61 protein-coding genes and 2 pseudogenes (1 of these 63 cut by a window edge) are annotated in these 57,496 nt (G+C 65.6%); 46 read left to right on the top strand and 17 right to left on the bottom strand.

Features of this window, described 5'->3' with window-relative positions; translation table 11 throughout:
* From AC1DWT_RS02030 to AC1DWT_RS01945, 18 genes and pseudogenes are all read left to right on the top strand, one after another.
* Positions 1–340, top strand: the final stretch of a protein-coding gene (locus AC1DWT_RS02030; protein WP_179377489.1) for a thiamine pyrophosphate-binding protein. Its footprint begins 1,262 nt before the window's first position; only the last 340 of its 1,602 coding nucleotides appear in the window; its start codon lies beyond the left edge, outside the window; it ends in the stop codon at positions 338–340.
* A gap of 78 nt (positions 341–418) precedes the next feature.
* Positions 419–1,117, top strand: coding sequence for an HpcH/HpaI aldolase family protein (locus AC1DWT_RS02025; protein WP_477919479.1), 699 nt, complete (start codon positions 419–421; stop codon positions 1,115–1,117).
* A 50-nt stretch (positions 1,118–1,167) separates the two neighbouring features.
* Positions 1,168–1,998 carry a cupin domain-containing protein gene (locus AC1DWT_RS02020; protein ID WP_477919478.1) on the top strand — a complete coding sequence of 277 codons (831 nt, stop codon included), beginning with the start codon at positions 1,168–1,170 and terminating at the stop codon, positions 1,996–1,998.
* Entirely contained in the window at positions 1,995–2,483 is a 489-nt protein-coding gene (locus AC1DWT_RS02015; protein ID WP_477919477.1) for a 2Fe-2S iron-sulfur cluster-binding protein, read from the top strand. The genes AC1DWT_RS02020 and AC1DWT_RS02015 overlap by 4 nt, the downstream gene beginning before the upstream one ends.
* The gene (locus AC1DWT_RS02010; RefSeq protein WP_477919476.1) at positions 2,477–3,679 is read left to right on the top strand and encodes an NAD(P)/FAD-dependent oxidoreductase; all 1,203 of its coding nucleotides are present in this window, start codon (positions 2,477–2,479) and stop codon (positions 3,677–3,679) included. The genes AC1DWT_RS02015 and AC1DWT_RS02010 overlap by 7 nt, the downstream gene beginning before the upstream one ends.
* A 66-nt stretch (positions 3,680–3,745) precedes the next feature.
* Positions 3,746–4,780 (top strand): LLM class flavin-dependent oxidoreductase, encoded by a 1,035-nt coding sequence (locus AC1DWT_RS02005; RefSeq protein WP_477919474.1) that lies wholly within the window; start codon positions 3,746–3,748, stop codon positions 4,778–4,780.
* Between the two features lie 150 nt (positions 4,781–4,930).
* Positions 4,931–5,221 (top strand): Dabb family protein, encoded by a 291-nt coding sequence (locus tag AC1DWT_RS02000; protein WP_179377487.1) that lies wholly within the window; start codon positions 4,931–4,933, stop codon positions 5,219–5,221.
* A gap of 71 nt (positions 5,222–5,292) precedes the next feature.
* On the top strand, positions 5,293–5,847 hold the full coding sequence (locus AC1DWT_RS01995) for an isochorismatase family protein (RefSeq protein ID WP_095860478.1): 555 nt from the start codon (positions 5,293–5,295) through the stop codon (positions 5,845–5,847).
* Positions 5,848–6,012: 165 nt separating this feature from the next.
* A complete protein-coding gene (locus tag AC1DWT_RS01990; RefSeq protein WP_477919471.1) occupies positions 6,013–6,696 on the top strand; it encodes a GntR family transcriptional regulator in 684 nt (227 codons plus the stop codon).
* Between the two features lie 160 nt (positions 6,697–6,856).
* Positions 6,857–8,029, top strand: a complete 1,173-nt coding sequence (locus AC1DWT_RS01985; protein ID WP_477919469.1) for a thiolase family protein — start codon at positions 6,857–6,859, stop codon at positions 8,027–8,029.
* Between the two features lie 175 nt (positions 8,030–8,204).
* A complete protein-coding gene (locus AC1DWT_RS01980) occupies positions 8,205–8,450 on the top strand; it encodes a PhlB family protein (RefSeq protein ID WP_477919467.1) in 246 nt (81 codons plus the stop codon).
* The gene (locus AC1DWT_RS01975; RefSeq protein ID WP_477919465.1) at positions 8,437–9,600 is read left to right on the top strand and encodes an acyl-CoA dehydrogenase family protein; all 1,164 of its coding nucleotides are present in this window, start codon (positions 8,437–8,439) and stop codon (positions 9,598–9,600) included. Before AC1DWT_RS01980 ends, AC1DWT_RS01975 begins: the two co-directional genes overlap by 14 nt.
* A gap of 74 nt (positions 9,601–9,674) precedes the next feature.
* Positions 9,675–10,454, top strand: coding sequence for an enoyl-CoA hydratase/isomerase family protein (locus tag AC1DWT_RS01970; protein WP_477919463.1), 780 nt, complete (start codon positions 9,675–9,677; stop codon positions 10,452–10,454).
* 89 nt (positions 10,455–10,543) lie between these two features.
* Positions 10,544–12,328 carry a CoA-transferase gene (locus tag AC1DWT_RS01965; RefSeq protein WP_477919461.1) on the top strand — a complete coding sequence of 595 codons (1,785 nt, stop codon included), beginning with the start codon at positions 10,544–10,546 and terminating at the stop codon, positions 12,326–12,328.
* A gap of 700 nt (positions 12,329–13,028) precedes the next feature.
* Positions 13,029–13,152, top strand: a pseudogene (locus tag AC1DWT_RS01960) (IS6 family transposase); the annotation flags it as partial.
* 196 nt (positions 13,153–13,348) lie between these two features.
* A complete protein-coding gene (locus AC1DWT_RS01955) occupies positions 13,349–14,227 on the top strand; it encodes a DODA-type extradiol aromatic ring-opening family dioxygenase (protein ID WP_477919460.1) in 879 nt (292 codons plus the stop codon).
* Between the two features lie 514 nt (positions 14,228–14,741).
* Positions 14,742–15,212 (top strand): helix-turn-helix domain-containing protein, encoded by a 471-nt coding sequence (locus AC1DWT_RS01950; protein ID WP_477919458.1) that lies wholly within the window; start codon positions 14,742–14,744, stop codon positions 15,210–15,212.
* Positions 15,213–15,215: 3 nt separating this feature from the next.
* On the top strand, positions 15,216–16,337 hold the full coding sequence (locus AC1DWT_RS01945; RefSeq protein WP_477919457.1) for a zeta toxin family protein: 1,122 nt from the start codon (positions 15,216–15,218) through the stop codon (positions 16,335–16,337).
* 90 nt (positions 16,338–16,427) lie between these two features.
* On the opposite strand, the gene AC1DWT_RS01940 is transcribed toward AC1DWT_RS01945, so the two are convergent.
* The gene (locus AC1DWT_RS01940) at positions 16,428–16,577 is read right to left on the bottom strand and encodes a hypothetical protein (protein ID WP_477919455.1); all 150 of its coding nucleotides are present in this window, start codon (positions 16,575–16,577) and stop codon (positions 16,428–16,430) included.
* A 543-nt stretch (positions 16,578–17,120) separates the two neighbouring features.
* A complete protein-coding gene (locus tag AC1DWT_RS01935; protein WP_477919453.1) occupies positions 17,121–17,369 on the bottom strand; it encodes an IS110 family transposase in 249 nt (82 codons plus the stop codon).
* Positions 17,370–17,430: 61 nt separating this feature from the next.
* On the opposite strand from AC1DWT_RS01935, the gene AC1DWT_RS01930 reads away from it, so the two are divergent.
* The 9 genes from AC1DWT_RS01930 to AC1DWT_RS01890 all read left to right on the top strand — a co-directional run bounded on the left by AC1DWT_RS01930 (position 17,431) and on the right by AC1DWT_RS01890 (position 24,315).
* Positions 17,431–17,691, top strand: a complete 261-nt coding sequence (locus tag AC1DWT_RS01930) for a hypothetical protein (protein ID WP_477919451.1) — start codon at positions 17,431–17,433, stop codon at positions 17,689–17,691.
* Positions 17,692–17,833: 142 nt separating this feature from the next.
* Positions 17,834–18,832, top strand: a complete 999-nt coding sequence (locus AC1DWT_RS01925) for an AraC family transcriptional regulator (protein WP_477919449.1) — start codon at positions 17,834–17,836, stop codon at positions 18,830–18,832.
* Positions 18,833–19,277: 445 nt separating this feature from the next.
* Positions 19,278–19,511 (top strand): hypothetical protein, encoded by a 234-nt coding sequence (locus AC1DWT_RS01920; RefSeq protein ID WP_477919448.1) that lies wholly within the window; start codon positions 19,278–19,280, stop codon positions 19,509–19,511.
* A gap of 410 nt (positions 19,512–19,921) precedes the next feature.
* Entirely contained in the window at positions 19,922–20,893 is a 972-nt protein-coding gene (locus AC1DWT_RS01915; RefSeq protein WP_477919447.1) for a PDR/VanB family oxidoreductase, read from the top strand.
* Positions 20,894–20,976: 83 nt separating this feature from the next.
* The gene (locus AC1DWT_RS01910; RefSeq protein ID WP_477919446.1) at positions 20,977–22,299 is read left to right on the top strand and encodes a cytochrome P450; all 1,323 of its coding nucleotides are present in this window, start codon (positions 20,977–20,979) and stop codon (positions 22,297–22,299) included.
* 9 nt (positions 22,300–22,308) lie between these two features.
* The gene (locus AC1DWT_RS01905) at positions 22,309–22,620 is read left to right on the top strand and encodes a dioxygenase family protein (protein WP_477919570.1); all 312 of its coding nucleotides are present in this window, start codon (positions 22,309–22,311) and stop codon (positions 22,618–22,620) included.
* Positions 22,621–22,648: 28 nt separating this feature from the next.
* A complete protein-coding gene (locus AC1DWT_RS01900; protein ID WP_477919445.1) occupies positions 22,649–22,924 on the top strand; it encodes a dioxygenase family protein in 276 nt (91 codons plus the stop codon).
* Positions 22,925–22,950: 26 nt separating this feature from the next.
* Entirely contained in the window at positions 22,951–23,256 is a 306-nt protein-coding gene (locus AC1DWT_RS01895) for an EthD family reductase (RefSeq protein WP_477919444.1), read from the top strand.
* 345 nt (positions 23,257–23,601) lie between these two features.
* On the top strand, positions 23,602–24,315 hold the full coding sequence (locus AC1DWT_RS01890; protein WP_095860353.1) for a pyridoxamine 5'-phosphate oxidase family protein: 714 nt from the start codon (positions 23,602–23,604) through the stop codon (positions 24,313–24,315).
* A gap of 383 nt (positions 24,316–24,698) precedes the next feature.
* Here AC1DWT_RS01890 and AC1DWT_RS01885 read toward each other — a convergent pair whose 3' ends face one another.
* A complete protein-coding gene (locus AC1DWT_RS01885) occupies positions 24,699–25,862 on the bottom strand; it encodes a globin domain-containing protein (protein WP_095860352.1) in 1,164 nt (387 codons plus the stop codon).
* Between the two features lie 920 nt (positions 25,863–26,782).
* Here AC1DWT_RS01885 and AC1DWT_RS01880 point away from each other — a divergent pair.
* The 7 genes from AC1DWT_RS01880 (at position 26,783) to AC1DWT_RS01850 (ending at position 30,929) form a co-directional block, all read left to right on the top strand.
* The gene (locus AC1DWT_RS01880) at positions 26,783–27,196 is read left to right on the top strand and encodes a hypothetical protein (protein WP_095860351.1); all 414 of its coding nucleotides are present in this window, start codon (positions 26,783–26,785) and stop codon (positions 27,194–27,196) included.
* Positions 27,197–27,301: 105 nt separating this feature from the next.
* Positions 27,302–27,757, top strand: a complete 456-nt coding sequence (locus tag AC1DWT_RS01875; protein ID WP_477919443.1) for a hypothetical protein — start codon at positions 27,302–27,304, stop codon at positions 27,755–27,757.
* Positions 27,754–28,401 (top strand): hypothetical protein, encoded by a 648-nt coding sequence (locus AC1DWT_RS01870; protein WP_095860349.1) that lies wholly within the window; start codon positions 27,754–27,756, stop codon positions 28,399–28,401. Before AC1DWT_RS01875 ends, AC1DWT_RS01870 begins: the two co-directional genes overlap by 4 nt.
* A gap of 10 nt (positions 28,402–28,411) precedes the next feature.
* On the top strand, positions 28,412–28,945 hold the full coding sequence (locus tag AC1DWT_RS01865) for a hypothetical protein (RefSeq protein ID WP_095860348.1): 534 nt from the start codon (positions 28,412–28,414) through the stop codon (positions 28,943–28,945).
* 53 nt (positions 28,946–28,998) lie between these two features.
* A complete protein-coding gene (locus AC1DWT_RS01860) occupies positions 28,999–29,703 on the top strand; it encodes a hypothetical protein (protein WP_477919442.1) in 705 nt (234 codons plus the stop codon).
* On the top strand, positions 29,703–30,350 hold the full coding sequence (locus tag AC1DWT_RS01855) for a hypothetical protein (protein WP_095860346.1): 648 nt from the start codon (positions 29,703–29,705) through the stop codon (positions 30,348–30,350). Before AC1DWT_RS01860 ends, AC1DWT_RS01855 begins: the two co-directional genes overlap by 1 nt.
* A gap of 54 nt (positions 30,351–30,404) precedes the next feature.
* Positions 30,405–30,929: a hypothetical protein gene (locus AC1DWT_RS01850; protein WP_477919441.1), complete on the top strand. Its 525-nt coding sequence runs from the start codon at positions 30,405–30,407 to the stop codon at positions 30,927–30,929.
* Positions 30,930–31,127: 198 nt separating this feature from the next.
* Here AC1DWT_RS01850 and AC1DWT_RS01845 read toward each other — a convergent pair whose 3' ends face one another.
* A complete protein-coding gene (locus tag AC1DWT_RS01845; protein WP_244163818.1) occupies positions 31,128–32,579 on the bottom strand; it encodes an NF041680 family putative transposase in 1,452 nt (483 codons plus the stop codon).
* A gap of 59 nt (positions 32,580–32,638) precedes the next feature.
* Here AC1DWT_RS01845 and AC1DWT_RS01840 point away from each other — a divergent pair, with 59 nt between their 5' ends.
* Complete coding sequence (locus AC1DWT_RS01840; protein ID WP_477919440.1) at positions 32,639–32,881, top strand: response regulator transcription factor; 243 nt, start codon at positions 32,639–32,641, stop codon at positions 32,879–32,881.
* Between the two features lie 111 nt (positions 32,882–32,992).
* Entirely contained in the window at positions 32,993–33,280 is a 288-nt protein-coding gene (locus tag AC1DWT_RS01835) for a CD225/dispanin family protein (protein WP_072947291.1), read from the top strand.
* Here AC1DWT_RS01835 and AC1DWT_RS01830 read toward each other — a convergent pair.
* The 3 genes from AC1DWT_RS01830 to AC1DWT_RS01820 form a co-directional block, all read right to left on the bottom strand.
* Positions 33,277–34,890 (bottom strand): glycosyltransferase family 87 protein, encoded by a 1,614-nt coding sequence (locus AC1DWT_RS01830; protein WP_072947292.1) that lies wholly within the window; start codon positions 34,888–34,890, stop codon positions 33,277–33,279. The two genes, AC1DWT_RS01835 and AC1DWT_RS01830, sit on opposite strands and share 4 nt — an antisense overlap.
* A 22-nt stretch (positions 34,891–34,912) precedes the next feature.
* Positions 34,913–37,189, bottom strand: coding sequence for a transglycosylase domain-containing protein (locus AC1DWT_RS01825; protein ID WP_241031397.1), 2,277 nt, complete (start codon positions 37,187–37,189; stop codon positions 34,913–34,915).
* 375 nt (positions 37,190–37,564) lie between these two features.
* Positions 37,565–37,996: a DUF5318 domain-containing protein gene (locus tag AC1DWT_RS01820; protein ID WP_072947293.1), complete on the bottom strand. Its 432-nt coding sequence runs from the start codon at positions 37,994–37,996 to the stop codon at positions 37,565–37,567.
* 88 nt (positions 37,997–38,084) lie between these two features.
* Here AC1DWT_RS01820 and AC1DWT_RS01815 point away from each other — a divergent pair, with 88 nt between their 5' ends.
* From AC1DWT_RS01815 to AC1DWT_RS01790, 6 genes are all read left to right on the top strand, one after another.
* Complete coding sequence (locus AC1DWT_RS01815; RefSeq protein WP_206013983.1) at positions 38,085–38,939, top strand: DUF1707 SHOCT-like domain-containing protein; 855 nt, start codon at positions 38,085–38,087, stop codon at positions 38,937–38,939.
* A 24-nt stretch (positions 38,940–38,963) separates the two neighbouring features.
* Positions 38,964–39,788, top strand: coding sequence for a DUF1707 SHOCT-like domain-containing protein (locus AC1DWT_RS01810; protein ID WP_206013984.1), 825 nt, complete (start codon positions 38,964–38,966; stop codon positions 39,786–39,788).
* Between the two features lie 7 nt (positions 39,789–39,795).
* Complete coding sequence (locus AC1DWT_RS01805; RefSeq protein ID WP_206013985.1) at positions 39,796–40,587, top strand: DUF1707 SHOCT-like domain-containing protein; 792 nt, start codon at positions 39,796–39,798, stop codon at positions 40,585–40,587.
* Positions 40,588–40,767: 180 nt separating this feature from the next.
* Positions 40,768–41,325, top strand: a complete 558-nt coding sequence (locus tag AC1DWT_RS01800) for a PadR family transcriptional regulator (RefSeq protein ID WP_005264441.1) — start codon at positions 40,768–40,770, stop codon at positions 41,323–41,325.
* A complete protein-coding gene (locus tag AC1DWT_RS01795) occupies positions 41,318–42,403 on the top strand; it encodes an inositol-3-phosphate synthase (protein WP_072947297.1) in 1,086 nt (361 codons plus the stop codon). Before AC1DWT_RS01800 ends, AC1DWT_RS01795 begins: the two co-directional genes overlap by 8 nt.
* A gap of 132 nt (positions 42,404–42,535) precedes the next feature.
* A complete protein-coding gene (locus AC1DWT_RS01790; RefSeq protein WP_072947298.1) occupies positions 42,536–43,786 on the top strand; it encodes a T3SS (YopN, CesT) and YbjN peptide-binding chaperone 1 in 1,251 nt (416 codons plus the stop codon).
* Here AC1DWT_RS01790 and AC1DWT_RS01785 read toward each other — a convergent pair.
* The 7 genes from AC1DWT_RS01785 to AC1DWT_RS01755 form a co-directional block, all read right to left on the bottom strand.
* Positions 43,783–46,005 (bottom strand): transglycosylase domain-containing protein, encoded by a 2,223-nt coding sequence (locus AC1DWT_RS01785; RefSeq protein ID WP_206013986.1) that lies wholly within the window; start codon positions 46,003–46,005, stop codon positions 43,783–43,785. The genes AC1DWT_RS01790 and AC1DWT_RS01785 overlap by 4 nt on opposite strands.
* A gap of 132 nt (positions 46,006–46,137) precedes the next feature.
* Entirely contained in the window at positions 46,138–46,329 is a 192-nt protein-coding gene (locus AC1DWT_RS01780) for a hypothetical protein (RefSeq protein WP_095861518.1), read from the bottom strand.
* Between the two features lie 12 nt (positions 46,330–46,341).
* Positions 46,342–47,235: a carbohydrate ABC transporter permease gene (locus tag AC1DWT_RS01775; protein WP_012690442.1), complete on the bottom strand. Its 894-nt coding sequence runs from the start codon at positions 47,233–47,235 to the stop codon at positions 46,342–46,344.
* Positions 47,232–48,281 (bottom strand): carbohydrate ABC transporter permease, encoded by a 1,050-nt coding sequence (locus AC1DWT_RS01770; RefSeq protein ID WP_072945195.1) that lies wholly within the window; start codon positions 48,279–48,281, stop codon positions 47,232–47,234. The genes AC1DWT_RS01775 and AC1DWT_RS01770 overlap by 4 nt, the downstream gene beginning before the upstream one ends.
* Positions 48,282–48,296: 15 nt before the next feature.
* On the bottom strand, positions 48,297–49,571 hold the full coding sequence (locus AC1DWT_RS01765) for an ABC transporter substrate-binding protein (RefSeq protein ID WP_206013987.1): 1,275 nt from the start codon (positions 49,569–49,571) through the stop codon (positions 48,297–48,299).
* Positions 49,572–49,719: 148 nt separating this feature from the next.
* Positions 49,720–50,793, bottom strand: coding sequence for an ABC transporter ATP-binding protein (locus tag AC1DWT_RS01760; RefSeq protein WP_206013988.1), 1,074 nt, complete (start codon positions 50,791–50,793; stop codon positions 49,720–49,722).
* A gap of 238 nt (positions 50,794–51,031) precedes the next feature.
* On the bottom strand, positions 51,032–51,964 hold the full coding sequence (locus AC1DWT_RS01755) for a sucrase ferredoxin (RefSeq protein WP_206013989.1): 933 nt from the start codon (positions 51,962–51,964) through the stop codon (positions 51,032–51,034).
* A gap of 61 nt (positions 51,965–52,025) precedes the next feature.
* On the opposite strand from AC1DWT_RS01755, the gene AC1DWT_RS01750 reads away from it, so the two are divergent.
* The 3 genes from AC1DWT_RS01750 to AC1DWT_RS01740 all read left to right on the top strand — a co-directional run bounded on the left by AC1DWT_RS01750 (position 52,026) and on the right by AC1DWT_RS01740 (position 54,406).
* Positions 52,026–52,994 carry an ABC transporter substrate-binding protein gene (locus AC1DWT_RS01750; RefSeq protein WP_477919439.1) on the top strand — a complete coding sequence of 323 codons (969 nt, stop codon included), beginning with the start codon at positions 52,026–52,028 and terminating at the stop codon, positions 52,992–52,994.
* A gap of 72 nt (positions 52,995–53,066) precedes the next feature.
* On the top strand, positions 53,067–53,885 hold the full coding sequence (locus tag AC1DWT_RS01745) for a DUF2786 domain-containing protein (protein WP_072945185.1): 819 nt from the start codon (positions 53,067–53,069) through the stop codon (positions 53,883–53,885).
* The gene (locus AC1DWT_RS01740; RefSeq protein WP_072945182.1) at positions 53,882–54,406 is read left to right on the top strand and encodes a TIGR04338 family metallohydrolase; all 525 of its coding nucleotides are present in this window, start codon (positions 53,882–53,884) and stop codon (positions 54,404–54,406) included. Before AC1DWT_RS01745 ends, AC1DWT_RS01740 begins: the two co-directional genes overlap by 4 nt.
* Before the next feature lie 457 nt (positions 54,407–54,863).
* On the opposite strand, the pseudogene AC1DWT_RS01735 reads toward AC1DWT_RS01740, so the two are convergent.
* Positions 54,864–55,188: pseudogene (locus tag AC1DWT_RS01735) on the bottom strand (MFS transporter); the annotation flags it as partial.
* Positions 55,189–55,194: 6 nt separating this feature from the next.
* Positions 55,195–55,674, bottom strand: coding sequence for a nitroreductase family deazaflavin-dependent oxidoreductase (locus AC1DWT_RS01730; RefSeq protein WP_072945177.1), 480 nt, complete (start codon positions 55,672–55,674; stop codon positions 55,195–55,197).
* Between the two features lie 108 nt (positions 55,675–55,782).
* Here AC1DWT_RS01730 and AC1DWT_RS01725 point away from each other — a divergent pair, with 108 nt between their 5' ends.
* Positions 55,783–56,577: an LLM class F420-dependent oxidoreductase gene (locus tag AC1DWT_RS01725; RefSeq protein ID WP_072945175.1), complete on the top strand. Its 795-nt coding sequence runs from the start codon at positions 55,783–55,785 to the stop codon at positions 56,575–56,577.
* 68 nt (positions 56,578–56,645) lie between these two features.
* Here AC1DWT_RS01725 and AC1DWT_RS01720 read toward each other — a convergent pair.
* Positions 56,646–57,496: acetyl-CoA C-acyltransferase (locus AC1DWT_RS01720; RefSeq protein WP_477919438.1), on the bottom strand; the 851-nt coding region annotated here is incomplete at its 5' end.

Below are 57,496 nucleotides of genomic sequence, written 5' to 3'. Positions count from 1 at the left end.
AGCACCGGACCGCCCCGTCCTCGTTGCGGTCGGAGACGGTGGGTTCGCTCTCGGTGGGTTGTCGGACCTCGTGATGGCAGTTCAGCAGAAGCGGAATCTCGTCGTCCTGCTGTTGAACGACTTCGCGTACGGTGCCGAGTATGTCCAGTTGACGGGTCGGGATATGGAACCGGGATTTACAACGCTCACCTGGCCTGACTTCGGAGAGATCGCAAAATCCATCGGCGCACAGGGATATACGGCTTCGAACTTCGTCGAATTGGACGAGGCTCTGAGCAGTCTCGACTTCGCGAGCGGACCCGCATTGCTCGAAGTTCGAATCGATCCGGCCAAGGCGTAAGGAAGGCTCGCGATGCGTGACAATACTCTGTTGGCTCGACTCCGAAGTGGCGAAGTTTCGGCAGCGAGCTTTGTGACCGTGCCGGATCCGTTCGTCGCGGAACTGATGGCGCGATCGCAGATGGATGCGTTGATCGTCGATACCGAACACTCGGCGATGAGCGCCGAGCAGCTGCAAGGTGTGCTCACCGCACTTCATCCGAGTGATTCCACGGTGATAGTGCGGGTCGCGGACAAGGCCGACGTGTACATCAAGCACGCCCTGGACCTGGGCGCCGAGGGTGTGCTTGTCCCCGGCGTGAGTTCCAAGGCCGATTGTGAGGCTGTCGTCGCATCCTCGTTGTATGCGCCCCGGGGAAACCGCGGGTTCGGTCCGCGCCGTGCGAGCCGCCTGTACGGGACCCGCGCCGACTACTTGGCCAGAGCAAACGACAATATTGCCGTCCTCGCGATGGTCGAGGATGTTGCAGGTGTGGACGTGATCGACGAGATCGCGACGGTCGACGGCCTCTCCGGTCTCTTTGTCGGTGTGGGTGACCTGGCGGTGTCGATGGGCCACATCCTCGATCCGGGTGCACCGGAGGTGGCCGAAGCGGTATCGGTGGTAGCCCGTTCGTGTGCCCGCCACAAGGTTCCATTCGGTGTTTTCACCGGCACGGAAGCTGCTGCGAAACATTGGATTTCGCAGGGAGCAACGTTGGTGACCATGGGCAGCGACGTCGGATACATCGACGCCGGTATCGCCCGGACCCGCGAATCGTGGGCAACCTTTTCCTGACTACATAGCAGTCCGAGATCGAATCGGACCGGATTGGAGAAACAATGTTCGTGCTGGACACTGAGTCGATTCCGTGGGAGCCGGTTACGGCGAATACCCGAACCGGAAAGATCTCACGAAAATTCCTTCGCGAGAACGAGCTCGCCGAAGGCATCGGATACACGACAGACCTGGTCTACTACCACAAGTCCGACGAGGCGTTCACCGCCCCGAGGCATCGGCACGACTTCGCTCAGTTCCGTGTGACGCTGAGTGGGCTGACGGACTACGGGTTCGAGCAGGTTGCGGAGGGAGGCGATGTCACCTACTTCCCCGCCGGCGCGTACTACGGCCCGGAGACCATCGAGGAAGCGGAGATCCTCCTGATCCAGTGGAGTCGCGGCTGGGTCACTCGCGAGAAGTCGAACCGCGCGTTCGAGGAGCTGGCGAAGAAGGGCACGTTCAAGGACGGCTACTACCATACAACGGACACCAAGGGACGCCCCGTGCGTCGTGACGGAAATATGGCCGTGTGGGAAACCGTCACCGGAACGCCGCTGACTATTCCATCGCCGAAGTACGGTCAGCCGATCGTGATGAAAACATCCGGTTACGACTGGAGCGCAACAGAATCCGGCCTTGCGGTGAAGGATCTCGGACACTTCACCGACGAGGACGTGAACGTGCAGGCCGTGAAGTGGAAGCCCGGTCAGGAGATCGAACTGGGTTCGGAACGTACGACCCTGGTGTGGGTGGCGAGCGGAGAGTTGTCCTCCGAAGGCCAGAACCTCACGGCGCGATCCGTCATGTTCTCCGATTTCGGCGACACGCACACGCTCACGGGCGTCGAAGACGGTGAGGCGCTTCTGCTCCGCCTGCCGATAGTCGAACCCGGGGCATGACCCCACCCCGCCCGCGAAGGCGGGTATTGAAATGTGACCACAAAACCGTATACTGTATACAGAAGATTCATCGAGTGGGATCCCCTGCAGGTACGTCGTTCAGTGCGCCGGTGCAATGGTTTTCCGCTCAGGCATCGAATAGGAAGGCGTGTCACGCCATGTCGAAAATTACCTATGTTCAGCCCGATGGCTCCCTCGAGATATGCGATGTACCCGCAGGTAAGTCGCTGATGCTCGCTGCGCAGGCCAAGGGCATCGCCGGCATCCTCGGTGAATGCGGCGGGCAGGCCATGTGCGCGACGTGTCACGTCTACGTCGACGAGGGATACCTGGACAAGCTGCCGGAGCCGTCGGAGGAGGAGGACGTGATGCTCGAAGAGGCGGCCTCCGATCGTCGACCCAACAGTCGGCTCTCGTGCCAGATCGACGCCTGCGACAAGCTGGACGGGCTCGTGGTGCATGTACCGGAAGAGCAGCTGTGGTGACGCCGCGGCGGGTCGTCGTCCTCGGGGCAGGGCACGCCGGCTTCCACATCGCCTTCTTTCTCCGGTCGAAAGGCTGGACCGGCGAGCTGACCCTGATCGACAGTGAGAACCGGGTTCCGTATCAGCGCCCACCGCTGAGCAAAGAGTTCCTCTGGGGTAAGCAAGAACTCGATGACGGAGTGTTCCGACCCGCGACCTACTACGCCGACGAACAGATCGAACTGATCTCGGGCCATCACGTGACGGCAATCGATCGACCCGCGAAGCAGGTCGTGATCGACGGGCACGACCCCCTCTCCTACGATCATCTGGTTATCGCAACAGGGTCCGTTCCCCGTAAACTGCCGGTGCCGGGCGGCGACCTCGAAGGTGTGCTCAACCTTGCAACGGCAAGCGACGCATCGGAGTTGCGAGGCAGGATTGCCGACGCCCGGAACGTGGTCGTGATCGGTGGTGGGTTCATCGGGCTCGAGTCCGCGGCTATGGCCGCATCGGCGGGAAAGCAGGTCGTGGTCTTCGAGGTCGGAAACCGATTGATGGCACGTGCTGTCTCGCAGCCGATGTCGCGGTACTTCGAGAATGTGCATCGGGCCGGCGGCGTGGATCTGCGTCTCGGGACGGGTGTGACAGCCGTCGAAGGTCGCGATGATCGTGTGACGTCGGTCGTGGCATCCGACGGGACCAAGGTGGACGCGGACCTCGTGGTCGTCGGGATCGGCGCAGACGCCAACGATTCGCTGGCCGCGAGGTCCGGTCTGGCGACCGACCGAGGGATCCTGGTCGACGAGTTCCTGAAGACGACGGATCCCGATATCTCGGCCGTCGGTGACTGCGCTCGGTATCCGATTCTCGGGTCGGATGGCACCCCGCCGATCCTTACACGCCTCGAGTCGGTGCAGAACGCCACCGATCAGGCGCGCTATATCGCCCACCAGATCATCGAGGATTACTCCGAACCGTACCGCGCGGTTCCCTGGTTCTGGACGGAACAGTTCGGGCGCAAGCTGCAGATCGCCGGGCTGGTGGAGGGACACACCCGGTCGGTGCAGGAATCCGTCGACCCCGACAAGTTCTCGATTCATTGTTTTGCCGACGAGACCTTGCTCGGAACCGAATCGGTGAATGCACCGCGGGATCACATGGCGGCGCGGAAGAAGCTCACCACCCGACTCAAAGAGGAATCCAAGTCGCGCTGAGCGTGATTCGTCGACGAGTTCCGGGCTCCGTCCCGAAGGGCTGCGAACGCAACGAAAGTGAAGGATATGAATGACTCGGACGAAGTGACGCCCGTCGGTATCGGGATGGTGCTCAATTCACTGAACCTGACGGACGTTGCGCGACAAACGAAGGCTGCGGATGAGGCCGGGTTCTCCTTCGTCACCGTCGGCGACAACCCGGAACACATGTTGGACACGTACGTGTCCCTGACCCATGTCGCGCAGGCTGCAGAGCGTTGCCACGTGGGTACGACGATCACCACCCCGACCCATCGTGATCCGTTGGTGGTCGCCACCGCGTTCTCCTCGGTGGAAACCATCCACCCGGGTCGTGTCTTCATCGGGATCGGGACGGGTCGTGCACGTCAGAAGGTCAGCGTGCGTGACCTGCGTGAGCACATCGAGGCATTACGCGAACTCTGGTCGGTTGGGAAAACGACCTATCGGGGTGTCGAGATGCGACTGAGCTGGGATGCCAAGCCCGTGCCGATCGTGGTGTGTGCCTCCGGACCGCGTGCCCTGCGCGTGGGTGGGGAATTGGCGGACGCCGTCATCATCGAGTCCGGCCTCACCCCGGAGTTGATCGAGAGCGCGAAACAGCACGTGGCCGCCGGAGCGCTGGCGGCCGGGCGGGACCCCTCCGATATCACGCTGTGCTGGTACGCGCGGACGAGCATCGGCGTGACCACGGAGGAGGCCCGCTACGACTGCCTGCCGTCGATGGCGGCGGCGGGAGCATTCCTCACCCGCCGGGACGCGGGTCTCGAAGATGTTCCATCGGTGCATCATTCGAAGATCCATACACTCGCCGAGAACTACGATATGAGCGCGCACCTCCGCACCGATGCCGGCAACCCGAATCGGCGATTGCTCGACGACGAGGCACTGCGGAATTACCTGATCGAGCGTATGGGTGTGGTCGGTTCTCCAGCGCAGTGGGTGGAGAGACTCGAAGGACTCCGTGAGTTGGGCGTCCACAACATCCTTTGTGTCGGTGCGAGCGGAGACAAAGACGAGATGATCGATCTGGTGGGTAGGGACGTGCTCCCGAAGTTGCGTAGCGGTCGGGTCGGCGTGTAGCTCGCCTGGTCACGATAGACGTGCATTATGGATACGGTATACTGTGAGTGTGTACTCTGCTATTACAGAGGGCTCCTGAATGCCGGGTCGAAACGGACTGCGACGGACCACAGCGGTCGTCGGTCGGGTCACTACTACCTGGAGTTTCATATGTTCACACACGTAGTCCTCATCAAGTTCAACACCGATGCCGATGAGTCATACATCGCCGATGTCGGGAGCAAGATCGACACGCTGCCACAGGAAATCGAACAGGTCCGCGGCGTCGCCTATGGGGCCGACATCGGATTGACCAGCGGTAGCTGGGATTACGCAATCATCGTCGAGCTCGGTGCGGCCTCCGACTACGAGGCGTACGCGAAGCACCCGACACACGTCGACCTGGCCGAGCTGATCAAGAAGGGCGTGGCCGATCGCACGGTGGTCGACTTCGACGGCTGAGCGTGGGACACCCTCAGCCGATTCGACCGATAACTCTCTCTATCAGAACATCCAACCGAAGGGATCTCGAAATGTCACTGACCTCGATTGACGACAACGCTGCGCTGGTGGTTCTCGACCTGCAGGTCGGTACCGCGGGTCTTCCGTCCGTGCCGAACGCCATGAGCGAGATCATCGACCGATCGGTCGCTCTCGCAGAGGCATTCCGCAAGAAGGGCCTGCCGGTGATCTGGGTGAACGTGGCCGGCGGCAGTACCGCTCGGAAAGAGGTCACCGATCCGGGCGGCTCGCTGCCGGAGAACTGGACCGAGCTTCTTCCCGAGCTAAAGGTTCAGGATTCGGACAAGACGTTCACCAAGTATGCAATGGGTTCCTTCCACGATGACCGATTCTCGGAGCTGCTGTCGGAGCTGAAGGTCGGCCAGCTGGTTCTCACCGGCGTCACCACGAGCTTCGCGGTCGAGTCGACCGCTCGCGGAGCGTACGACCGGAGCATCAACGTCGTGGTCGTCGGTGATGCGGTGGGTGACCTCGACGCAACGGTCAACAATCACGCTCTCGAATCGGTGCTCCCGCACGTGGCGGAGATTTCGACAACGGACGAGGTGCTCGCGGCGGTCCGCTGAGTGGGCGAGCCACTTCGCGAGTCGGCAACCCAGTCGACCGGAAGTGGCGGCGCCCGCCGGTGGGTCGTGGGCGAGAGTGGCCACAGTGAGCGTGGTGGACCTGGATAGGATACGAGCGTACTCACTAGCGGCGTTCGAAGATGTGGCGATTGGCAGGGACAAAACGTGGCGGCAACCAGCACATACACTTCCGAACTGCAAAGAAGTCCGCTCGGCAATCAGATTGCGGATTCGCTGAGGCACGACATCATACTCGGAGTTCTGCGTCCGGGCACTCGCGTCTCGCAGCAGGAAATGTGCGATCGCTTCGGTACCAGTCGAATGCCAGTTCGCGACGCGTTGCGCATCTTGGTCGAAGAAGGACTGATGACGGTCGACAGCAATCGGCGGATCGTGGTCGCACCGCTGACGCGCGAGGATCTCCTCGATGCCTTCACCATCCAGGGTGTCTTGACCGGCATGGCGACAGAACGTGCTTCCCGGCGTGCCGAGCAGTCGGAACTCGATGAGCTGCAAGTAATGCAGAGTCGGATGGTTCAGGCGGCCCACGCGGACGACTTGGACGCGATGGTCGATCTGAACTGGACTTTTCATCGCAGAATCAATCGGATGGCCGGCTCGCGCAAGCTTCTTGTCGCGATTCGGAAAGTTTCGGTCGATCTGCCGCGAGACTACTTGGCTCAATTGCCGCAGTGGAGCGAGCGGTCGATTACCGAGCATGCCGAGATCATCGAGGCGATGACTCGGCGCAAGCACCGCGCGGCTCGGGATCTCATGGTGGAGCATGTCATCAGCTCCGGGCGTGGACTCATCGAATACCTCGAAAGCCTCGGCATCGACTTGGACTAGGACGAACAGCTTCCCTCGCGCGCCCGTTCTTCGCGGATGTATGTCGTAAGCCGTTCAGCGGGGGTGTTCGATCGATTCACCCTCGCGTACCTGGTCGACCAATGAATCTTTCACGGGTTCCATTTCCCAATAACGGTATACGGTATACAAAGGAGAAGACATGCGCGATACCTTCCTGGTAGGTGTCGGTATGACACCGTTCGGCAAGTTTCCAGAGACGGATCTGGGCTCGTTGGGTCGAGAGGCTGTCCTCGAGGCGCTGGCCGACGCCGGCCTCGGTCCATGCGACATCGAAGTATTGGCCTGCGGTTCCGCGCGGAGCGGCACCCTCCAGTCGAGAGAGAGTGGCGTCGGTCAGCTCATCGGCTGGGAAGCCGGTATCGAAGGTGTGCCCGTCTACAACGAAAAGGCATTCTGTGCATCAGGCGCGATGGCGTTCAACATCGCCACTATGGCTGTCTCGTCCGGTACCCACGATGTCGCGCTCGCGATCGGCGTGGAGAAGATGTCGCAGCGCAATGTAACGGGCAGGCCTCTCACCTCTGACGGTATGGCCTTTCAGAGCGAAGCCGGATACACACCGCCCGCATACTACGCCATGGCCGCCCGCCGTCACATGGAGGTGTACGGAACCACGCGCGAACAGATCGCCGCGGTTGCGGTGAAGAACCGGACGGCTGCAGCCGACAACCCTCGCGCGCAGTATCGAGACCCATACACCTTGGATGACGTCCTGTCGTCGAGGCCGGTCGTGTGGCCGCTGAACCTACTCGATTGCTGCCCGACCGGCGATGGCGCTGCAGCCGCGATCATCGTCAGCGAGGCGGGGGCGGAGCGACTCGGGATCGAGCCGAAGATCAAGATCGAAGTGTCGTCGGCGGGTACCGGTTACTACCGAACCCAAGACCGAGACATGACCTCCTTCGGTCTCGACAGGGTCACCTCGCAGCGAGCCTACGAGAAGGCCGGAATCGGACCCGACGACCTCGATGTCGCCGAAGTCCACGATTCCTTCACCATCGGTGAGATCATCCACTACGAAGATCTCGGCTTCTGCGAACCGGGCTCCGGTGGAAAACTGGTCGAAAGTGGAGAGACCGCGCTCGGTGGCCGACTTCCCGTCAACACCGGTGGTGGGCTCCTGAACCGAGGGCATCCCCTCGGCGCCACGGGAGTCGCCCAGATCGTCGAGCTGGCCGATCAGCTGCTCGGCCGCGCAGGTGCCCGCCAAGTGCTCGGAGCGAAGACTGCTCTCGCACACATCTCGGGTGGCTTCCACGAAGACGACTTCGCTACTTCCTGTATCACCATTCTGACCAAGTACGGACGGTAGAAGCATGAAAGAATTGGGAGAACTGTCGCTGGGGCGGTCATTGCTCCTCCAAGTGGACACGCAGTCACCGCGGCTGGCCGCGAGCCGTTGCCCGAGCTGTGGCGATGTACGCATTCCGCAACGCGAGGTGTGCTGTAACCACCAGGTGACATGCGAACCGATCCAGCTCAGCGGATTGGGCACAATCTACGAGGCCGTTCATATCTCGTTGCCGCCGAGCGGATTCGACGAACCGTTCTGGGCCGGATTCATCGACCTGGAGGAGGGGCCCCGCTTCTTCGCGCAGATCGGGTGTGAGCCCGGCGAAGGCAATCCCGAGCACGGCGAGGTCGTCGAAATGTTCGTCGAACCGATCGGATCGGCCGAATCACAGATTCTGGCACCGGTGTTCAGGAGGGTGGGTAGCCATGCTGCACTCTGACCTTGACGAGCAGCTGAGAGACCTCGTGGATGTCACACACCGTGTGGCAACGGAGAAGATTCGACCCCTCATCGACGAGACAGAGCGTTCCGGCACCTTCTCGCCGGAGATTCGAGCCATCCTCGCTTCAGCGGGATTCTTCGGACTCGTAGTACCGGAGGAATACGGCGGCGGCGACAGCGACGTCCGGCACCAGGCAGTGGTGTTGGAGCAGCTGGCCCGCACCTATCCCAGCGCGTGCACGTACCTGACGGCACACTGGCTCGCCACCAAGGTGATCGCGCTCAATGCGACGGGACCGGACGAACCCGACTGGGTCCGTCCACTGCTGGAGGACGCGGCTTCGGGAACGCGGATGGGCGCCATTGCCGCCACCGAACCCGACCACGGTTCGGACCTCGCGCGAATCACCACGAACGCGCGGCGCGACGGTGACGACTGGATCATCAACGGCACCAAGCGATTCATCACCAACGGTGGATTCGCCGATTTCTACACCGTCCTGGCGCGCACCGGCGGAGAAGGATCACGGGGGCTGTCTCTGATCTTCGTGGAGGCGGACCGCGCCGGCGTGAACGTCGGCCGGTGGGAGCGGAAGATGGGCCTCCACGGCTCGGCGACGGCAGAAATGATCTTCGACGACGTCCGCGTTCCGGCAGACCACGTCATCGRCGAGGTCGACCGAGGATTCACCTACCTGATGCGGGGCTTCGACGAGGGACGCGTCGGTGTTGCGGCCATGTGCCTGGGAATCGCTCAGGGCGCCCTCGACGCAGCGACCGCCTACGCGACGCAGCGCCGACAGTTCGGCAAGGAGATCGCCTCGTACCAGGGCGTGCAGTTCCTCGTCGCCGACATGTCGATCGGTGTGCAAGCGTCACGCTCGGTGGTGTACGACGCGATGCACGCCCTCGTCGCCGGGCATCCGGACGCATCGAGGCTGGCTGCAATCGCGAAGACCCTGGCATCCGACACGGCAATGGAAGCGACGTCCAACGCGGTCCAGGTCCACGGCGGAGCGGGATATGTCAGCGACTTCCCGGTGGAGATGCTGATGCGAGACGCCAAGATCGGCCAGATCTACGAGGGCACCAACCAGATCCTGCGGATGCTGATCGCACGCTCGTACTTTGGGGACGCGGCGCGATGACACCGCCACCGGGAGGCCGGCACACCTCGACCGCTCCGTCAGGCCCGTCTGCGGCTGCCGACACCGTCTCGAATGTGTCGGATGGTCAGGTGCAGGTGGAATTCGACGGTCCGGTCGCCCACGTGATTCTCAACCGTGCCGGAAAGATGAACGCGATCAACCGAGGTGTCCTGCGCGGTGTCCGCACCGCGATCTCGCTCCTCGATCACGAACCCGCGGTCCGCGTGATCGTACTGAGAGGCGCCGGCAAGGCATTCTCGGCGGGCGGAGATCTCGGTGAAGTATCCGAGATTGCCGGCGACACCGCAGCGTTCAGCGAGTTCCTGGACTTCTGGCACGCGTCGCTCGCCGTCGTGGAGAAGTCCGACCGACCGACTATCGCCGCGGTCCACGGATTCGCCCTCGCCGGTGGATTCGAGCTCACCCAAGTCTGCGATTTCGTCGTCGTCGGTGACCGGACGGTGTTGGGCGATCAGCACGCCAACTACGGACTGTTTCCGGCCGGTGGCTCGACGCAGCGGTTGCCGCGCCAGATCGCCGAGCGCCACGCGAAGTGGATGCTGATGTCAGGTGAAGGCATCGAGGCCGACACTGCGGTCTCGTACGGGCTGGCCAATGTGGTCGCGCCGGAAGCCGAGGTGGTCGAACGAGCCCAACAGATGGCGGAGCTCCTTGCGGACAAGAGCATACATGCGAGCGCAGCGATCAAATCGGCGGTCGCGCTCGGGCGTGACCGGCCTCTGTGGGATGCGATTGCACTGGAGCGTGACATAGCGGTTCGGCATATGGCCGGCTCCGATGCACGTACCGGTTTCGAAGCGTTTCGGGCGCGGTCCGTTCCAGTATTCAGATGATCTTTTGCTCAGAGAACAAATAGCGGGAGAGGTGTATTTGTGGTGTTGGATTTGACGGATGTTTTGTATGGCGGATTGACGATGACATCATGACCACTTCCGAGTCCTCGACTCCATCCGTAAACGGCACAACCATCGATTTCGGCCTTCGCAAAGACGAAGGGAAGTCGAAGGTCATGGCGCTCGACGATGCGATCCGTTCGTTTGTCGAGCCGGGCAACACGATCCACGCGGCCTATTCGGATGCTCGCCCCAATGCTGCGCTCATGGCAGTCGCACGCGTGTTCAACGGAACCGATCCACAGTTCACCCTGGTGACTGCGGGAATGGTCAACATTCAACACTCGTTGATCGAACTCGGGTTGGTCCGTAAGGTGATCGCGTCGTTCGCCGGTGAGAACTTTCCGGTGGCACGCCCCAATCCCGCCCTCGTGAGGGCCATTTCCAGCGGTCAGGTACAGATCGAACATTGGTCGCTGTGGTCCTTGCTCGCGCGGTTGACTGCGGGGGCGTTGGGAGTGTCCCACTTCCCCGTCAAATCGATGCGGGGAAGTTCGATGGGGGACGAGGCAGCGGCTCGCGGCGAGTTGATCGACCTGGCCGCACTCGACGGCGGATCGGACACAAGCCTGGTCTCTGCGTTGCGACCGGACATCGTCGTCATGCACGGTGCAGCTGCCGATGCGCACGGAAACGTCATTCTGGCTGCCCCGTACGGTGAAGGGCAGGTGGGAGCGCTGGCCGCCAAACAGGGTGTAATCGTCACGGTGGAACGCATTGTGTCCACCGCCGAAATCCGAAAGATGAATACACGCACGCGAATTCCAGCGCACGTCGTCCGCGCAGTGTGTGAGGTACCTTTCGGTGCACATCCGTTTGGATTCAATAACCCGGGTGTTCCCGAAGTGGAGGGATACGGCGAAGACCTGGATTTCGTTCTGGACACGCTGAAGGCCAGCAAATCGCCGGAGACCTTCCGTCGCCACATCGAGCAATGGGTGACAGGAATCAATGGGGTGGACGAGTACCGCCGACTCCTCGGGGACGATCGACTGAAGTCGCTGATTCGGCGAGATGTCTCCACCAACGAGATTGCAGTTGCAGTTCCCTCGCCCATTGAGCCGGCCACGCCGGTGGAGCACCAGGTGATCGCGACTTCCCGTGCACTCCGTCGGTCCGTCATGCGACGTGGACATCATGCGGTTCTTGCCGGAGTGGGACTGTCCAACCTCGCTGCGTGGGTGGGTGTCAAACAATTACGGAAGGACGAAGTCGATGTCGCGTTGATGGCGGAGATCGGTCTCTTCGACTACTCACCGCTTCCCGGTGAGCCGTTCATCTTTGCCGGTCAGAATGTTCCGACGAACAAGCTGTTGGTGGACGTGATGAGCGTGTTGGGTATGTATGTATCCGGACCAGGGACATCAGCTGTCGGATTGGTCGGTGCCGGACAGATCGACAAAACCGGTGCGATCAACTCCACATACTCCGACGACGGCCGTTTCATTGTCGGATCCGGCGGGGCCAACGACGTCTTGTCGGGTGCGGAGGAGGTGATCGTCACGGTCGGTCACGACCGTACGCGACTTGTCGAGGCGGTACCCTACATCACCTCACCGGGCGCGAAAGTCCAGACGATCGTCACCGAACTGTGCGTGTTCGACCGATCGCCGAGCACCGGAGAGTTCGTTCTCACTTCCTTGTTGCCTGCGGCGGGAGCGACTGTAGCAGAGGGCCTTCGTGAAACCCGCGAACGGACCGGGTTCACATTCGAAGTCAGTGATGGGCTCACCATCGAAGCTCCGCCGTCGGATGAGGAGCTGACGATCCTCCGTGCGTTCGATCCGCAGAAGTTCTATCTCCGCGATCGGTAGTTCGCAGGCGATGTGGCGTACACAGCGTACGACTCGAGTGGTGTGCTGGCGGTGCGACGGGAGGTAGATGGATCCGACGGGACAGACGCGAAGCGAGGCAGCAATGGCACAAGACGAGGGAGTAACAGTGGAAGGTGTATCCGAGGCGGGACTGATCCCACGCTACCGATCTCATCCTCCTGGAATGAGGCAATCCAACGCAATTCACGGCAGCGCGACAGGAACAGATCGTCGGGCACGCGTCGATCGGGCACAGCTTCGGGCGTCACGGTTGTCGCCCGAAGGAGAGGAGATCTTGCGACTCGCAGTGATCTGGGAGCCATACGGTGGCCCCTCGAACGAGGAGATCTTCGTGAGGTTCGGTGTTTCGCGGAGGCGTTTCGGTGAAGTTCTGGCTGATGCCGTGAAGGATGCGGGAATCGAGCAGTCGGTGGCGGATCGGTTGCTCAACGCTTACGTGCGAGATCGGTTCGAGTCGGCAATAGGACGGTGCCGGCCACGAGCAGCGCCTCGAGCTTAGCGCCTGAGTTGCACCAATTTAGACGATATGAGGGCTGGGCTGGGGCCTCACTCAGAGAGTGTTTTGAAAGTGTTCGATTCGGGCGGCCACGGATGGCTGATCACCGACCCGAAGTACTTCGGTAATGCCATGCGGACCGTCCTGAACTGGATCCCCATGAAAGTTGCGGCATGACTGCCAGTATCGCCCACCGCGCACTTCCGGCCGGGCCAGGCACCGGCTCTCGGGGCCCGAATGGCGTACCGAGATGCCCGACCGCTTCGCGGTCTGGCAGGAGGTCACCGCGACCGACGTTGCCGCCTGAAAGGAGCGCAACCCGAGGGTGTTCCATAGCAACAGCTCAAAAACCAACTGTGCTGCTACGCTTATCGGCATCAACGTGATACGGCTCGCCCTGACCGCCTTCGTGGCATGGGGTCGTTTCGGCCCGTACGCCTTCTGACACAGGTCGCATCCGTGCCGATTCGAGCCCTCTTCGACAACGACAGCAAGGCATACCGATGACCGATCAGGCCCACGACCCGTTCAATCCCGAGTTTCCCACCGGAGCCTACGACGACCTGCTCGCGCGAGTGCTGCCGCTGGCCCGTGGCCAGCGGGCTTGGACAGCCGAGGACGGGCCACTGCCGTCGCTGTTCGTCAGCCACGGCGCCCCGCCCACCCTGGACGACCCGCGGTGGCTCGATGACCTGTTCACCTGGGCGCAGTCCATGCCCAAACCCCGGGGAATCGTCGTAGTCTCCGCGCACTGGGAGAACGCCCCGGTCGCCATCACCGGTGCGGCGGCGGGCACACCGCTGTACTACGACTTCGGCGGTTTCCACCCCCGCTACTACACCTTGCAGTACGCCACACCCGACGCCACCCACCTGGCTCGCCGCCTCGCGGGAACGCTCCGCGACACCACCACCGTGCACGAGTTCACCGACCGCGGCCTCGACCACGGCGCCTTCATCCCGCTGATGGCGATGTACCCCGCCGCCGACGTGCCGGTGGTGCAGCTGAGCATGCCCAGTCTCGATCCAGAGGCACTGCTGAACCTCGGCCAACGGATCCGGCATCTGCGTGAGGAGGGTTTCCTCATCATCGGGTCGGGGTTCATGACCCACAGCTTCGCCGTCATGCGCGACCCGGGCCTCCTCGGCCACGGCGCGGCCTTCGACGAGTGGGCCGCCGACGCATTGAGTCGCGGCGACGTCGACGCCCTGATCGACTACCGCACCCAGGGACCCGGTGCGAACGTTGCGCATCCCACTGCCGACCACTTCGTGCCGCTGCTACTCACCATGGGCGCCGCCACCAATGTTGGCACGGCCGCGACCACAGTGATTGAACGAATTGCCTTCGGCAACTCCATCCGATCCATCCAGGTGAACTGAACCAAACGCTTTGTGGTCGCCGAAAGGGAAGGAGCGGTTCATGCGGTTTCTGACATGATCGGCGCGCGTCGGCCGAGTGCAAGGATGTGATATGCGGAAACTCGCCGGGTCCGGGGCGTCTTACCGCCTAATCTAATGCTGGACAATCTTTCCGAGCACTCGACCCCGGAAACCAAAGCGTGGTTGGCGCACAAGAACTGTCGCCGGTGTGGCACTGCACTACACGCCGACGTCGAGTTCCTGGCTGAACCTGATCGAACGGTGGTTCACAGAATTGACAGATAAGCGGCTGTGCCGCGGCGTCGCGGACCTTTCCGACGCGATCACCATGTGGGCGCAGCACTGGAACGCCGAACCCAAAGCCCTTGGGTACGGGAAGGGCCCGCGGAAGACGCCAGCGTCAAAGTCCAAACGCGACCGTCCGCTGTCCGCAAATCAGAATCGCAGACAGACCACCAGGTGGTCTTTACGGGCTCCACCAGCCAGTATAGGATTTCTTATAGGAGGTGGAGCGATGACAGTCACGATGAACGCCGACGAACTGGTTGCTGACCTGGGTCGTGAGAAGGCCCGCGAGGTGGCCGCCCACATCGCCTACCTACGGCGGCTCCGCCAGCTCCATGAGCGCGGCTACACGCAGATGAAGTTGGCGACGCTCGTCGGGGTCAGCCAGCCGACGATCAGCGAGATGCTGCGTCGGGCGCGAGTCAATGCACCAGATGTGCGCCCCGGTACACACGGCGGCACCCCTTATGAGATCGCGGCCCGCTACGCCGCCGGCGAGCTCGACCGGGACATCGCCTTGCGTGAGCTGACCACCTGGCGCTACGAGCGGCCCGCCGATCCCAACCCGATCCCCTGGGCAAACGACGGCGCACCGGTGGTCGAGGGCGGTTTCAACAACCAGGTCGGGCGCGCACTGCGCGACGGTCTGCTGACCGATGAGGACTACGACGCCGTGCTCGACGCCCTGGCGGACGACTGACCTGTGCTGGCACCCGACGAGATCGAGCACCGCCGCGCGTTCCTCGCCTCACTGTCCACCGCGGACGGCCCGCTGCACCCGGACGCTGCGTACGCGTCGGTGAACAACCCGAGGTGGTTCCGCACCGTCGACGGGGTGCTCACCCCGACCGCCCGCCGAACGCAGCTGCACGAGCGGATCCTCGAACAGTGGCGGGCCGCGAACCCACATGTGGTTACCGAGCTGTCCGCGATCCTGCTCGCGGGGCCACCGGGGTCCGGCAAGTCCTCCACCCACGATCGGTTGTTCCACGGCCACGACCAGCGGCAATGGCGCGAACTCGATGCCGACGTGTTCAAGCGCTACCTGCTCGAAGCAGCGATGGAAGACGGCACCCTGCAGGAGCTGTTGCCGCCGGACCTGCGGGTCGCCCCGGGGCAGACGAGCAGGTTCTACCCGTTCGAGTTGTCCGCTCTCGTGCATCACGAGTCCACGGGGTTCTTGTTCACGGCCGCCGAGCGTGAGGCCGTCGACCGGGGAGAGAATGTCATCGTCGACGGCACCCTGGGGTGGAAGCCGCACGCCGAGCGCCTCGTCGCCGGCCTGGCCGAGGCCGGGTATCGAATCCAGGTGGTCGACGTCGAAGCCCCGAAAGACGTGGCGGCGAAGCGGATCGTGGCTCGGTGGCGGCGCGGGTTCCTCCAGGCCCTCGACGCCCCAACGGACCCCGAGCGCTGTCTCGGTGGGCGGTGGGTGCCCGTGACCGCCCTCGACAGCATTTTCACCGAGTTCCGGGCGCCGGACAACACACCGCTGCACGGCAAGTCGGTGACCGAGGTCAACGCACGCGAAGTCAGCGAGGACCACACCGCCGTCACCCGATACGACCTGTATCGCACCACGTCGGCCGATGCCGCCGCCGAACACGTCGAACGCCACGAACGACTCGTCGAGGGCGGCGAACTCACCCCGGTTCCGTTGCCTGAAGCATCGTCTCGGCCAACGAGCGTCAGCGCCGACATACCGGACGCACGCGAAGTACAGGCATACCGCCCACCGGGACGACTCGGCCGGCCACCTACCGAGAACACCGGCTCCGCTACCCTCGATCCTGGCCAGGAAACCTCCCAAGACCTCGACCTGTAGGGACCTATGACCCATATGGGTACTGATGCTTGTAGCGGTGCCGTGACGTGCTGGATAAGGGGTTGCGTCCATGAAGATGGGATGCTCCTGTCAAGCCGTGTCGGCCAGGGATAGGGAGCTGGACTGCTGCTCGCGGTCGGTGAGCCACCGCGAGTAGGTGGCGGCGAGATCGGGGTCGAGGCGTTGCCCGATCTCCAGACGGCGTATGCGCTGGTAGGGAACCGCGAGTGCGGTTGCCACCGTGCTGATCGGGATGGCCAGTGTTCGGCGACGTTGGCCTGTGCCGCTATTTACTGGCAGCGAATTCCGGATGAGATTGAAGACCTCGCGCGACGAAGCGTTTGAGGCAGCGGATGATCTCGCGCTCGGACTTGCCTTCGCTGTGCGTCGCGCAATGTAGTCGACGGTGCGTGTGTCACCGGCGGACATCCGCACGAGCACGATGCGATGGATCGCGGAGTTGGCGGTGCGGTCATCGCCCCGGGAGCCGGTGCCGCTGATGCTTACCCGACGAGACGGGGATGGGTTCAGTTCCAGAGTGCGGCGAACCGCTGCTCGCTGCTCAGTCGTTCGGGTTGTCACCGCAGGCGACCAGAAGCTGGCTGGCGACGAGAGGGCCGACGCCGGGCAGCTGCAATAGGGCCGGGTTGACCTGGGCGGCCAGCTCACCGAGCTGGGTGTCGATGCCATCGATGTCGGACGTGTGCTACTGATGGCGCACGGCCAGTCGATTCAAAGAGCCGCGGAGGGGTGCTCCGGGCCGTGACCGGGAGTCGGCCGTGATCAAGCCAGTGCGGCAACGAGTTTCACGCTGCCGAGATTTCGGTAGGTAGCGCGGATCTGTTCCGGTGCGGTCACCAGCAGAGCATGGATCTGGTTCATCGCCGCGCCTCGGGCCTTGCGAACCGAGGACCGTTCGGTGAGCAGGATCCGCATCGATTCGACCAGCCCGTCGCGGTCTTTCGGGGTCGCCAGCCCGCGCCCGGACAGTGCGGTGACGGCCGCCTGGAACGCGTCGAGCGGGTCGGACATGTGCGGGTGAGAGATCGGTGCGGTCAGACGGGGTCGTCCGCAGAAGGGGTGAGGAGCGGCGGTGCCGACTCAGGAGTGCTCGACCACGGATTGCGGCGGCCAGCGGCCTTCGCCACTCGCAGCAACCCGTCTGGTGCCTCGACTGCTCGACACCATCGTGCGCGCCGGTGGCCTCGAACCGGCGGAGCCGTTCACCAAGGTCCGGGAGGTCCGGGAGATCGGGGTGGCGTACAACGTGAGCCCAGACGCGCCCCCGTCGAGTCTGGATCCCGACGGCGGGAAGCCGTACGCGCCCGCGAACAGGGAAACAAGGAATCGTTGACATAAAATAGTGATGCAGACCATGCTCTCACGGGCGCTATTCGGTCAGATGCTCGTATATCGCACGTCGGAGTGGGAGGGGAGCTGTTGGCTCGTGTGATCGTAGGGAGCCCCTTGCCGACCATGGAAAGGCGATCAAAGGAATGACTGCGTCGTATATCTCTCGGGGCAGTGATCCGTCGTCCGCGCCGATCCTCTTGCATAGCGGAGACGTCGAGGAGGCGACCGCAGGTGTGGGGCAGGTGTTTCATCCTCACGAGCTCACACGGGTTGCGGCGGTGTCCCGGTTCGAAGCAGATCTGAAAGCGGTGGTGACCGGTCCGATGGTGGCGGGCCAGCTCCGGTACAACAGCAACAGCGACCTCTTGTGTCCCGCCATCGAGGGCTACCACGTGAACATCCCGTTGTCGGGTCGGCTGCTGTCGGAGTCGAACGGTGAACAGACCATTGTCGAAGAGAACAGTGCGGTGGTCTATCAGACCGGTACTGATGCCCGGATCCTGACGCCGCCGAACAGTCGGCTGAACATGTTCGCGATGAAGCTCGACCGTGCGGCCGTGCACGCCGCGCTGCAGGATCTGCTGGGTCGGCCGGTCACCGAGCCGGTCCGGATCCATGGCGGTCTCGACCTGGCCGGCATTGATGGAAATGCCTGGCGCACACTTGTTCTGAACACATATCAGAGCCAGATCGCCGGGTCGATGATGGCGAACCCGATGATGGCCCAGCCGTTGACGTACTCGATCGTCGTAGGCCTGCTGTCTTTGACCGACCATCAGTATTCGGTCGATCTGGCGTCCCCTGCGGCGTTGACCGCGCCGGCCACCATTCGTCACGCCGTCGAGTACATCAACGCCCATGCCGCCCTGCCGCTGACACCGGCCGACATCGCCCGCGAGGTGGGATTGAGCGTGCGTGCTCTCCATCGCGGATTCCGCGAGTTCATGGATGCGAGTCCGATGGAGTATCTCCGCGGCGTTCGAATGAAACGGGCGCACGAGGACCTGGCCGGTGCGCAGCACGACACCGAGACGGTCGCCGGCATCGCGGCACGGTGGGGGTTCTTTCACTACGGCCGGTTCTCGCGCGAGTACCGGCAGATGTACGGCGTCAGCCCTTCCCAGACCTTGCGGTACGGCTGAACAGCGGGTGCCCGGCAGCCCATCGCAACGGGGATCGGGGCGGCATCGAGATGTGGCGCTCAGTGGATAGTGGCGTGCGCTCTGGGGATAGAGCCGCCCGAGTGGGGTGCCTAGATTCGTTGGTAAGGGCAGCGGGAGACCGGCCCGACCAGCACCCCGAACGGCGCTGACCGACCGATCACCTCACACCTCACCGAACCAACGTGGCAAGAGATGATCGACATGTACAGCACAACGACCCCGTCTACCAGCTCCCGGACTCGCGTGGTCTTCGGCGAACGCGAGGCACGCACCCCCTTCCGGAGTAACCCCCTTCTGACACTCGATACTCGAGTGGCCCTCGGGTCGTGCAGCGGCAGGCTCGTTGCCTCTCATGACCCGGCGACGGGTACGGAGCAGGTGATATTGATGATCGGAGAGACCGTGCGGCGCGCACGACGTTCCGGTGCACATCGTTAACGAGGAAGCGCTGCTCATCGAGGGCATCCGTAGCGCCAGCGCCCACACCCCTCAGCTGTTGATCGGCGACTCCACACTCGGGATATCCGGCGACCCTGCGCCGCGGCAAGGGGAGGTCAGCCGCCAGCTCTGTGAAGGCGGACCCATCCGCACCTTGCTCGCGCTGTCCGGTGCTCAATCAGTTGAAGTCGACTGGTCCCCGGCGCCAGTCGCCGCGTGAGCTGGCCGACACGAAAGCGAGCACGGTCGGCTACCGCCGGGCGGGCTTGCATGCGTGACAACCCAAGCGGGGTGTCCTGCGGGGCACCTCCGCTGACGAAAATCGAACGCACTTGACCCCGCCCCGACGGTCCGCTGTCCACCAGGCAGCGCAACGGCGGGGCGCTGGCCTGCGTTGATGTGCGCGACTTCAACGGGTGAGCATGCCACCGGGACCCCATTGGCTCGTGCGTAGGTCGCTGTCGCTACGTGGATAGTCCGCGGCACTGTGTGGATAGATATGACGTAGGCAACTTCGTAACTTCGTAAGTGAGGCCGAACACAGCTGATATCGGCAGGGTCGGCCTCGACCCTGAACTGAAAGTCGCTCTCTTAGACGATTTTCCCGCTTCCCAAGCCATGGAGGCTGTTATGTCCACCGTCGCATCCGATTCGACGCCAGTTCTGCACCTGATCGTGGATGAGGTCCGCCGCGAATGTGACGACGTGCTCACGCTGAGTTTGATCGATAGCGCCGGAGAGGACCTTCCCGTCTGGGAAGCAGGCGCGCACATAGACATTCACCTACCCGGCGACATGATCAGGCAGTATTCGCTGCACAGCGACCCCGGCGACCGATCTCGATACGAGGTCGCGGTTCTGCGCGATCCGAACAGCCGGGGTGGATCGCAATACATTCACAACGAGGTCAAGAAGGGCGAAACACTCACCACGTCGCACCCGCGGAACAATTTTCCGCTCAAGCCTGCCGACGAGTATCTGTTCATCGCCGGTGGTATCGGGATCACGCCGATGCTTCCGATGATCCGCACCGCCGAGTCCCAACAGCGCCCGCATCGGCTGATCTACGCCGGCCGTTCCCGCACGAAGATGGCATTCGTCGAGCAACTGGGTGACCAGGACAATGTTCAGTTCTGCGTGTCCGACGAAGGCACCCGGATGAACGTCGACGACCTCCTCGACTCGCACCTCGGTCCTGGGGTGCACATCTACAGTTGCGGACCGCAGCGCCTCCTCGAGGCACTCACGTCCCGCACCGGCGAGCTCCGCCTGTCGAAACAGTTGCATGTCGAACACTTCTCCGGCACCGCCGTCGAGCTCGACCCCAATGCCGAGGTGGCCTTCGAAGTCGAACTGTCGAGGTCGGGCAAGACGCTGACCGTCGCACCCGACCAGACCATCCTCGACGCCGTCCTCGCCTGCGGCATCAAGGCGTCGAACAGTTGCGCCGAAGGCGTCTGCGGTTCCTGCGAGACCACGGTCCTCGAGGGTGAAGTCGACCATCGCGATCAGATCCTCGACGAGGACGAGCAGGCCGAAAACGACGTGATGATGATCTGCTGCTCACGCGCCCGCTCCGCACGGCTCGTTCTCGATCTCTGACGAGGCACGACCGATTCCTCACATTCGCTGGCTCGTCTCAGCCCGGCGTATCACCGCACCCGTCCATTCATAGGAGAATCGACATGACTGAAACCACCTCCGCGCCGCACGGTTCGGCAACCTCGCCCGGCAAGTGCCCGGTGAGCCAGTTCGCGGCGGAGTTCAATCCGTTCGACGAGCAGTACCTGCAGGACCCGTACGCCGTCTTCACTCAGGCGCGCAACGAGGAGCCGGTCTTCTACAGTCCCGAGATCGGGTACTGGGTGGTGAGCAAATACGAGGATGTGGTCGCCATCTTCAAGGACACCGAGTCCTACAGTGCCACCGCCGCCGGTGAGCTGATCAAACCGCCCTGCCCGGCCGCGATGGAGAAACTCGCCGCCGTCGACTTCGTGCCCTCGACGATGCTCGTCGACGAGGACGCACCGCTGCACACCAAGCGGCGCCGTGTGCTGCGCAAGGGTGTCACCGACGACAGGGTCGCCGAAATCGAACCGACCACCCGCCGTTTCGTCAAGGACTGCCTCGACGCGATCGTCAAGACCGGCAACGCCGACATCGTCGCCAACATGACATTCCAGGTGCCCGCTCTGACTGCCTTCGTGCTGATGGGTGTTCCCGAGGCCGAGGTCGAACGTGCCCGCGGCTACGCGTCCCGCTTCGCGCTGTGGATCTGGGGCCGCCCGACCGACGAGCAGCAGGTGGAGTTGGCGGGCGAGTTCGCCGCCTACCTCGAGTACGCCCGTGAACACGTCGAGCGGCTGATCGAGAATCCCGGCGACGACTACATGAGCAACGCGATCAAGGCGTGGCAGAAGGCCGGCAACGACGACGTGTGGGACAAGACCTACCTCGCCTCGATCATGCAGAGCCACCTCTACGCCTCCCACGAGACCACCACGAACGCAACGGCGAACGGTTTCAAGGTGTTGCTCGAGAACCGTGATCAGTGGGAACTGCTCTGCAACGACCCCTCCCTCATCCCGAACGCGGTCGAGGAGATCCTGCGCTACGCGTCCTCGGTGCCGGCCTGGCGGCGAGTGACCACCCGCCCGGTGACGATCGGCGGCTTCGACATCGCCGCCGGTGAACGCATCCTCGTGCTCACCGGATCGGCCAACCACGACGACGCCATGTTCGACGACGGCGACCGCTTCGACGTCACCCGCGAGAACGCCGACGAGCACCTCGCGTTCGGATGGGGTATCCACCACTGCCTGGGGCAGGCCCTGGCCCGGATGGAGATGCGCGTGATGCTCGAGGAGACCACCAAGCGGCTCCCGCACCTGAACCTGGTGGAAGGGCAGGAGTGGACGTACTCGCCGAACACCTCCTTCCGAGGACCCGAGCACGTGCTGGTCCAGTGGGACCCCGCCCAGAACCCGGTGCCCGGGGATCGACCGTGACCGAACAGGATCTGTCCCCCGCACCTCCGGCCGTGCGGAAGTTCAGCGACCGCGAATTGCGCAGCGCGTTCGGCAGGTTCGTCAGCGGCCCCCTACTACCTCCCCGGACAGAAGACACTGCCCTCGCACACTGCGCTTCCCATGCGTGAGGACGAGCGAGGTGCGACACTTGTCTTCACCGGACAGGCGCTCGGGCTCGAGGGTGAACCGGTTCCGTTCGCGCGACTTGACCTGTGGCACGCCGACACCGACGGCTACTACTCGGGATTCGCACCCGGCATCCCCGACGGCAAACCTCCGGGGCGTCGCCGTCACAGATGAGCACGGCAAATTCGAGATCACCACAATCTTGCCCGCTCCCTATCAGATCCCCACCGATGGTGTTGTCGGCGCCTTGATCAGATCTGCCGAGTGGAGCCCCTGGAGGCCGGCTCGCCTACACCTGATTGTCAGCAAACTCGGATATTTCCCGCTGACCACCCAGTTGTACTTCCGCGACGGGCAGTGGCTCGACAACGACATCGCGCAGGCAACCAAACCCGAGCTGATCCTCGACGTTCAACCCAACCAGGATGGGGTGCTAAAGACGCACTACGACGTCACCCTCGACCCCGTCCAACCCTGACCAATGTTCTCCAGAAAGGGAACACCATGCACACACTCATGGTCCTCTATGGCCCACCCACCGACCCCGAGGCCTTCCGCACGTACTACCGGGACACCCACCTGCCGATCGCACGCAAGCTCCCGGGCGTCCGCGCGATCCGCCACACGGTAGACGTCGCGGCAGCCGAAGGTGACTCACCGTTCGCGGCGATCTTCGAGGCGGACTTCGATTCAGCAGAGGACATGGGCGCGGCTCTCGCGTCCCCCGACGGTGCAGCCGCTCAGGCCGATGTACCCAACTTCGCTACCGGGGGAGTGCAGATCCTGCACTTCGCACAGAACGTCACGTAACCGGTCGGCCACAGTCACCAGACGGGGGTTCTCCGCCATCTATTGTTGGCGGAGGACCCCCTTCCGCTTATCTTCGCGTTTCGAACGTGCCGTCGGGGAACCGCAGAGGCAGGTTCGGTGCGCCGCTCGACCGGCAGCAATCACCACTGGCGAACCGAGCGACATACCACTGGCCATTCACCTGATGGTCTCGCCAGGTGACTGAGTAGCCCACCTTCGCCTGGTTGCCGTGGGCGTCCAGCGACACTGCACAATCGGGTGAACCCGTCACGCGGAACATGTAGCTGAAGGTCAGCGCGGGGGAGCGGGCGGACGAGATTACCGGCGTGAGAGAGCGGGGTCCGAATGAGCGAGATCGGCAGTGTGGGTGAGCGACAACTCCAACAACGGCATGGCACGGCGGAATGCGCCGCGAAATTCTACGTGGATCAGGTTCTCGACCATCTCAATCCGGCCATGATCGAGTTCGTCGGTCGTCAGGAGATGACTTTCGTTGCCACCGCTGACGCGTCCGGCGAATGCGACAACAGCCGGAGTTCCGGAGTTCCGGGGTTCATTCACGTAATCGACTCGACGACGCTCGCCTACCCCGAGTACCGGGGCAACGGGGTGATGGCCAGCCTCGGTAACATCCTCGAGAACCCGCATGTCGGAATCTTTCTCGTGGACTTCGTACGTGTCCTGATCGGCCTGCACGTCAACGGCTCAGCGCGGATCGTGGAGGACACGGACCTGCGTTCCGAGATCGTCGGACTCCCCGTCGGCGGGTCGAACGGGCGCACACCGGAGCGCTGGGTGGTCGTCGATGTCGAGGAAGCTTACATCCACTGCCGCAGGCATATTCCGCGAATGGCGCGCGTTCCGCGTCAGCGGGATTGGGGAACGGACGACGTGAAACGCAAGGGCGGCGACTACTTCGATGCGAAAGGCACGATGCCGCTCGACGCTCAGCCTGTCGGCGACGAACTCATGCAGCCGATCAGGCCGGACCTCTCGTCGGCGCCCGGTCCGCGCGCCGACACGGGCCGGACGATGTACCGGACACACCGGCCGAGTTGACATAGAGAGCCAGCACAGCCGCCGACCGGCGGTCTGGGCGGGGTGTCAGAGTCGACTGCACCACGACGCCGTGGCTGGCGTGCATCTCTGTCCGGGTGAAATGACACTGTGCGACCACGCTTGCGCGCTGGTGCGGGATGTGGTTCGACGGGGGTATGTACGTCGTGCTCGTAGTGATTCCTCGGTACGGTGCAGCAGGATCTTCCGCACTCAAACCGGGCGAGGGTGCTGCGCGACCCCGCGGGTACGGGAGCAGGGGTGTCGGGGGTGAGAAGGCGACGGCGAGCGTGAGGGCAGAACAGCTCCACCCGCGCACGAGCGCGCGGTCTCAGCGGTGAGATCCGCGCCCGTGGGGACCTCAAAAGGTTGTGGCGCCATCGGCCTCAGTACAGCGGGTCATGGCGGATGTTGCCGGCATCGACCCCGGCGGCCATCAATCGATACTTGGTTGTGCGGACCATCGATGGTGATCCCACAACTTCGATGTCGTGATCGGTCCAGTCCGCGTATTCGGCGACTACACGGCTGATCTGGCCGGTGAGTGGATCCTGCACCCTGCCCGAGGTGTGCGACGTTCTGGGGACCCACCACGGATCGTCGCTGTGCTCGGTTACCGGGATGACGGTCAGCCGCGGATGCGTCTGCGTCAATGCCCACAGCATGTCGAGGTCGTAGAGGTCACAGGGGTAGGTGCCGCTGACAAACAGATGCGTCCGAGGGGTGGTGCCGCCGCGCTGCGTGGTATCCATCAACTGCGCTCGCAGAGGAGCGATTCCGGTTCCTTCGCCGATCATCAGCCGGCTTCGGCGAGGATCTCGCCACATGCCGAGAGAACCGAGTGGTGATCCGATCAGCCAGGTGTCGCCGATCTGTGACTCTCCTACGATCGCGGGACTCACCCAGCCACCGGAGACTCGTCGGACATGGAACTCGACGATCCGGTCCGGTGTGGGTGGCGTTGCCAACGACAGGTAGCGCCACATCCTGGGTCGGCAGGGTACCTGCACGCTGACATACTGTCCCGGTTCATACGTCATCGTGTGGTCGAGTTCCAGGCGCACGATCGCGAGGTCGTCGAGTACTCGGCGGTGCTCGATCACCGTGCCCACACGTGTCGGGGGTCCCTCGTCGGAGTTGGCGGCCTCGGTCATGATCGAGGCGATCAGTGCGATCGTCAGACGCCACGCGTGATCGGTCTCGTCGGTCCAGAGTTCAGGTCCGGCGAGGTTGGCCAGCGCGGCGAGGAGTGCGTCGCCGACGGCGGTGTAGTGATCCTCTGTGACTCCGTATTTGCGGTGATCTCGTCCGAGTTGGGCTAGCAGTGGGAGTACGGATTCCGGTGTCTCGAGTTGGTCGATGACGTAGCTGATCGCCCGCATCAGCCGATCGCGTTGGATGTCCATGGCTGCCGGGAAGTGCTGGCGGGTATCGGGATGGGTGGCAAACAGAATGGCGTAGAAGAAACGTGCGAACGTGTCCTCGCCCTCAGGGATCGCTCCGATAGATTTGAAGCTTGATCGGACCAGTGAAATCGTCAGAGGATCCACGACAATCGGTGCCCTTTGTCTTCGTTGAGAATGTGCGTGATGTCGATCCCACTTCTCCCGGATGAAGCCGCGCCGATCGTGGTGACGGGAGCGGTGTGCCGGGGTTGAGCGAGGCCGATGATGCGCAAGCGCTGAAACAGCGTTACGCCGATCGGGCCGAGGGAACCACGGCGGCGGAAACTAGTGCACCGGGCCTTGCGGCCGAGATGTTGAGTCCGTGGTAGCTGACGGCACGATGCGGGGGCGCGAGGTACTCAGCCCTGGAGCCGCGGCGCTGTCTGGTCCTGTCTGCCGGCAGACGGCGCCGGTGACGGCGATCGGCACTGAGGGCATCGTCAATCTCATCTCATCGATAGGGCCAGATGGATCCTGTCGGGTTCAGTTTCGCGGACCTAGCCGACCTCCAACCGAGTGCTGCTCTCGGATTACACACCTGGTGAGGCATTCGTGAGCCCGCGGTGGTGTTTTACGCTCGAATGCGAAACAAATAAGCAGGATTCCACTACCAAATGACGGTGATCGGCTGCTCGGGTATGCGGCAGGCCGCGGCCCGCCGCACGTGTCACGGCGCTGCATGAGGGCGAATCAGGCACCTGACACAAACTCCAATTTGCAGGGAAGCACGGCATTCTTCGGTGGCTAATGACGGATGGGCAAGCGCGAATGTGCTCCCCACCTGCGGATAAGGTGGTTTCGGCGCCGAGTGAGGCGCGCGCCAAAGATCTTTCATGTCGCAAAAGCCGACAGAAATCAGTAATTGACGAGTGAACAATCAATGCCTACGGTAATTCCGGATGTGAGCGGTATCACTCGGCAATGTCGTGGCGTGTTGTACGCCAGCGCCGAAGCTCCTCCAATTGAGTGAAATATGCATCTGCACAGTCCCTTTGAGGCAGATTGACCGAACAGGAGTCGAACCGATGACCGACAAGCTGAAGTTTTTCTCGCAGGAGTGGTGCGAACTGGCGCTCGAGGCTGTCAATGCGAACGCCGAGGTGTACAAGGGATTCAAGGACCCCGATTCGTTCACCAACCGCATGGAGTTCGGCACCATCGGTAAGGACGATGTGGCCTGTCATATCGAGTGGGAGAAGGCCAAGATCATCTCCTGGACGATCCGCAAGTTCGACGAGAGCGACCTGTGGTTGAAGATCAACGGGACCCTCGAGACGTGGCAGCGCGCGGCCGAGGGTGACGCCGAGGGCGGGAAACTGCTGCTGGCCGGAAAGGTCAAATTCGCCAAGGGCCCGATGTCGGCAGCCATCGAGAACGCCGGAGCCTTCAACAATTTCCTGCTGTCGTGGGGACAGGTGCCCACGGACTGGGACGTGTGACCCACTAACCAACGGCCCGTGTGGGACTTGCGTGTTCTCCACGCGAGTCCCGCGCAGGGGCCGATATGACATATCGCTGACCCCTGCTGTGAAAGGCCATGATCGATGACTACTGTTGAATCCGAGGCATACCCGGTCTCTCTCTACGACGGGGACGACGCGAACGGCGTCGCCAGCATCGTCGGTATGCTGATTGGGCAGAACGTCGAGAACTTCCCGTCCCGAGTCAAGTTCGCACRCAAGATCTCCCGGCCGGTGTCGATCTACAGCACCGACACCGACAGTGCCTGCACGATCGTGTTCGGCACCGACGAGGCAATTGTCTACAACRACATCGTGGGTCGGCCGAGCGTCACCATCAGTGCCAGCGTGGATCAGATCCTCGACGTGTCACAGTTGCCGATGAAGGCCGGCGGTTTGATTCCGGTGGGATTTTTCACCAACCGGGGGATGACGGTGCTCGGCGGAATCCTCACGCACAAGCTCGTGGTGAAGGGTCTTCTCACACACACGCTGACGGCATTGCGCACCATTGCGCTGGTCTCGGTGGTCGAGTCATGACGGCGATTTCGGGCCGGAGCCGGCACACCCTCGATACCGAGGCCACCGTGCCGATCGGATATGCCGAGGAGACCCCACCGGGTGGCTTCGTCGATCCGCCGCGGCGCGCCTCGACCACAACGAATGTGGCGCGGGTGCTCCTGGTTCTCGCGCTGATTCCGGTGGGTGCGTTGTACCTGTATCCGCGGATCTACGACTTGACGGCCACGCCCTATCGGCTCGATCAAGCGGTGGTGTCCGCCGGTAACTACAACCCGGCCCTGGATCAGATTGTCGAGCACGAGAAGGTCACGCTGGCTGCGTTCGATGCGCTCGAGAAGATGAAGGCATCCCTGGCGAGTGTCCTGAGCACCGATGCGGCCGTGACGGCGGAACTGAACACCCTCACCGGGCAGATCACCGGCGACGTGCAGAAGACCCTCGACCTCGCCGGTGCGAACGTGACCGATCTCGTCGCCTCGCTGGATACGTTGACCGCGCACATCAGCTCACTGCAGGCGCCGGTCGACGGCGCCACTGCGGCTGTCGCCCGTGACCGCGCCACCTTGGACGCCATCCTCACCGACGCACGTTCAACGGCCGAGAAGGTCCACAGGACCCGCCTGTCGGCGGAAGAATCCGCCAACGACCTGTCTGGAAAGTAGGAGAAGTACCTTGATTTTCTTCGGACGCCGCGGCGGGCCGGCCCGGATGGTGCTGTCGATCGTCGCGGTGGGTGTTCTCGGCCTGCTCGCCTTCGTCGTGTTCAACCTGAACACCCGACTCGACAACCAGCAACGCGCCAACGAAACGAGCATCACCGCCTCCCAAGGCATCGTCGACGTCAACGACCGACTGACCAAGCAACTTGCACAATTGACCGAACTGACCCACACCGCGCAGACCGCACTCGATGCGACCGCCGCGCTCGGGCCGCTGCTGACCAAACTCGATGAGGCGATCGCCCCGGCAGCGCAGATGCTTGCCAGCAGCACCGACGGGGCGCAGTTGACGAACGATCAGCTGACCAACATCCAGGGCATCCTCGGGGAAGTTCAGAACACCGTGCTTCCGCTCGTGGACTCGGCGCAGGCGTTCGGTGACCAGGGCCGCCAATTGTTGGCCATCGTTCAGGGACTCGTCAGCGACCTGCAGGGTTCGGTGGCGGCCGCGCAGACCATCAACCAGATGCTTCCGCTCCCGGGCTGAGCCCTACCTTCTCTCCTCCAACCGATCTGTACCTACTCTCGACTGGACGTGACATGCAGCAGGGCACCGACTTACCGGACGAGGCGTACCCCCGCCGAGGCCTGGCCGGACTTCAGCGACTCGACATCCCAGCATCGGCGCTGCCATACCGAAAGGGCGTACTGCCCCACCGACTGGACATTCCGAGCGCTGCGACACCGAGTTCCAGCAGGTTCGCCGTAGCCACCGAATGGATGGGCCGCCTCGCTGCGGTCTTGGCCGTGGTCCTGTTCGGGCTGGTGTTGGCGGCCATCCACAAGGGTCAGCTCGTGCAGGACAGCGCGCGCACGATCGTGGACAACTTCCGGCTGACCAACGACTACTTCGCCCAACGGGCAGATCTCACCGCCCCGGCCACGGCCCACAAGCAACTCGATGAGCTGGCAGGGGTGTTGGCTCAGCTCAATACCGCAACCGCCGCCGACGTCGATCACCTGGCCGCGCTGCTGCCGGACGCACGGGCGTTGCTCGCCGCCGGTCAGGGCGACACCGCGATCGCCGGGCAACTCGAGACCGTCGCCACCACGCTGCAAGGCTCCGCCACGTCGCTGCATCAAATCTCGGCGGACGCGAACACCACCGTCACCGGCGTGAACAACGAGCTCACCACGGCGATCGACATGGTGAACGCGCTCAACGCGGAGCTGACGCGGACGACGAACAAACTCGCGCTGATTCCCGAACAGGGAGCCTTCATTCCTGCACCGGGAGGGAACTGATGATCACCAAGAAGGCATGGCTCGGGGTAGTGCTGATGCTGGGGCTGGCGCCCGCGGTGCTGCTCTGCGCCGTCAACGGGTTCCTTCCCGGACTCGACGACGTCATCGACCCGCTGGGACGACCGTCGCAGCTGAGTCTCGAGGTCATCGATTCCGCCGGCCAGTTCGACACCCTCACCGGGATCCTCGTCCCCAAACATGCCCAGCTCGCCGGAGACATACAGGCGCTGGACCCGCTGGCACACGACTTGGAAGGCCTGACCAACAAGGCCGGAGAGCTGACGGGACAATCCAAGACACTCAATTCCTCCACCGGCGACGTCAGCACGATCGCGGGTCCGCTGCCGGGCCTGGTCGCGAACGTGACCGACCGCGCCAACCAAGCGAGCCCGACGGTGGCGGGACTGTCGACGGCGGTCGGCTCGGTCACCACGCAACTCGAGGCGATCAACACCGGACTGACCACGATCGAAGGCACCCTGGGAACGCTCGGCCCCAAGGCCACTGCCATCGCCGCGACCCTGGCGAATGTCGAGGAAGAAGCCCGGCACATCCAGGAACTCGGGCCCCTGCTCGCGGTAGTCGGGCCCCCAGTCAACTCCCTGAATCTCCCCCCTCTCGGCGTCGCGACCACCCCCACCCCGTAACGCTCGGACTGGTCAGGAAATGACACGGAACGAGTGAAAGGCAGAACACACACCATGTTTCGGCTCTGCTGGGCGATTGCCCTGGCATTCACCATCGCACTCTTGTGCGGCATTCTGATCGTCACAGGAGATTTGAGCATCACCAATGACATCTTCAAAGACGGTGTCAATCAAGCAAAAACCGTGGACAAGACCACCAACGACGCACTTTCCGGGGCGAAGGAATTGCCTCCCGCCAACGCCGCCATCAACCAAGGCCTTCCAGAAGTCGTCGGGGTGCTCAACTCCCTCACCCGCGCGGACCAGACCCTCGGCGATCTCGGCACCCAACTCCAGGCGCTCGGTGACGCCCTGAAGTCCGCGGACGCCCCACTCGGCGGGATCATCGACGCAGGTGCATCGGCAACCGATCAGGCCAACGCCGCCGCCGTTCCCGCGGGGCAAATCGTGCACACCCTCGCCGACGCCGACGCGAAAGTTCAAGCACTCGCCCTCTTGTTGGACCAATCACTCGCCCTCGGGCAAACGATCGACCAGAAACTGCGGATCGCGCTGATCCTGCCGGTTATCGGAAACTGACACGACACCGATACAGGTGAGCGAGACGACCTCGGATACTCCGGGCACTAGAGAGCCGGAGTATCCGGGGCGGTGTGGATCTGGGCTTGATGCCTCGGTCCACATGTGGTCGGGAGTGGCTGAGCCACCGCCGGGGGCGTGATCAGCTATCGCTTCGTGGGATGCGGCCGGTGGTGCCGGAACCTCTTAGCTTGATCTTTAACCTGGGCAGGCGGCCCCGACGGGTTTTCTAGCTTTGGTTTCGGCGCGTTTGCCCACGTGGTGATGCGGTGCGCGGTGGGTGTTTTTCGATCCGGGTGGGCGTCCGGGTCCGGGTCGACTGGGTTTCGGTGCACTGGCCGGAACAGGCATCGTCGCGCGGGTGCGCGAAAACCCTCGACGAACCTGTGCCGGCGTCAATCGTGTTGGTGGGACAGGCCGTTCCCACGGGCGGCGTAGGTCCTCGGCCAGAGGACGGGCGAGCCGGAGTTGGGCGTAGGCCACCAGCACGATCCAGGTCCAGCGGTCGGCCGCCTCGGGGCTGCGGAGCTTCGGGGCGGTCCACCCCAACGTCTGCTTGAAGAAACGGAACGTGTGTTCGAGGTCGAAGCGCCGCAGAAACATCTGCCACAATCGGTCGATATCGGCGGTTCCCGCACCAGGATGTGAGTACCAGAGCCACACCGGTTTGGGATGCCGGTCCCCGGGCAGGTGATCGACCGTCAGCCGGATCACCGTGCCTTCGACGATCGGCGGCGGTCCCGGGTGGTCCGCCCACGAGCCACGATGGACGAGCCTCGGGTGCAACCGATTCCACGCCGCAGCGGTGGCTGTTCCGTAGCGATCGGTGTCGGTGCTGGTGGTGGTCTCGGGTTCGGGCCAGGTCTGGGGGTCGGCGAATTTGAAGTCGGAACCGTGCCGGGGTGGGCGCCCGGTACGGCCCGGTGGCGGCGCCGGGAAGCACAGCACCCGGTCCGAACGCATCCGACCCAGCACCTGAACCGGGAGATCGGCGAGCACGAACGCCAGCCGGGCCAGCTCGTACCCGGCGTCGAACACCAGCAGAATGTCCGGGTCGCCGTCGCGGTGGTGCCCGGCGTCGCGCAACCGCGTGATCACTTCACGCACCTGGGTGGCCGTCACAACGGTTTCGTCGTCGTCGGGGCGCAGGCGGACCGCGTCGAGCACCGTCGTCCACGAGGTACGGCCGGTCTCGAGGGCGGCGACAAACGAGTACGGCCACCCCGGGATCAGCTGTGCCTGATTCTTCCCGCGGCCGTAGACGTGGCAGAACCCCCGCTGCGGACTCGTCGGTGCATCCGGGCGCAACCAGGCACTGATGTCGACGGCCAACACGATCCGGCCGCCGCGATCACGCGGGATCGTCAGTCCGCCGAGGGCGCGGCGCAGCCGAGCGAGATCTATTCGGCCGCAATTGATTGCGTCGTACAAGGCGCCGTGACCGCGCCGATGCTCGGCGGCCAGTGACAACTCGACCAGGGTGCGAACCGCGGTGCCGGAACACAGCAGCGCATCGGTCAACTCGAACAAAGCATCACCTCGGGCCGGCAGACACCGGTGGAACTCTTCGCGGAACGACACCAGGCCGACACGCGGATCGGGGACCGATTCTTCCCCGACCGCCCGCCGGTCGGGCACACTGATACTCACGGCCACCGCCTGTCTTCGTCTCGAAAGTTCTCTGGAAGGAACCTCAAGATGATCAGGCGGTGGTCGCCTCATGCCGCTGCGACACGCCGAACAACACCAGCACCAACTGCCTCACACCACGGCAGTGGTTAAACGACAAGCTCAGTAATCGGCAGATAGCCGAAAGGCTGGTGATCTCGCGGCGCACCGTCGACGGGCACGTCGAGCACATCTTCGACAAGCTGGCCGTCAGCTCCCGCACCCAGGTGGCGGCGTGGGTCGCGGCCCGGGCGCATCCGCCCGCCGTGGAGACCGGCCGGTAGCCGGGCCGTAGCCGCCGGCCACGCGAAAGGCACTGCACAGTCGGAGATCTCGACGGTCTATACTCCACGTCGTCGCCCACGGTCGTGGGCACCACCACGGGGAGGCAACGCATGACGTCGCAGCAGCAGGACACCGGGGCGGACTACCGCGGGCCGCTGGCACCGCCGCCGGCCAGCAGTCTGCCGCTCGCCGTACTTGCGATTGTCGCGTTCGTGCCGTTCGGTATCGTCGCGCTGCTGCGTGCGCGCACCGTCCACCGGTTGTGGGAGCGCGGCGAGTACGACCTGTCGGTGCGCGCCGCCGCCGACGCCCGCCAGTGGTCGATCCGCGCGATCGCCCTCGGTGTCTCGATCGCCGTGTTCGCGGTCGGGGCTGTGCTGGTGCTGTCGAAGCCCTAGCCTGGCGAAACACCGTGAGCGGGAGACGCTTCTACGGGTGGCCGCGGGCGTAGCCAGGCAGGCAGCCACCGCGGCTGCGCATCGGGCGCCTGGTCGAGCACCCCGCCTACCGGATCGTCGATGAAGCCGTACCGCACGAGGTCCTCGTCGGGCCGGTAGATCTGGCGGAGTATCAGCGCACAGATGACCACGACCGCGACGTCGCGGACCACCACCGCGGCGGTGAACCACTGCTCGGGGAGCCCCTTGTTGGAGACGCCGAGGTAGTAGAACATGCGCGGCACCCACACGAGTGCGTCGATCGTCATCCAGGCCAGCAGGATCCGCCGGTGCGGGAACGCGAGCACGGCCAGCGGCACGAGCCACAGCGAGTACTGCGGGCTCCACACCTTGTTGGTGAGGAGGAAACCCGCGACCAGCAGGAAGCACAGTTGGGTGAGCCGCGGCCGTCTCGGCGCCGTCAGCGCGACATACCCGATCCCGACGCACACGAGCGCGAACAGCAGGAACGACACCGCGTTGAGCACGGTGGGCGCCTGACCGGCCGCCAGGATGCCGTCGAATCCGGTCCAGCCCGTGAACGAGGAGATGACGTTGTAGACGGAGTCGGGGTCGGCGCCGCGTTCGGAATTGAGCCGGAAGAACTCGGCCCAGCCGCGCGGGAACAGCACGGCGATCGGCAGATTCACCGCGATCCACGCGCCGACCCCGGTCAGTGCGGTAACCGACCAGTCCCGCACCCGGCCCGTGCGCAGACACAGCACCAGCAGGGGTCCGAGGAGGAGCAGCGGATACAGCTTGGCGGCGCCGCCGAGCCCGAGCAGGATCCCGGCGAGCACCGGCCGTTTTCGCGACCACGCCAGCAGCCCGCCCGCGGCGAAAGCCGTTGCGAGGGGATCGAAATTCGTGAACGCGTGCACGATCACGAGCGGGGACGCGGCGATCAGCGCGGCGTCCCAGATCCGGCGTCCGGCCAGCAGCGCGCTCGCCCAGACGGTGACCAGCCAGGCCAGTGCCAGACCGAGTGCGACGACGTTGAAATAGATCGCGACCTGCAGGGCACCGGGCAACCAGTGCACCGCATCCCACGACTTCGCGATCGTCATCGCGCCGTACTGGTAGAGCCCGGAGATCACCGGGTATTCCATGTAGCGACGCTGGATCTGGCCGTTGCCTGCGCTTTCTTCCCACCACTTCTTGTAGGGGAACGCGCCCTCGTTCAACCGTTCCGCCCCGTACAGGGGCACCGTGTCCGAGTAACACATCGCGACGTACTGCCTGCTGCCGCTCCAGTCGAGCCCGAGCGCACCGTTCTCACCGACGGGAGCCTGCTGGATGCACGGCGCCTTCGCGAACCAGCCGAGCGCGAGAAACACGATCGCCAGCAACAGAATGGCGCGCATCGGCGTGAAGAACCGGCTGCGCCCGACGACCGCGTGCCGTCCGACCGGACCGCCGATCACGCCGGACAGATCGGCGGTCAGAGGGTCGGTGCGGCCCGGAAGGTCCCGCCAATCCGCGGAACGCCGGTCTTTCGCCAGCGGCGCGGGCGAGACGAAATCCGTCTCGCCCGCGTCTCGGACGGCGTGCGCGTCACGGTTGTCGGCCACTCCGCGAGGCTACCGGTCGCCGTTAACGGGTCGGAACCTGCTGCTGGCCGTTGCCGTTACCGGCGTTCGGCGGTGTCGTCGTCTCCGGTTCCGCCGGAACGGCCGGGGCCGGGGTGGTCTGCCGCGGTGCCAGTCCCGGGATCGGGATGGTGATGCCGGGCAGGATCTCCACCGGCGAAGGCGTCACGACCACCGGCGGCACGAGTTCCGTCGGCAACTGGAACGTGCTCGACGGCGGCGCCGACGTCTTGGTCGGTGCGGGCGCCGAATAGGCCGGGACACCCGACTGACCACCGATCGCACCCGGCTTCGGGAACTTCTCGACGTCGGTGCCCTCGAGGGCGCCGTCCATCGTGTCCTTCCAGATGTCGGAAGGCAGACCGGAACCATAGATCATGGCGCCGCCGCTGTTCTCCAGCGCCTGACCGTCGGTGGTGCCGACCCACACCGCCGTGGACAGCGACGGGGTGTACCCGACCATCCAGGCGTCCTTGTTCTTCCCGGTGTCGCCGAGCTGCGCGGTACCGGTCTTCGCGGCCGACGGGCGTCCGCCTGCCAGGTTGTGGCCACGCGAGTACCCGGCGATCGGCTCCATCGCCGACGTCACGTTGTCGGCGACGTCCTTGTCGATGCGGTCCTCACCGGTGTCGCCGCCGCGGTCGAGCAGCACCGTCCCGTCCGCGCTCACGACCTTCTGCACGAAGTGCGGTGCACGGTACGTGCCCGACGCGGCCAGTGTGGCGTAGGACGACGCCATGTCGAGGACCCGCGACTGGTACTGGCCGAGCACGATGCCGTTGTTCGGACCACTGCCGTCCGGCTCGGTCAGCGAAGGCCCGACGCCGGGGATCTCCTGCGGGATGCCCGCCTTGTGGGCCATGTCGGCGATCGCCTGCGGTCCGCCGTCGAGTTCGAGTTCCTGACGGTAGAAGCTGGTGTTCAGCGACCGCTTCAACGCCTCGGCGATGGTGCAGGTGCCGCAACCCTCGCCCTCGACGTTGCTGATGGTGATGCCGTTGACCGTCAGCTCCGAGCTGTCGTACATCTGCGACAGCGGGATGCCCTGGTCGAGGGCCGCGGCGAGACCGAACACCTTGAACGACGAACCGGTCTGCAGGCCGGCGTTCGCGAAGTCGTAGCCGCCGCCGTCCTCGCCACCGTAGTACGCCCGCACCGCGCCCGTCTTCGGGTCGACCGACACCACACCGGTGCGCAGGTTCTCCGGCTCACCCTCCATGTTCGAGCGGACCGAATCCACGGCCGCCGCCTGGGCGACCGGGTCGATGGTGGTGGTGATCTCGAGGCCCTCGGTGTTGAGCAGCTGCTCGCTGATCCCCGCCTCACCCAGCTCCCGCAGAACCTGGTTCTTGATCAGACCCTCCGGTCCGGAATCCTGGTTGCCGTTGTCGACCTGAGCGATCGGCACGTACGGCGGATACTGCATCACCGACCGGGCCGACTGCTGCAGCGTCCCCGCCGACACCATGCCGTCGAGCACGTAGTTCCAGCGCGCCTGCGCGCCCTCCGGGTTGGTCTCCGGGTCGAGCAGCGACGGCAGCTGGATCGACGACGCCAGCACCGCGCTCTCCTCGACCGTCAACTGGTCGACGGGCTTGTTGAAGTACGCCTTCGACGCGGCCGCGATGCCGTACGCACCACGCCCGAAGTAGATGGTGTTCAGGTACGCGGCGAGGATGTCGTCCTTGGACCACTCACGGGCCATCTTCGACGAGATGACGAGTTCCTTCATCTTTCGCGTCAGCGAACGCTCGGAACCGACCATCGTCTTCTTCACGTACTGCTGCGTGATGGTCGAGCCACCACCGGCGCTGTCCTTGCCCAGGACGTTGTCGCGGGCGGCACGCGCGAAACCACCGATCGAGAAGCCGGGGTTCGAGTAGAAGTCCCGGTCCTCGGCAGCGAGCACCGCGTCACGGGTGTGCTTCGGGATCTGGTCGAGCGTCACCTCGGTGCGGTTGCCCTCCGGCGGCACCACCTTGCTCAGCACCGACGTGCCGTCGGACGCGTAGATCGTGGCGACCTGGTTGGTCTTGAGGTCGCCGGGACGCGGAACGTCCTGGACGACGTAGGCCGCCATGAACAGCAGGATCGGGATGATCAGACCCAGCGCGACACACGCGAACGCCGTCCGGCGCACGATCTTCCACCGCGACTTCTTCACAGCCGTCTTCTTTCCACCCTTCGGCGGTTCACCACCGCGGCCGCCACCGGTCTTGCGGCCGTTCGACGGCGGCGGTCCCGGCGGGCGCCCACCGGGGCCCGACTGGTTACGCGCCACCGGGGGCGCACCCGCGGGACGTCCGGGCGGGGGACCGGGACGGCGCGGCGGGGGACCGGGCGGCCGGCCACCACCCTGCGGCGGCGGACCGGGACGACGCGGCGGCGGGCCGGGGGGACGGCCACCACTCTGCGGGGGCGGAGGCGGCATCCGGCGCGGCGGGGGACCACCCGCAGGCTGTCCGCCGCGGGGTGGTGGACCTCCGGGGCGCCCCTGTGGCGGGGGGCCACTCGGTCGTCTCGGTCCGTTCGGTCGATCACCCGGGGCGTTGCTGCGGGGGGAACTCACGTACAAATCTCCAGTGGTTGTGGACCGGCTTCAGTCCTGCGTTACGTCTGTGGGCATTCTTCGGCCCGCGTCCGTGTTCGGGCGTGTCTACTCGCTCGCGGTGCGACGGCTCGGAGGCCGAGGCCGTGGCGACGACCGCCTGGGCCGTTTCGGTGCGGGCACGGTACCGAGAACATAGGACTGAACCAAATGGTTCCAGCTGCATGTCCGGCACACCTCGACCACGTGAACCGAGAACTCCTCCTGAGTGGACGCAAGACGCACCAACTCCTCGGCCGTACGAGCCGAACCCGACACCGGGCCCAACTTGTCGCCGAAGACCCAGGAAACCAGAGTCAACTGCTCCTTACGGCAGATCGGGCACACCACGTCACTGCCCTTGCCGTGGAACTTTGCGGCACGAAGCAGGTAGGGGCTGGCGTCGCAGACCTCCTTGACACCCGTCCTGCCCGAGTAGACCTCGGCCAGGAGAGACCGGCGCTGAAGCGCATAGTCCACCACCTGCCGCTGTATCCGCACGGAGACCAGAGTACGTGCGTCGCGTTCGGAGAGAAGGGGTCGGTCGAGTGACGCTGGTCAAACACGGTTACCGCACTACGATGCCGATGTGGCCTCAGGACCGTCCTCGCAGACTCGCGCACGTGACCTCGACCGGGTCAACGCATGCAGCCAACTCGACGCCGCGTACGCCGACGGCCAGCTCGGCGCCGGCGAGTACCACGACCGGTCCGCCCAGGCCATGTCCGCGAAGACCCTGGCCGAGCTGAACCTGCTGATCAGCGACCTGCAGCTGCCCTCGGCGGTCACGGAACAGGCACCCGTCCGGACCCCGGGATCACCCCGGCGGGCGCTGCGGATCGCGGTCGCGTGCGGGGCGGTGAGCGCGGTCGGCACGATCGGTCTCGCGCTCACCGGGCAGGACGGCCCGGACCCCGTCGTCACACCGGTCCCGGCGCAGGTCGAGAAGCCCCTGGCCCAGCCGGAGGTCGCGGTGCCCGCCGTCGAGCCGATCATCGTCGGCCAGGCGCAACCCCTCACCCAGGACGGGATCTACGCCCTCTTCGAGCAGTACCGGCAGACGTTCGGCGACCTCACCGTCCACGAACTGGGGTTGTACGACCAGTACGCGATCCTGTCTCGGACCGCCCCGGACGCGCCCGAGAAGGTCGACCGGTACGACTTCCGCGGCGGTTTCAAGAGCTCGGGCATCCGCACACAGCGCCTTCCCGGAACCGGTGAAGTCGACCTCGCACAGGTAAACGTAGGGGCACTCGTCGCGCTCATTGCCGACGCACCGCGGCTGGTCGGCGTCCCGGACGGCACCATCGGGCACGTTCTCCTCGCCGACGGCGGCAAGGGACCGACGATCAACGTGTACGTCTACGACAAGGCCCAGACCGGCGGCGGCTACCTGCGGGCGACCCTCGGCGGCGACGTGTGGCAGGTGAACCCCGCGAACTAGGGGTTTGCGCTCTAAGATCCTCGGGTGGCCAGCCGATACCCGCCGAACACGCGGGCACGTGACATCGATCGAGCCAACACGTCCGCACTGCTCGATGCCGCATTCGGCGACGGCCAGATCAACAAGGCCGAGCACCGCGCGATGTCCGAACTCGCCTCGGAGGCCCGCACCCTGGCCGACCTCGACGTTCTGGTCGGCGACCTGCAGCGGCCCGCCGACGCACCGCCGGACGCCCGGCCCCCGCGCGACACCGCCAGGCCCTGGTTCCCGCTCGCCGTCGCCGCGGTCGCGGTCGCGGCGGCGGTCGGCGCCTTCACCCTCGCCGACGGCGACGACGCAGAGGCCACCGTGACGCCCGTCGCGCAGCAGATCGATTTCGATGCCGTCGAACCGCTGGTGGTCGCGACCCCGAACCCTGTGTCCCCCGAGGGCATGAAGGTGTTCCTCGACCGGTACCGCGCCAAGTTCGGCGACCTGATCGTCGACGACCTCACCCTCTACGAGGGCGGCCACGCCAGCCTCGAACGCGCGCTCCCACTCGAACCGAACCGGATGGTGAGCTACGACTACCGCGGCGGGTTCACGCCGTCCGGCACCCCGACCACCCGGAAGGTCGACACCCCCGTGTTCGACCTGACGACGCTGAACCTGGACAGGATCGGCGGAACGGTCGCGGGCGCCCCGGTGAGCCTGAACGTCCCCGACGGAAAAGTCAGTCACATCTCGTTCCAGACCGGCAGCGCCGGCCCCACCGTGTCGGTCTACGTGAACAACGAGTTCAGCGAGAGCGGATACATGGAACTCACCCCGTCCGGTGAACCACTGAGCGTCCGCCCCTTCGGCCGATAGGACGCAGATGCCCAGGACCACACTCGCCGGTATCCGCGCCCGCGACTCCGACCGCGCCGACGCGTGCGGGCTGCTCGACGCCGCCCTCGCCGACGGTCAACTGTCCGCCTCGGAACACGCCTCCCGCACGTCCACGGCGATGCGGGCGAAGACGTTCGACGAACTCGGACGCCTGATCGCGGACCTGCAGATCCCCAGCCGGCTCGCGGCCAGCCCCGTCGTGTCGCCGCGCCGCCGCCGATCGCCCCGGCGATGGGTGTACGCGGCGATCCTCGTTTTCGCCGCGGCCGCCGTCGGCGGCATCGCCGGAGTCGTCGCGAACAGCGACCTCGGCCCGTCGAAATCGGTGCCGAACCTGACCACCGGCGCGGGCCTGCACTTCTTCCTCGACGAGTACCGCGCCGAGTACGGCGACACCGTCGCCGACGACGTCGGCCTCTACCCGGAACACGCCGTCGTCGACCGGCCGGCCGCCGGCACCGCGAGGCAGTCCGATTCCTACCTCTACGACGGCGAGTTCGACGACTGGGGCAGTTCCTCCAGCCGCGCCGCCGACGAGAGGTCCTTCGACCTCGGCACCGTCGACCAGGTCGCGATCGCCGGACTGCTCGCCGGGGCACCCGAAACCCTGCGCGTCCCCGACGGTGCGGTGGAGATCGTGTCCTTCGGCTACGAACCCGGCTCCGACGACGGACCGCCGACCATCTCCATCCACGTGAAGAACGCCGACGGCGACAGCGGGCACATGGTCGTCGGATTCGACGGCGAGCCGTTCGACATCTACCCGTACGAGGGCTGAGCGTCCGGGCGGCTGTCCCGCCCCCCTGAAACATCGTCGGCGCTTCCGCGCGCCCGGACCAGGGTTGACAACCTGTGACGGCTTGTTCCATGTATCGAGCGGGCGTATCGTCCTATATATCGGTGCGATATAGTTTTGAATCGCATCACACGGTTAGGTCGGGCGACTCAGGGGGTGGACATGCTCGAATTGGCAATTCTCGGGCTGCTCCACGAGTCACCCATGCACGGATACGAGCTACGCAAGCGGTTGACGGGACTCCTGGGTGCATTCCGCGCCTTTTCGTACGGTTCCCTCTACCCGACGCTCCGACGCATGCAGGCGGACGGTTTGATCGCCGAGGACGCAGGTCCTCCGGGGACCGTCAAGCGTCGCGCCCGCCGCGTCTACCAGCTCACGCCGATCGGCAAGGAGCGGTTCAAGGAACTGGTCGCCGACACGGGTCCGCAGAACTACACCGACGATGGATTCGGCGTTCATCTCGCCTTCTTCAGTCGCACACCCGCAGAGGCGCGGATGCGGATTCTCGAAGGCAGACGACGCCAGGTCGAGGAGCGCCGGGAGGCACTCCGCGACGCGATCGGAAAAGCGAGCGGCACGCTGGATCGCTACACCAAGCAGCTCCACCAGCTCGGTCTCGAGTCCAGCGAGCGTGAAGTGCGCTGGCTCAACGAGCTGATCGCCGCCGAGCAATCGACAGCAACACCTAAGAAAAAAGGAGAACCCGACCATGGGTGAGAACAGCACCGCGGTGCGCGTAGCCATTGTGGGCGTGGGGAACTGTGCCTCGTCCTTGGTTCAGGGCGTGCAGTACTACAAGGACGCCGACGAGACGGCGACCGTTCCCGGCCTCATGCACGTCAAGTTCGGCAAGTACCACGTGCGCGACGTGCAGTTCGTCGCCGCGTTCGACGTCGACGCCAAGAAGGTCGGATTCGACCTGTCCGAGGCCATCTTCGCCAGCGAGAACAACACCATCAAGATCGCCGACGTCCCGCCGGCCGACGTTCCGGTGCTCCGCGGCCCCACCCTCGACGGCATCGGCAAGTACTACGCCGAGACCATCGAGATCTCCGAGGCCGAGCCCGTCGACGTCGTCAAGGCTCTGAAGGACGCCAAGGTCGACGTGCTGGTCTCGTACCTGCCCGTGGGTTCCGAGGACGCCGACAAGTTCTACGCCCAGTGCGCCATCGACGCGGGTGTCGCGTTCGTCAACGCCCTGCCCGTCTTCATCGCGTCCGACCCCGAGTGGGCCGCGAAGTTCAAGGACGCCGGCGTCCCGATCGTCGGCGACGACATCAAGTCGCAGGTCGGCGCCACCATCACCCACCGCGTGATGGCGAAGCTCTTCGAAGACCGCGGCGTGCAGCTCGACCGCACGATGCAGCTGAACGTCGGCGGCAACATGGACTTCAAGAACATGCTCGAGCGCGACCGCCTGGAGTCGAAGAAGATCTCCAAGACGCAGGCCGTGACGTCGAACCTGACCCGCGACCTCGGTCCGGGCAACGTGCACATCGGCCCGTCCGATCACGTCGGCTGGCTCGACGACCGCAAGTGGGCGTACGTCCGCCTCGAGGGCCGCGCGTTCGGTGACGTTCCGCTGAACCTGGAGTACAAGCTCGAGGTCTGGGACTCCCCGAACTCGGCGGGCATCATCATCGACGCCGTCCGCGCAGCCAAGATCGCCAAGGACCGCGGCATCGGCGGACCCGTCTACCCGGCGTCCGCGTACCTGATGAAGTCCCCGCCGGTCCAGATGGCGGACGACAAGGCTCGCATCGAGCTCGAGGCGTTCATCATCGACGCGGAGTAATCCACACAGCTTTACGGGCGAATGCACCTTTCGTCGTCTTCACGGCGACGAAAGGTGCATTCGCCTTTGTGTTCGACTTCTTGTCAGACCCTCCCTCTACGGTGACACCCAGGATTCATCGAGGGAGGCGTGATGTCCGACAACACTTTCGATCGCGAGATCGACGACGCCTGGACCGAGCTCCAGGACCGTCTGACCGGCTATGTGCACGCGATGGAGGACGACGACGAACTGGTGCTGCAGTCGCAGTACGACAGCGTCGACGAGGGCCTCGTCGAGACCGCCGCGTGTGTGCGGTTCTTCGCGTGGGCCGGCGACAGGGTGCGGTGCGAGGTGCCGTCCAACCGCTTCCTGCACCCGGCGCGGGCGCTCACCGCGGAGGAGCACGAACGGCTGATCGAACTCGGCTGGAACCGCCCCGACCTGTGCGAGCACGTCGACGAGGGCAACGGCTCCGCGTCGTACTACCTCGACGCCGACCGGGACGACGCCCACCTGCTGGCGTCGATGACGGTCACCGTGTTCCGCGAGATCTGGGACCTTCTGCACCCCTCGTTCCTGAAGGCGATCACCGGCGGCCGGGACGAGACCGCCGAGTTCGGTACCGCCGACGTCCCCGCCCAGCTCCGCGACGGCACCGGGTTGCGCGACCGTGTCGACGCCGCGGTCGAGGCCATGCTCGAGCAGGAACCGGGCAAGGACGCGGACGGCGACATCCTCGTGTGGGTCGGCGACCTCCCCACGTATGTGCGGGTCATCGAGGAGGACGCCCGCGTCGAGGTGTTCGCCCGCGTGGTCCACACGATCAGCGACCGCACGCGCACGGCGGAGGCGCTGGCCGACCTCAACCGCCAGTGGCCCGACATCAAGTTCCTGCTCATCGTCGACAACGTGGTCGCCGTCATGCGTGTCGACGGGTCACCGTTCGTCGCCGATCATCTGGTGTCGGTGTTCCGGATGTTCGAGCATTTCGTGGACACCGTCGACGACGCGTTCGCCGAAAAGCTTGGCGGCAAGATCAATTCCACACCCGAGGCCACCGCCTCGTCCGCCGAGCACGAATGTGCGGACGAGTTCCCCGCCGCCCTCGTGACCCTGATCCACCTCGACTCCGAGAGCGGTCTCGACCCCGACGACGTCGCGGAAATCTGCGGACGCGACCGCGACACCATCCTGGAATTCCTCCGCCTCTGCTCCGAGCAGGAGATCGAGTGGCGGCACAACGGCGAACTCGCCCGCGAAGAGGACGCCGAAGAGGCCGACATGTGCGAGGACGAGGCGCGGGCCTGGGCCAAGACGAAGGAAAGCCTCCGCGCCGCGCTGCGAGTTGTGGTGCTGCCGCACCGAACTCCGCCGCGCGGCGGGTTCCAGAACCTCGGCTAACCCGGCAGCGGGATGATGACGCCCGGCAGGATTTCGATCTGGGTCGGCGCCGGGACGGGTGCGGGCACCGGTGGGACGGGCGGCACCGGGACGGTGGCCGGCGGTGGAACCTCGACCGGTGCGGGCGTGGGCGCGCCGGGTGGTGGGACGGCCCCGCTGGTGCCGGGAGCCGTTCCGTCGCCGCCGGTCTGACCGCTCCACGTCGGCACGCCGGCCTGGCCGCCGATCGGGTCGGGCCACGGGAAGTCTTCCCAGTCGGTGTCGTCGAGCGCGCCGTCCATCGTGTCCTTCCAGATGTCCGACGGCAGACCCGAACCGTAGATCAGCCCGCCCCAGGTGTTGTTGATGGCGGTGGCGTCGGCCTTACCGATCCACACCGCCGTCGACAGCGACGGCGTGTAGCCGACCATCCAGGCGTCCTTGTTCTCACCGGTGTCGCCGAGTTGCGCCGTGCCGGTCTTCGCCGCGGACGGGCGTCCCCCCGCCAGCGCGTGGCCCCGCGAGTACGAGGCGATCGGCATCAGGGCCTGGCTGATGTTGTCGGCGACGGCCGCGTCGAGTCGCTGCTCGCCGGGGCTGGGCGCCCGGTCGAGGAGCACGATACCGTCGGCGGTCACGACACGCTGCACGAAGTACGGCTGGTGATACACCCCGGACGCCGCGAGCGTCGCGTACGCGGACGCAATGTCGATCGGCCGCGACAGGTACTGGCCGAGTACGATGCCGCCCTCCGGTTCGCCGCCGTTCTCACTGAGCGTCTTGCCCTGCACGCCGGGAATGAAGTCCGGGATGCCCGCCTTGTGCGCGGCGTCGGCGATGGCCTGCGGGCCGTTGTCCATCGACATCATCAACCGGTAGAAGCTCGTGTTCAGCGACCGCTTCGTCGCCTCCGCGATGGTGCACGTGCCGCAGGACTCGCCCTCGACGTTGCCGATCTGCACACTGCCGACAGTAAGGGGAGCACTGCTGAACCGGGCCGAGAGCGGGATGCCCTGATCCAGTGCGGCGGCCAGGCCGAAGACCTTGAACGACGACCCCGTCTGCAGCGGCGCCTGCGCGTAGTCGAAGCCGGCGCCGTCCTCGCCGCCGTAATATGCGCGCACACCGCCGGTGCGCGGGTCGATGGACACGACCGCGGTCCGCAGCGCCGGATCCTCACCTTCGAGGTTGTCGTGGACAGCGTCGATCGCGGACTGCTGCGCCCGCGGGTCGATCGTGGTGGTGATCTGCAGGCCCTCCGTGTTGAGGGTCTGCTCGGAGATGCCCGCATCCGACAACTCGCGCAGCACCTGGTTGCGGATCAGGCCGTCGGGGCCGGGCGCGGAGTTGGCGTCAGTGGGCCGGTTGGACGGCGCCGTGACCGGGAACTCCGCGGCACTGCGGTCCTGCTGGCTCAGCACACCCATCGAGACCATGCCGTCGAGCACGTAGTTCCACCGCGCCTGCAACTGGTCGAGGTTCGCTTCGGGGTCGAGGTAGGACGGGCTCTGGATCACCGAGGCGAGCACCGCGCCCTCGGCGACGGTGAGGTCGCCGACCGGCTTGTCGAAGTACGCGCGCGACGCCGCCTCGATGCCGTACGCGCCTCGACCGAAGTAGATGGTGTTCAGGTAGGCGGCGAGGATCTCGTCCTTGGACCACTCGCGGGCCATCTTGGTGGAGATCACGAGTTCCCGCATCTTGCGGTACACGTTGCGGTCCGCGCCGACCAGCACGTTCTTGACGTACTGCTGCGTGATCGTCGACCCGCCGCCCGCGCTTTCCTTGCCGAGGACGTTGTCGCGGGCGGCACGCATGAACCCGGTGACGGAGAACCCCGGGTTGGAGTAGAAGTTGCGGTCCTCCGCCGACAGGACGGCGTCGCGGACGTGCTGGGGAATGGCGTCGAGCGCGATCTCGGTGCGGTTACCCTCCGGCGGGATCACCTTGGTCAGCTCGGTGGTGCCGTCGGCGGCGAAAACGGTCGCCACCTGGTTGGTCTTCATGTCCGACGGCCGCGGGACCTCGGCGCGGATGTAACTGACCAGGAAGACGACGAGCGGGATGACCAGCAGCAACGCGATCACGACCAGGCTCACCCGGCGGACCGTGCGCCACCGGGTGCGCTTCTTCGTCCCGTCCGGTGGTGGGGTGGTCGTCTCGGCCGAACCGTCGTCTGCGGGCGGTGTGTCTCCGGGATCGGAGGCACGATTGTCCGTCGCGTCGTTGCCTGAACTCACTTACACACTCCCGGTCAGTTATCCGGTCACGGAGGATCGTCGCACCCACCCGTACGTATGTTATGTGAACGACTGGAGGCGTGGCGTGCGGCGCGCTATCGCTCAGCAACTATCCGTACCGGCCGGACGGTTTCAGCGCACACGCTTCCGGGCGGTGATCGCCAGCCCCGACAGCACCAGGCACCCGAGCAACACCAGCGCGGGGGTGACGCCGGGGTCGCCGCGGAACACCTCGACGACCGCGGCGACGAACGCCATCACCGTGAAGAACCCGAGGATCCCGATCAGGACTTCGAGCCGCTGCCGCTTGGCCACCGGATGCACGACCGACCCCGCCTAACTCTTCACGCCGCCGGCCGTCAGGCCCGACACGATGCGACGCTGGAACAGCAGCACCATGATCACCAGCGGAATGGTGACGATCGTGCCCGCCGCCATGATCGCCGCGTACGGCACGACGTGCGGGTCGTTGCCGGAGAACCGGGCGATCGCGACCGTGACCGGTTCGGTGGCGTCGCTGGAGAGCTGGCTGGCCAGCAGGTACTCGTTGACGGTCGCGATGAACGCGAGGATGGCGGTGGTGAACAGGGCGGGTGCCGCGAGCGGCAGCATCACCAGCCGGAACGCCTGACCGCGGCTGGCGCCGTCGATGCGGGCCGCCTCCTCGAGTTCCCAGGGAAGTTCCTTGAAGAACGACGTCAGCGTGTAGATGGTGAGCGGCAGGACGAACGAGATGTTCGGGATGATCATCGCCTGGTACGTGCCGATCCAGCCGATGTTCGTGAACAGCTGGAACAGCGGGGTGACCAGGGCGACGACGGGGAACATCGACGCGCCGAGGACGATGCCGACCACCACGTACTTGAACCGGAACTCGATGCGGGCCAGCGCGTAGGCGGTGAAGATGCCGACGGCGAGGGCGATGACGGTGGTGATTCCGCCGATGATCATGCTGTTGACGACGGCGCGGGTGAAGTTGTTGCCGCTGCTCGTCGACAGTGCGTTCTGGAAGTTCTCGAGCGTGACGTGCGTGGGCCACGGGGTGGTGTCGAACGTGTAGTCCGGGTCGCGGAACGCCGTCACCATCATCCAGTAGAACGGCGCGAGTCCCCAGACCAGGATGATCGCGACGCCGATGTAGATGCGGGAGTTCTTGAACGCGAGCCGCTTCGGACGGTTGCGGGCGGGGGGTTTGCTCGGGAGTTCGAGCTCCGGGGCGCGGTGGGTCACGGCTTCGGGCCCTTTCGCTGGGCTTCCTGAGTTTCGACGGCATTGGCGCCGAGGAATTTCACAAGCACGAATGCCACCGCGAAGATCAGGAGGAACGTGATGGTCGAGAGTGCGGACGCGCTGTTGAACCCTTGCCGCACCTGGTCGACGACGAGGATCGACACCGTCGTGGTGGCCGGGTTGCCGCCGGTCAGGATGGCGGGCAGGTCGTACATGCGCAGGGCGTCCATGGTGCGGAACAGGATCGCGACCATCAGCGCCGGTTTCACCAGCGGGAGCGTGATCTGCCGGAACCGCTGCCACGCGGAGGCGCCGTCGACCCGCGCCGCCTCGTACACGTCCTGCGGGATCATCTGCAGGCCGGCGAGGATCAGCAGGGCCATGAACGGGGTGGTTTTCCAGACGTCCGAGATGATCACCGCGAACCGGGCCGGCCAGGCGTCCGAAGTCCACAGGATCTCGGTGCCGAGGAGGCGGTTGGCGATGCCGTCGTAGGCGAAGATGAAGTACCAGAGCTTGGCGGTGACCGCGGTCGGGATGGCCCACGGGATCAGGACCGCCGCGCGCAGCAGGGCGCGGCCCTTGAACGTCTTGCCCATGATGATCGCCATCCACAGGCCGATCGCGACCTCGAGAGTCACCGTGACGACCGTGAAGAACGCGGTGTTCCCGACGGCCGACCAGAACTGGGAGCCGAGCGTGCCGGGCGGGCACGCGACCGCCACCCCGCTCGGGGACGTGCACTGCTGCAGGATCCAGTGCGTGTAGTTGGTGAATCCGGCCCAGCCGCCCTCGACGAACATGCCGGTCGTCGGATCGAGTCCCGCGTCCTTCTGGAACGACATCACCACTGCCCGGACCACCGGGTAGCCGATGACGACGGCCAGCACGACCAGCGTCGGTACGACCAACATCCACGCGCGACGACCGCTCAGCCCGGAGCTTCGCGTGTTCTCGCTCTTCTCACGCGAACCGCGGCCGGGGTCGGAACCCCCGGCCGCGGTACCGGCCGGCGCTCCACTGGTGGTCCCAGTCGGAACGGCCATGTTCACTCCTGTGCTCTACGAGCCTGCGGACTGGATACCGGACTGCATGTCCGTGATCGCCTGATCCACCGACTTCTCACCCTTGATGGCAGCGTAGGCGTTGTCCTGCACGGCCTTCGACACCGCCGGGTAGTACGGCGTGACCGGACGGGGGACGGCGTTCTCGATCGACACCTTCAGCGTCGGCATGAACGGGAACGCGGCGATGATCTCTGGGTCGTCGTACAGTGCGGCGCGGACCGGCGGCAGCGAGCCCATGGCGATGATCCGCTGTGCCTGCTCACCCTGCAGGAAGGTGAGGAAGTCGCGGGCCGTCGCCTTGTTCTCGGAGTACGCGCTGATGGCCGCGTTGTAGCCGCCGAGCGTCGAGGCGCCGATGCCGTCCTTGCCGGGCAGCGGGGCGACCGCGTACTTGCCCTTCACCGCGGACGAATCCTTGTCGGCGGTGCCGTACACGTAGGGCCAGTTGCGCAGGAACAGCGACTTGCCGTCCTCGAACGCCTTCTGGCTCTCGGGCTCCTTGAACGTGGTGTCCTGAGCCGGGATGTCGCCGTTCTTGAAGTTGTCGACCAGAACCTGCAGGCCGGCGCGGGCCTCGGGGCTGTCGACCGTGGGGGTCTTGCCGTCTTCGCCGACGAACGAGCCACCGTAGGCGTTGATGACCTCGGCGGTGTTCACCGTCAGGCCCTCGTACGGTGCGAACTGACCGGCGTAGCAGTCGATATTGTTGGTCTTCGCGACCTCACACGCGGCGGCCAGCTCGGTCCACGTCTTCGGTGCGGCGGGCAGCAGGTCGCTGCGGTAGTACAGCAGGCCGCCGTTGGTGTTCTTCGGCGCCGCGTACTGGGTGCCGTTGTAGGTGGCGCTGTCGACCGTGGCGGGGAGGATTCCGGTGTTGTCCACCGCGAACTCGCCGGTCAGCGGCTGCAGCCACCCCTTGGCCGCGAACTCCGCGGTCCAGGGGACGTCGAGTGCGACGACGTCGTAGTCGGACTGCTTGGCCTGCAGGTGCTGGACCAGGTCGTCGTGCGCCTGATCGGCGTCGTTCGACTGCTCCTTGAACGTCACCTGCTCGTCCGGGTGCTCGGCGTTCCATGCGTCGATGATCTGGCGGACGACACCGGTCTCGGTGGTGTCCTTGCCCTCGACGTACGTGATGGGTCCGCGACCGTCGAGGTTCTCCGACGTGGAATCGCTGCCGCTGTCGCTCGAGCAAGCGGTGAGCGTGACCAGCGAGGCAGCGGTGGCAAACACCGCGGCGCGCCGAACCGCTCTCGAAATCTGAACCATGGAGTCTCCCCGTGGGTAAAGGTGGATGACCCCGCCACGGTGCGACGAGATTTCGAGGCACCGCTGCGGCGTCGGAACATACTGTGGCATGGAACACCGCCACTGTCCGGCATTACCCCCGACCTGAATCGGTCAGGAGACGCCGCGATCAGCTGAGCCGGTACCCCTCGGACGCCGAGAACAGGTGCACCTGCGACGGGTCGACGTGCAGTTTCACCAGGTCACCCTTGCGGGGCGGGTTCCGCCAGTCGGCGCGGGCCACCAACTGCTGCGTCTCCCCGTTGACGGTGCTGCGGCCGTAGATGTAGGCGTCGGATCCGAGTTCCTCCACCACCGCCACCTCCATCGGGATGCCGGTGGTCGACAGTTCAAAGTGCTCCGGGCGGATCCCGACGACCACCTGACGCTCGTCCGTGTCGGAACGCAGCTGCCGGGGCAGCGGGATGGTCGCGTCGCCGAGCAGCACCCCGTCGGGGGTGATCGGCAGCGTGAAGAGGTTCATCGACGGCGACCCCATGAAACCGGCGACGAACACGTTCGCCGGCCGGTTGTAGAGGTCGCGCGGCGACGCACACTGCTGCAGCACCCCGTCCTTCAGCACTGCCACCCGGTCGCCCATGGTCATGGCCTCGACCTGGTCGTGCGTCACGTAGACCATCGTCGTCCCGAGGCGCCGCTGCAGCTGCGCGATCTGGGTGCGCGTCTGCACCCGGAGCTTGGCGTCGAGATTGGACAGCGGCTCGTCCATCAGGAACACCTGCGGCTGCCGGACGATGGCGCGTCCCATCGCGACGCGCTGCCGCTGACCGCCGGACAGCGCCTTCGGCTTGCGGTCCAGGTACGGCTCGAGGTCGAGGAGTTTCGCCGTCTCCTCGACCCGCGTGCGGATGTCGTCCTTCGCGGCGCCGGCGAGCTTCAGCGCGAAACCCATGTTCTCGGCGACCGACATGTGCGGGTACAGCGCATAGTTCTGGAACACCATCGCGATGTCGCGTTCCTTGGGTTCCTGGGTGGTGACGTCGCGGTCACCGATGAGGATTCGACCGCTGTGGACGTCCTCGAGCCCGGCCAGCATCCGCAGCGACGTCGACTTGCCGCAGCCGGACGGGCCGACGAGGACCAGGAACTCGCCGTCCTCGATCTTCAGGTCGAGCGTGTCGACGGCCGGCTTGTCCGAGCCGGGGAACAGGCAGGTGGCACCGTCGTAGGTCACTGTGGCCATGAACGTCGAAGTCCCTTCTACCCGGCGCCGCGCTCAGGTGCGTGAAAATGTACCTGTTGACACACTTTCTCACTCACCTGTGGGTTGGTCCGGTACGAATTCCCCTCGGTCCGAATCATGTTGGTCGGATTCATGTACAGGTTTCTCCACAGCTGGGGATGAACCCCGCAATGAAACGGGGGCGTGAATACCGTGTGAACACAGGGCGCTTCGCGCCCCGTGCGCCTTTTTGGTTGTCCTAGCTACCAGAAAGGCGCACGGGCGGAGCCGCCTCGACCCGGTCCGGGCTGTCCACGACACCGGCGCTGCAGGCGGTCAGGCGGGGTTCGGCGCGGGTCGTGCGGACCCGGACCCGGTCGGTGCCGCCGGGGTGCCTGACCAGGACGTCGGTGTCGCCGTCCTGGCGTGGGACCGCCGACAGCGGGATCACGTCGTCGAGTCCGAGCAGCGACCGCTCCGCCCGGACGGTGCGCTCGGCGAACTGCAGCACCGGGTCGTCGGTGCACCGACCGCGGTAGTGCTCGAGCACCACCCGCCCGCGATCGTGCTCGGCGACAATATGTTCCGCGGCCTCGCCCGTGACCCTCCCGTAATAGATGCCGGACGGCAGGCACACCATGGTCGCGGCGAACCGGTCGCCGCCGACGTGCGTCGACTCCCAGACCCGGCCGCCGCGATGGCCGAGGCCGGTGACCACGGGGCGTCCGAACGACGCGCAGCAGGCGTCCTTCTTGCCGTGGGTGCAGACCAGGAACAGTGATTCGGTGGCGTCGAGACGATCCCCGAGCCCGGGTGGCGCGTCGACGGTGAGGTCCAGGTCGAGCAGTTCCCGGTCCTCGCGCACCAGCAGTCGCTCGGCCCAGCCGTCGGCGCGGCCCGGCCGGGCGAGGTAGACGTGCCGGCCGGCGGCGAGGTCGCGGCGCTGCCGGGTGCGAATCAGCACCGGACGCACCCCGGCGTCGGCGCACCGGGCGGCGAGTGCGTCGCCGAGGACCGGGTCGAGGCGGCTCTGCCGCAGTCGGTCGCGGCCCCACGGTCCGGGCTGCTCGATCAGCAGCCATCCGCTCACCCGGGGTGCGGTGCCGCACAACGGCTCCTGCAGTGACCGGGAGAGCGCCGCGCAGGCCGGTGGCGTCCACCCCTCGGGCGGCGTCGTCGTCTGCACACTCACACACGGACTGTATAAGGTTAGGTTCGCCTATCTTCCACCCCCTTCGAGATCGAGGTCCAGGATGCGTTCAGCCACGTGCTCCCCGAATGTCACCGACGTCCAATGGCAGGAAATCGTCGACGCCCTGACGCGACGACAGTTCGGTGCCGGGCTGGGAGCAGCAGCGCTGGCCGCGTTCACCGCCGCGTGCGCGGGACCCGACGCGGCGTCGGACGGCGACAGCGGCGGCCGGCGGACGGTCACCCACGCGATGGGAACGACGACGGTGAGCAACCGGCCCAGTCGCATCGTCGCCCTCGACAGCCTGCCCATCGACACCGTGGTCACGCTCGGGAAGATCCCGGTCGGCGCGGCTCAGGCCGGTTCCGCCGACGCGCTGCCCGCCTACCTCGGCGGCGGACTGGACAGCACCACCGTCGTCGGGTCGATCGCCGAACCGAACCTCGAGGCGATCGCCGCGCTGCAGCCCGACCTCATCCTCAGCAGCAAGCAGCGGCACGGTGACCTGTACGACGCGCTGTCGGCGATCGCACCCACCGTCTTCTCCGTGTCGCCCGCCGTCGACTGGCAGGCGACGCTGCGGCTGTTCGCGGAGGCCATCGGCGAAACGCAGGCCGCCGAACAGAAACTGTCGGAGTTCCACGCCCGCGCCGCCGCGCTGAGCGAAACCACCCGGGGCCGCACCGCACACGTCATCCGCGTGATGGACGACGGACTGCGCCTCCACGGTCCCGGCACGTTCTCGGGTTCGGTGCTGACCGCCGCCGGCTACACCATCACCGGGCAGCCGTGGGACGCGAAGAACGACATGTCCGAGATCTCGCTCGAGAACGTCGCCCGGATCGACTCCGACATCGCATTCGTCGCCAACACGGCCGCACCCGGTGACCTGGGCATCGACCCCGTCCTCGTCGGGCAGATGGGGCCGTCACGACGCGACGGCGTCCGCCAGACCGACTACCGGGTGTGGATCACCGGCATCGGTCTCACCGGCGCAAACCTGATCCTCGACGACCTCGAGCGGCTGTAGGCGGCTTCGCCGCCCGTGCGCGGTCAAGGAGTGTCAGGACTCGTCAACCACGCACGGGCGTAGCCTGCCCTGGTGAGTTCCGACAAGATGCTGACCCGCATCGGTGGGCTCCTCCGGCAGGCGGAATCCACCGACAACCCGCACGAGGGCGAGGCCTTCATGGCGGCGGCCCAGCGGCTCGCCACCGCCTCCTCGATCGACCTCGCGGTGGCGCGCGCCCACGCGGCAGGCCGGGAGAAGCGGGCGACGCCCACGCAACGGCTGATCACGATCGGTGAACCCGGCAAGAAGGGTCTGCGGACGTACGCGCAGCTGTTCCTGGCGATCGCCGCCGCCAACGACGTGCAGTGCGACATCGCCCAGACGTCGGCCGTCATCTACGCGTACGGGTTCGCCGGCGACATCGACATCTGCGAGGCCCTGTACGCGAGTCTGCTGATCCAGATGGTCCGGGCGTCCGACGCCTACATCAAGTCCGGCGAGTACCGCGACGAGACGACGGTCCGGACGCAGGTCGAGACGCGCGGACGCCGCCGGGTCGCAACCCGGGTGCGACGCCCCGTCGCCGGCGTCACCGCCCGGTTGAACTTCCAGCTCGCCTACGCCGCGCGGGTCGGGCAGCGCCTCGCCGACGCCAAGAAGGATGCCGAGGAGCAGGCGGTGTCGGTGCCGGAGTCGTCGGCGGAGACGGCGCTGGTCCTGCGCGACAAGCAGCTCGAGCTGAAGGACTACTACTCGGAGAACTCGCAGGCCCGCGGCACGTGGCGCGGCGGCCGGGCGTCCGCCGGACATTCGTCGAGTGCACAGCGGGCGGGGGATCGCGCCGCCCGGACCGCACGGTTGAGCAATTCTCCCGAACTGTCTGTCGCACGCAGACAGATCCCGTCGTGAAGCGACCCCGCGACACTCAGCGCACCGCCGTCTACGACGCCGAAGCGTTGGTGCGCATCATGTTCGACCGCGCCGACGAACGCGGCCTGCGGGTCGTCGACGTCCTGGGTTCGCAGGTGACGCTGCCGGTGGAACGCAAGTTCGCGTCCATCGATTCGGTGCAGGACTACGTCGACCGCGTGCTCGCACTGAACTGGGTGCGATCCACGTGGACGCGGGCGGCCACCCCGATCCACGTCCGGGCAAGGTCGGGTAACAAGGCCGCGCACTACGAAAGCGATTGCGCGACAATCGCCGTACCCGAGCACCGGAACGGCAACGCCTGGGCGTTCCGCGAACTGGTGGTGCTGCACGAGATCGCCCACCACCTCGACCCGTCCGATCCCGAATACCCGACGGTCGCGCCGCACGGACCGGAATACGTGGACCGCTACCTCACCCTGGTCGGGGAAATCATCGGCCCCGAGGCGGCGTTCGTCCTGCGGACCATGCTCCTCGCCGGCGGGGTGCGGCTGAACTGACGCCCGGACGGCCGGGCGAACGTACCTTTCGGCGCATCCGAGGCGACGGACGGCACATTCGCCCACTCAGGGGTGCCGCGGGGCCCGAGTTGCGCGGCCGAATTCGCAGCGCCGGCAAGGCTTTCGCGTGCCCATTCCGCCAGCTCACCGGGAACGTCCGGGGCGATGGCCAGCTGGGTGCGGTACACGAGCGCGCCGAGACTGCCCACGACGGCGAGCCCGATGGCGTACCCGAACTCGGCACTCGTCTCGGATATCGCGGCCGCCGAGCCGACTTTCGCGCTGGGCACCGAACCGACGACGATCCCGGTGCCGAGTATCGGAGCCCCACCGAAACTCACGATCGCCGCGAGCGCCGCCGGCAGCATCGCGAACCCCGCCTGCAGCGGTGTGAGACCGGCGACGAGTTGCAGGAACTGGGCGGTGAAGAACATCAGCGATTCAATGACGAACAACAGGGCCATCGCCGGCACGCCGAGGAGGAACACCGAGCCCCACCAGAAGTGCTCGAGCATGAATCCGCCGACGACGGGTCCGGCGGCGCCGCCCATGAACCCGATCATCCACAGTCCGATCGCCACCGACCGCTATCTGGCGTCGCGGAACATCGTGCTGATCAGGCCGAGTGTCGACGGCGCCAGCGTCGCCCCGGCGATGCCGAGCAGGGCGCGTGCGGCGATGAGCATCTCCGGACTCGTGGAGAAGGCGGCGACCACCGACGCGGCGGCGAACCCGGCACCGCCGAGGAGCATCAGGGTGCGGCGTCCGATCCGGTACCCGAGCCTGGGTCAGACGAGGGGACGCAGCCTGACGAAACGGATCTCGCGGCCCGCCGCCCGGAAGTCGGACGCGCTGCCGTCGACGTCGAAGCCCATGCCCCGGGCGATCCGCATCCCGAGTTTCGGATGCTCCGCCGCGTAGTGCGCCATGAAGTCCGCACCGGTCTCGGGATCGAGGAATTCGGCTGTCACGGACAGTCGCCGGCGGCCCACCTGGGCCGTCGCGTTCGGCTGCGCCCGCAGGTTCCGGTACCAATCGGACTTGGGACCGAACCCGGCGGCCAGCACGTACCCGTCGCCGACGGCGTCGTGGTTGACCACCTCGAGCACGACCTGCCTGCGGGCGCCGGTCTTGCGCCCGACGTGTTCGAGGAGCAGAAACCGGCCGCCGAGCAGGAACCCGAGGTGGCAGCGGTAGAGGTAGATCGGCGCGCGGAAGAACGCCCGCCGGAAGCCGGTGGGCGGGTCGGGCCGCTGGGTGACCTTCACACGCCCAGTCTTCCACGGCGACCGTCCGCTCGGCGGTTCGTTGTGCGCCCGGCCGTCGCGCGAGCAGTATGGATCGAGAAGGCCCACCGTCTACTCCGAGGAGCCAGAATGACTCGTCCAGTTCGCATCGGCGTCCAACTTCAGCCGCAACACGCGCCCGACTACGGGATGATCCGCGACGCGGTGCTGCGGGCCGAGGACGCCGGCGTCGACATCGTCTTCAACTGGGATCACTTCTACCCGCTGTACGGCGACCCCGCAGGCGCCCACTTCGAATGCTGGACGATGCTCGGGGCGTTCGCCGAACAGACGGAACGGGTGGAGATCGGCGCGCTCGTCACGTGCGCCGGCTACCGCAACCCGGACCTCCTCGCCGACATGGCCCGGACCGTCGACCACATCAGCGGCGGACGCCTGATCCTGGGCATCGGCTCCGGTTGGTTCGAGCGCGACTACGACGAGTACGGCTACGAATTCGGCACCGCCGGGTCGCGCCTCGACCTGCTGGCCGAGTACCTCCCGCGGATCACCGCCCGGTTCGCCAAGCTGGAACCCGCGCCCACCCGGCACATTCCGATTCTCATCGGCGGCGGCGGCGAGAAGAAGACGTTGCCGCTGGTCGGCAAATACGGCGACATCTGGCACAGCTTCAGCGACATGGACACGTACCAACGTAAGTCGGGGATCCTGGCCGGGTACGCACACGATGCGGGACGCAGCCCGGAAAGCATCCAGCACTCGACGTCGTGGCCGGGTGTCGACGACGCGGCGGCCCATGTCGACGCCGGTGTCACGCTCTTCACCGTGGGTGTGGGCGGTCCCGACTACGACCTCGGCACGCTGAAGGAGGCCATCGCCTGGCGCGACGAGAACACCCCGCCGCCGCTGTCGGGCCTGGCCTAGGCGCTTCGCGCCCGTGCGCCTTTCTGGTTGTTCTGGCTACCAAAAAGGCGCACGGGCGGCGGAGCCGCCTACAGCCGCTCGAGGACCATGGCCATGCCCTGACCGCCTCCGACGCACATGGTTTCGAGGCCGAACTGCTTGTCGTGGGTGGTCAGGTTGTTGAGCAGGGTGGCGGTGATGCGGGCACCGGTCATGCCGAACGGGTGACCGAGGGCGATCGCGCCGCCGGAGACGTTGAGCTTGTCCTCGTCGATGTTCAGCTCCCGCGCCGACCCGATCACCTGCACCGCGAATGCCTCGTTGATCTCGACGAGGTCGATGTCGGAGATGCCCAGCCCCGCGATCGCGAGGGCGCGCTTGGACGCCTCGATCGGGCCGAGTCCCATGATCTCCGGCGACAGACCGGACACCCCGGTGGACACGATCCGGGCGAGCGGGGTCAGTCCGAGTTCCTTGGCCTTGGTGTCGGACATGATGACCAGGGCGGCGGCGCCGTCGTTGAGCGGGCACGCGTTGCCGGCGGTGACGGTGCCGTCCGGGCGGAACACCGGCTTGAGCTGGGAGACGGCCTCGTAGGTGGTGCCGGCGCGGGGACCGTCGTCGGTGGAGACGACGGTGCCGTCGGGGAGGGTGACCGGGGTGATCTCCCGTGCGAAGAAGCCGTTCTTGATGGCCAACTCGGCGCGGTTCTGGGAGCGCACCGCCCAGCGGTCCTGCTCCTCGCGGGTGATGCCGGTGACCTGGGCGACGTTCTCGGCGGTCTGGCCCATCGCGATGTAGGTGTCCGGGACCAGGCCCTCCTGCCGGGGGTCGACCCACTGCTGGCCGCCCTGGGCGAGCTTCTCGGTGCGGGTCTGCGCGTCGGCGTACAGCGGGTTCTGGGTGTCGGGCAGCGAATCGGAGTTGCCCTTGACGAACC

The sequence above is a fragment of the Rhodococcus sp. P4_B6 genome, from assembly GCF_056402215.1.
The sequence above is the reverse complement of the archived record's forward strand: the minus strand, read 5'-3'. Positions and strand labels throughout refer to the sequence as shown.

Excerpts from the sequence above, each read along its gene's own strand:
- AC1DWT_RS02015 (WP_477919477.1), top strand. The coding sequence starts at position 1,995 with ATGACCCCACCCCGCCCGCGAAGGCGGGTATTGAAATGTGACCACAAA.
- AC1DWT_RS02005 (WP_477919474.1), top strand. The coding sequence starts at position 3,746 with ATGAATGACTCGGACGAAGTGACGCCCGTCGGTATCGGGATGGTGCTC.
- AC1DWT_RS02000 (WP_179377487.1), top strand. The coding sequence starts at position 4,931 with ATGTTCACACACGTAGTCCTCATCAAGTTCAACACCGATGCCGATGAG.
- AC1DWT_RS01995 (WP_095860478.1), top strand. The coding sequence starts at position 5,293 with ATGTCACTGACCTCGATTGACGACAACGCTGCGCTGGTGGTTCTCGAC.
- AC1DWT_RS01985 (WP_477919469.1), top strand. The coding sequence starts at position 6,857 with ATGCGCGATACCTTCCTGGTAGGTGTCGGTATGACACCGTTCGGCAAG.
- AC1DWT_RS01965 (WP_477919461.1), top strand. The coding sequence starts at position 10,544 with ATGACCACTTCCGAGTCCTCGACTCCATCCGTAAACGGCACAACCATC.
- AC1DWT_RS01955 (WP_477919460.1), top strand. The coding sequence starts at position 13,349 with ATGACCGATCAGGCCCACGACCCGTTCAATCCCGAGTTTCCCACCGGA.
- AC1DWT_RS01950 (WP_477919458.1), top strand. The coding sequence starts at position 14,742 with ATGACAGTCACGATGAACGCCGACGAACTGGTTGCTGACCTGGGTCGT.
- AC1DWT_RS01935 (WP_477919453.1), bottom strand. The coding sequence starts at position 17,369 with ATGTCCGACCCGCTCGACGCGTTCCAGGCGGCCGTCACCGCACTGTCC.
- AC1DWT_RS01925 (WP_477919449.1), top strand. The coding sequence starts at position 17,834 with ATGACTGCGTCGTATATCTCTCGGGGCAGTGATCCGTCGTCCGCGCCG.
- AC1DWT_RS01915 (WP_477919447.1), top strand. The coding sequence starts at position 19,922 with ATGTCCACCGTCGCATCCGATTCGACGCCAGTTCTGCACCTGATCGTG.
- AC1DWT_RS01910 (WP_477919446.1), top strand. The coding sequence starts at position 20,977 with ATGACTGAAACCACCTCCGCGCCGCACGGTTCGGCAACCTCGCCCGGC.
- AC1DWT_RS01895 (WP_477919444.1), top strand. The coding sequence starts at position 22,951 with ATGCACACACTCATGGTCCTCTATGGCCCACCCACCGACCCCGAGGCC.
- AC1DWT_RS01890 (WP_095860353.1), top strand. The coding sequence starts at position 23,602 with ATGAGCGAGATCGGCAGTGTGGGTGAGCGACAACTCCAACAACGGCAT.
- AC1DWT_RS01880 (WP_095860351.1), top strand. The coding sequence starts at position 26,783 with ATGACCGACAAGCTGAAGTTTTTCTCGCAGGAGTGGTGCGAACTGGCG.
- AC1DWT_RS01870 (WP_095860349.1), top strand. The coding sequence starts at position 27,754 with ATGACGGCGATTTCGGGCCGGAGCCGGCACACCCTCGATACCGAGGCC.
- AC1DWT_RS01860 (WP_477919442.1), top strand. The coding sequence starts at position 28,999 with ATGCAGCAGGGCACCGACTTACCGGACGAGGCGTACCCCCGCCGAGGC.
- AC1DWT_RS01855 (WP_095860346.1), top strand. The coding sequence starts at position 29,703 with ATGATCACCAAGAAGGCATGGCTCGGGGTAGTGCTGATGCTGGGGCTG.
- AC1DWT_RS01850 (WP_477919441.1), top strand. The coding sequence starts at position 30,405 with ATGTTTCGGCTCTGCTGGGCGATTGCCCTGGCATTCACCATCGCACTC.
- AC1DWT_RS01835 (WP_072947291.1), top strand. The coding sequence starts at position 32,993 with ATGACGTCGCAGCAGCAGGACACCGGGGCGGACTACCGCGGGCCGCTG.
- AC1DWT_RS01805 (WP_206013985.1), top strand. The coding sequence starts at position 39,796 with ATGCCCAGGACCACACTCGCCGGTATCCGCGCCCGCGACTCCGACCGC.
- AC1DWT_RS01800 (WP_005264441.1), top strand. The coding sequence starts at position 40,768 with ATGCTCGAATTGGCAATTCTCGGGCTGCTCCACGAGTCACCCATGCAC.
- AC1DWT_RS01795 (WP_072947297.1), top strand. The coding sequence starts at position 41,318 with ATGGGTGAGAACAGCACCGCGGTGCGCGTAGCCATTGTGGGCGTGGGG.
- AC1DWT_RS01790 (WP_072947298.1), top strand. The coding sequence starts at position 42,536 with ATGTCCGACAACACTTTCGATCGCGAGATCGACGACGCCTGGACCGAG.
- AC1DWT_RS01770 (WP_072945195.1), bottom strand. The coding sequence starts at position 48,281 with ATGGCCGTTCCGACTGGGACCACCAGTGGAGCGCCGGCCGGTACCGCG.
- AC1DWT_RS01765 (WP_206013987.1), bottom strand. The coding sequence starts at position 49,571 with ATGGTTCAGATTTCGAGAGCGGTTCGGCGCGCCGCGGTGTTTGCCACC.
- AC1DWT_RS01760 (WP_206013988.1), bottom strand. The coding sequence starts at position 50,793 with ATGGCCACAGTGACCTACGACGGTGCCACCTGCCTGTTCCCCGGCTCG.
- AC1DWT_RS01750 (WP_477919439.1), top strand. The coding sequence starts at position 52,026 with ATGCGTTCAGCCACGTGCTCCCCGAATGTCACCGACGTCCAATGGCAG.
- AC1DWT_RS01725 (WP_072945175.1), top strand. The coding sequence starts at position 55,783 with ATGACTCGTCCAGTTCGCATCGGCGTCCAACTTCAGCCGCAACACGCG.